The 57,671-nt window shown below is 61.4% G+C and carries 49 protein-coding genes, 2 tRNA genes and 1 pseudogene (1 of these 52 only partly in view); 15 read left to right on the top strand and 37 right to left on the bottom strand.

Annotation, left to right across the window (positions count from 1 at the left end; translation table 11 throughout):
• From IPI01_05950 to IPI01_05890, 13 genes are all read left to right on the top strand, one after another.
• Nucleotides 1–455 carry the 3' portion of a hypothetical protein gene (locus IPI01_05950; protein MBK7257340.1) on the top strand. It extends 133 nt beyond the left edge of the window, so only the last 455 of its 588 coding nucleotides appear in the window; the start codon falls outside the window, past its left edge; the stop codon is at nt 453–455.
• Between the two features lie 10 nt (nt 456–465).
• On the top strand, nt 466–1,380 hold the full coding sequence (locus IPI01_05945; GenBank protein ID MBK7257339.1) for a Ppx/GppA family phosphatase: 915 nt from the start codon (nt 466–468) through the stop codon (nt 1,378–1,380).
• A gap of 12 nt (nt 1,381–1,392) precedes the next feature.
• On the top strand, nt 1,393–2,922 hold the full coding sequence (locus IPI01_05940) for a DASS family sodium-coupled anion symporter (protein ID MBK7257338.1): 1,530 nt from the start codon (nt 1,393–1,395) through the stop codon (nt 2,920–2,922).
• Nucleotides 2,923–2,940: 18 nt separating this feature from the next.
• Nucleotides 2,941–3,603, top strand: coding sequence for a hypothetical protein (locus IPI01_05935; protein MBK7257337.1), 663 nt, complete (start codon nt 2,941–2,943; stop codon nt 3,601–3,603).
• 33 nt (nt 3,604–3,636) lie between these two features.
• Entirely contained in the window at nt 3,637–4,281 is a 645-nt protein-coding gene (locus IPI01_05930; GenBank protein MBK7257336.1) for a DUF47 family protein, read from the top strand.
• Nucleotides 4,282–4,288: 7 nt separating this feature from the next.
• A complete protein-coding gene (locus IPI01_05925) occupies nt 4,289–5,758 on the top strand; it encodes an inorganic phosphate transporter (protein ID MBK7257335.1) in 1,470 nt (489 codons plus the stop codon).
• 57 nt (nt 5,759–5,815) lie between these two features.
• Nucleotides 5,816–7,072: a hypothetical protein gene (locus IPI01_05920; GenBank protein ID MBK7257334.1), complete on the top strand. Its 1,257-nt coding sequence runs from the start codon at nt 5,816–5,818 to the stop codon at nt 7,070–7,072.
• A gap of 50 nt (nt 7,073–7,122) precedes the next feature.
• Entirely contained in the window at nt 7,123–7,650 is a 528-nt protein-coding gene (locus tag IPI01_05915) for a lamin tail domain-containing protein (protein MBK7257333.1), read from the top strand.
• A gap of 114 nt (nt 7,651–7,764) precedes the next feature.
• The gene (locus IPI01_05910; GenBank protein MBK7257332.1) at nt 7,765–8,952 is read left to right on the top strand and encodes a lamin tail domain-containing protein; all 1,188 of its coding nucleotides are present in this window, start codon (nt 7,765–7,767) and stop codon (nt 8,950–8,952) included.
• Nucleotides 8,953–9,035: 83 nt separating this feature from the next.
• Nucleotides 9,036–9,788, top strand: coding sequence for an SdiA-regulated domain-containing protein (locus IPI01_05905; GenBank protein ID MBK7257331.1), 753 nt, complete (start codon nt 9,036–9,038; stop codon nt 9,786–9,788).
• Nucleotides 9,789–9,936: 148 nt separating this feature from the next.
• The gene (locus tag IPI01_05900) at nt 9,937–11,109 is read left to right on the top strand and encodes an SGNH/GDSL hydrolase family protein (GenBank protein ID MBK7257330.1); all 1,173 of its coding nucleotides are present in this window, start codon (nt 9,937–9,939) and stop codon (nt 11,107–11,109) included.
• Nucleotides 11,078–13,282, top strand: a complete 2,205-nt coding sequence (locus tag IPI01_05895; protein MBK7257329.1) for a T9SS type A sorting domain-containing protein — start codon at nt 11,078–11,080, stop codon at nt 13,280–13,282. Before IPI01_05900 ends, IPI01_05895 begins: the two co-directional genes overlap by 32 nt.
• A 225-nt stretch (nt 13,283–13,507) precedes the next feature.
• A complete protein-coding gene (locus IPI01_05890) occupies nt 13,508–17,239 on the top strand; it encodes a DUF1349 domain-containing protein (protein ID MBK7257328.1) in 3,732 nt (1,243 codons plus the stop codon).
• A 90-nt stretch (nt 17,240–17,329) separates the two neighbouring features.
• On the opposite strand, the gene IPI01_05885 is transcribed toward IPI01_05890, so the two are convergent.
• The 30 genes and pseudogenes from IPI01_05885 to IPI01_05740 form a co-directional block, all read right to left on the bottom strand.
• Nucleotides 17,330–18,784 (bottom strand): aminoacyl-histidine dipeptidase, encoded by a 1,455-nt coding sequence (locus tag IPI01_05885; protein ID MBK7257327.1) that lies wholly within the window; start codon nt 18,782–18,784, stop codon nt 17,330–17,332.
• A 130-nt stretch (nt 18,785–18,914) separates the two neighbouring features.
• Nucleotides 18,915–20,981: an oligopeptide transporter, OPT family gene (locus IPI01_05880; GenBank protein MBK7257326.1), complete on the bottom strand. Its 2,067-nt coding sequence runs from the start codon at nt 20,979–20,981 to the stop codon at nt 18,915–18,917.
• A gap of 71 nt (nt 20,982–21,052) precedes the next feature.
• Entirely contained in the window at nt 21,053–21,955 is a 903-nt protein-coding gene (locus IPI01_05875; GenBank protein ID MBK7257325.1) for a proline dehydrogenase family protein, read from the bottom strand.
• A 159-nt stretch (nt 21,956–22,114) separates the two neighbouring features.
• Nucleotides 22,115–23,633 (bottom strand): annotated as a pseudogene (locus tag IPI01_05870) (spore maturation protein).
• A gap of 42 nt (nt 23,634–23,675) precedes the next feature.
• Entirely contained in the window at nt 23,676–24,239 is a 564-nt protein-coding gene (locus IPI01_05865; GenBank protein MBK7257324.1) for a hypothetical protein, read from the bottom strand.
• Between the two features lie 2 nt (nt 24,240–24,241).
• On the bottom strand, nt 24,242–24,634 hold the full coding sequence (locus IPI01_05860) for a RidA family protein (GenBank protein MBK7257323.1): 393 nt from the start codon (nt 24,632–24,634) through the stop codon (nt 24,242–24,244).
• A gap of 16 nt (nt 24,635–24,650) precedes the next feature.
• On the bottom strand, nt 24,651–25,559 hold the full coding sequence (locus tag IPI01_05855; GenBank protein ID MBK7257322.1) for a ParB/RepB/Spo0J family partition protein: 909 nt from the start codon (nt 25,557–25,559) through the stop codon (nt 24,651–24,653).
• An 11-nt stretch (nt 25,560–25,570) separates the two neighbouring features.
• On the bottom strand, nt 25,571–26,368 hold the full coding sequence (locus tag IPI01_05850; protein MBK7257321.1) for a ParA family protein: 798 nt from the start codon (nt 26,366–26,368) through the stop codon (nt 25,571–25,573).
• A gap of 98 nt (nt 26,369–26,466) precedes the next feature.
• Complete coding sequence (locus tag IPI01_05845) at nt 26,467–27,399, bottom strand: methionyl-tRNA formyltransferase (GenBank protein MBK7257320.1); 933 nt, start codon at nt 27,397–27,399, stop codon at nt 26,467–26,469.
• A 10-nt stretch (nt 27,400–27,409) separates the two neighbouring features.
• Nucleotides 27,410–27,970, bottom strand: coding sequence for a peptide deformylase (gene def / locus IPI01_05840; protein ID MBK7257319.1), 561 nt, complete (start codon nt 27,968–27,970; stop codon nt 27,410–27,412).
• 18 nt (nt 27,971–27,988) lie between these two features.
• Nucleotides 27,989–28,666 carry a C40 family peptidase gene (locus IPI01_05835; protein MBK7257318.1) on the bottom strand — a complete coding sequence of 226 codons (678 nt, stop codon included), beginning with the start codon at nt 28,664–28,666 and terminating at the stop codon, nt 27,989–27,991.
• Nucleotides 28,667–28,668: 2 nt separating this feature from the next.
• Nucleotides 28,669–29,526, bottom strand: a complete 858-nt coding sequence (locus tag IPI01_05830; GenBank protein ID MBK7257317.1) for a sigma-70 family RNA polymerase sigma factor — start codon at nt 29,524–29,526, stop codon at nt 28,669–28,671.
• A 62-nt stretch (nt 29,527–29,588) separates the two neighbouring features.
• On the bottom strand, nt 29,589–30,764 hold the full coding sequence (locus tag IPI01_05825) for a phosphopentomutase (protein MBK7257316.1): 1,176 nt from the start codon (nt 30,762–30,764) through the stop codon (nt 29,589–29,591).
• Entirely contained in the window at nt 30,764–30,961 is a 198-nt protein-coding gene (locus IPI01_05820; protein ID MBK7257315.1) for a hypothetical protein, read from the bottom strand. Before IPI01_05820 ends, IPI01_05825 begins: the two co-directional genes overlap by 1 nt.
• A 91-nt stretch (nt 30,962–31,052) precedes the next feature.
• On the bottom strand, nt 31,053–32,753 hold the full coding sequence (locus tag IPI01_05815; GenBank protein ID MBK7257314.1) for a GAF domain-containing protein: 1,701 nt from the start codon (nt 32,751–32,753) through the stop codon (nt 31,053–31,055).
• A gap of 328 nt (nt 32,754–33,081) precedes the next feature.
• Entirely contained in the window at nt 33,082–34,302 is a 1,221-nt protein-coding gene (locus IPI01_05810) for a DUF1343 domain-containing protein (protein MBK7257313.1), read from the bottom strand.
• Entirely contained in the window at nt 34,299–34,844 is a 546-nt protein-coding gene (locus tag IPI01_05805; GenBank protein ID MBK7257312.1) for an NUDIX hydrolase, read from the bottom strand. The genes IPI01_05810 and IPI01_05805 overlap by 4 nt, the downstream gene beginning before the upstream one ends.
• A gap of 11 nt (nt 34,845–34,855) precedes the next feature.
• On the bottom strand, nt 34,856–35,284 hold the full coding sequence (ndk, locus tag IPI01_05800; protein ID MBK7257311.1) for a nucleoside-diphosphate kinase: 429 nt from the start codon (nt 35,282–35,284) through the stop codon (nt 34,856–34,858).
• Between the two features lie 39 nt (nt 35,285–35,323).
• Nucleotides 35,324–36,337, bottom strand: coding sequence for a succinate--CoA ligase subunit alpha (gene sucD, locus IPI01_05795; GenBank protein MBK7257310.1), 1,014 nt, complete (start codon nt 36,335–36,337; stop codon nt 35,324–35,326).
• 45 nt (nt 36,338–36,382) lie between these two features.
• A complete protein-coding gene (gene gatA, locus IPI01_05790; GenBank protein ID MBK7257309.1) occupies nt 36,383–37,807 on the bottom strand; it encodes an Asp-tRNA(Asn)/Glu-tRNA(Gln) amidotransferase subunit GatA in 1,425 nt (474 codons plus the stop codon).
• A gap of 63 nt (nt 37,808–37,870) precedes the next feature.
• Nucleotides 37,871–37,999, bottom strand: coding sequence for a twin-arginine translocase TatA/TatE family subunit (locus IPI01_05785; protein ID MBK7257308.1), 129 nt, complete (start codon nt 37,997–37,999; stop codon nt 37,871–37,873).
• 57 nt (nt 38,000–38,056) lie between these two features.
• On the bottom strand, nt 38,057–38,257 hold the full coding sequence (tatA, locus tag IPI01_05780; GenBank protein MBK7257307.1) for a twin-arginine translocase TatA/TatE family subunit: 201 nt from the start codon (nt 38,255–38,257) through the stop codon (nt 38,057–38,059).
• A 4-nt stretch (nt 38,258–38,261) separates the two neighbouring features.
• Nucleotides 38,262–39,026, bottom strand: a complete 765-nt coding sequence (gene purQ, locus IPI01_05775; protein MBK7257306.1) for a phosphoribosylformylglycinamidine synthase subunit PurQ — start codon at nt 39,024–39,026, stop codon at nt 38,262–38,264.
• Entirely contained in the window at nt 39,026–39,277 is a 252-nt protein-coding gene (gene purS, locus IPI01_05770) for a phosphoribosylformylglycinamidine synthase subunit PurS (protein MBK7257305.1), read from the bottom strand. Before purS ends, purQ begins: the two co-directional genes overlap by 1 nt.
• A 15-nt stretch (nt 39,278–39,292) precedes the next feature.
• Nucleotides 39,293–40,060 carry a CDP-diacylglycerol--serine O-phosphatidyltransferase gene (pssA, locus tag IPI01_05765; GenBank protein MBK7257304.1) on the bottom strand — a complete coding sequence of 256 codons (768 nt, stop codon included), beginning with the start codon at nt 40,058–40,060 and terminating at the stop codon, nt 39,293–39,295.
• Nucleotides 40,061–40,064: 4 nt separating this feature from the next.
• Nucleotides 40,065–40,724: a phosphatidylserine decarboxylase family protein gene (locus tag IPI01_05760; GenBank protein MBK7257303.1), complete on the bottom strand. Its 660-nt coding sequence runs from the start codon at nt 40,722–40,724 to the stop codon at nt 40,065–40,067.
• Between the two features lie 197 nt (nt 40,725–40,921).
• Complete coding sequence (locus tag IPI01_05755; GenBank protein MBK7257302.1) at nt 40,922–41,287, bottom strand: OmpA family protein; 366 nt, start codon at nt 41,285–41,287, stop codon at nt 40,922–40,924.
• A 4-nt stretch (nt 41,288–41,291) separates the two neighbouring features.
• Nucleotides 41,292–42,089: a hypothetical protein gene (locus IPI01_05750; protein MBK7257301.1), complete on the bottom strand. Its 798-nt coding sequence runs from the start codon at nt 42,087–42,089 to the stop codon at nt 41,292–41,294.
• Nucleotides 42,089–42,463 (bottom strand): hypothetical protein, encoded by a 375-nt coding sequence (locus IPI01_05745; GenBank protein ID MBK7257300.1) that lies wholly within the window; start codon nt 42,461–42,463, stop codon nt 42,089–42,091. Before IPI01_05745 ends, IPI01_05750 begins: the two co-directional genes overlap by 1 nt.
• A gap of 329 nt (nt 42,464–42,792) precedes the next feature.
• On the bottom strand, nt 42,793–43,689 hold the full coding sequence (locus IPI01_05740; protein ID MBK7257299.1) for a class I SAM-dependent methyltransferase: 897 nt from the start codon (nt 43,687–43,689) through the stop codon (nt 42,793–42,795).
• A 188-nt stretch (nt 43,690–43,877) separates the two neighbouring features.
• On the opposite strand from IPI01_05740, the gene IPI01_05735 reads away from it, so the two are divergent.
• Both IPI01_05735 and IPI01_05730 read left to right on the top strand, forming a co-directional pair.
• Nucleotides 43,878–43,948, top strand: a tRNA-Gln gene (locus tag IPI01_05735).
• Between the two features lie 68 nt (nt 43,949–44,016).
• A tRNA-Glu gene (locus IPI01_05730) sits at nt 44,017–44,089 on the top strand.
• Between the two features lie 152 nt (nt 44,090–44,241).
• On the opposite strand, the gene IPI01_05725 is transcribed toward IPI01_05730, so the two are convergent.
• The 7 genes from IPI01_05725 to IPI01_05695 all read right to left on the bottom strand — a co-directional run bounded on the left by IPI01_05725 (nt 44,242) and on the right by IPI01_05695 (nt 57,092).
• Nucleotides 44,242–45,009, bottom strand: a complete 768-nt coding sequence (locus tag IPI01_05725) for a class I SAM-dependent methyltransferase family protein (GenBank protein ID MBK7257298.1) — start codon at nt 45,007–45,009, stop codon at nt 44,242–44,244.
• Nucleotides 45,010–45,800: 791 nt separating this feature from the next.
• Complete coding sequence (locus IPI01_05720; protein ID MBK7257297.1) at nt 45,801–46,685, bottom strand: PP2C family protein-serine/threonine phosphatase; 885 nt, start codon at nt 46,683–46,685, stop codon at nt 45,801–45,803.
• A gap of 651 nt (nt 46,686–47,336) precedes the next feature.
• Nucleotides 47,337–47,693, bottom strand: a complete 357-nt coding sequence (locus IPI01_05715; protein ID MBK7257296.1) for an STAS domain-containing protein — start codon at nt 47,691–47,693, stop codon at nt 47,337–47,339.
• A 3-nt stretch (nt 47,694–47,696) separates the two neighbouring features.
• Complete coding sequence (locus IPI01_05710; GenBank protein MBK7257295.1) at nt 47,697–48,158, bottom strand: ATP-binding protein; 462 nt, start codon at nt 48,156–48,158, stop codon at nt 47,697–47,699.
• The gene (locus IPI01_05705; protein ID MBK7257294.1) at nt 48,155–51,340 is read right to left on the bottom strand and encodes a SpoIIE family protein phosphatase; all 3,186 of its coding nucleotides are present in this window, start codon (nt 51,338–51,340) and stop codon (nt 48,155–48,157) included. The genes IPI01_05710 and IPI01_05705 overlap by 4 nt, the downstream gene beginning before the upstream one ends.
• Nucleotides 51,337–56,535: a right-handed parallel beta-helix repeat-containing protein gene (locus IPI01_05700; protein MBK7257293.1), complete on the bottom strand. Its 5,199-nt coding sequence runs from the start codon at nt 56,533–56,535 to the stop codon at nt 51,337–51,339. Before IPI01_05700 ends, IPI01_05705 begins: the two co-directional genes overlap by 4 nt.
• 50 nt (nt 56,536–56,585) lie before the next feature.
• Entirely contained in the window at nt 56,586–57,092 is a 507-nt protein-coding gene (locus tag IPI01_05695) for a hypothetical protein (protein ID MBK7257292.1), read from the bottom strand.
• Between the last annotated feature and the right edge of the window lie 579 nt (nt 57,093–57,671).

Genomic DNA, 57,671 nt, shown 5'->3' with positions numbered 1-57,671 from the left:
GCAATGACAATACCAAGGTTCGCGACATGCTCATGGACATCAAGACCTTGCAACAGGTCAATGACGACAGCCTCGAGCAGTGGAAGCCCATCATGAAGGGTTCCTTCCCCCTTCCCGTTGCTGAGATCGTGAATGTCTTCGCCGCATTCCGAGTCCAGCCGCCGGCATTCGCCCGCACCGAATACACCTTTCAGCAGTTCATCGACGAACTCATCAAGCCCAGCAAGCATCTCCGCGCAGTGGACGTCAAGAAGGTCCGTACCGGGTACACGATCAACGGATGCATCGCCGAGATGGCGGAAGTGACCGCTGACGGGCGCAAGACGCGGACGGTCGCCATCGAGTCCGAGGATCCGGCGAAGGTCATTGCCACGGTCCGCGAACTCGGCCTCGACTGCTATCCGAACATCAACTACCTCCGCGGTCTGAAGTCACTCGTCAACATGACAGCATAAGGAGCGGGCCATGGCACGGTTTGCCGTCATTGATATCGGCACCAATTCGATCAAGTTCCACATCGGTGAACGCAAGGACGACGGGACGTGGGGCGTGGTGCTTGACCGCGCTGATCTCACCCGGCTTGGAGAGACGCTGCAGTCGACCGGTGAGATCGGCCCCGAGACGATGGAGCGGAATGTCGCCGCGATCGCCGGCATGGTCGCCGAAGCGGCAAAGGAAGGTGCCGGCGCGGTCGCCGCGGTCGGCACCATGGCCCTGCGCACAGCGAGGAACAGCAAGCAATTCATCGATCGCGTCCGTGAACGCTGCGGACTGGCGATCGAAGTGATCCCCGGTGAGGAGGAAAGCCGTCTTTCCTACCTCGCAGTCAAATCCGGCGTCGGACTCTCCGACGGTTCCATGGTGATCTTCGACACCGGCGGTGGCAGTACAGAGTTCGTCTTCGGCAAGGGCACGGCAGTGCAGGACCGCTTCAGCCTGAATGTCGGAGCCCTCCGCTTCACGGAATCATTCGGGCTTGGTGACGTGGTCACGCCGGAGCGTCTCAAAGAAGCAATGGATGCGGTCGGCAAGGACCTCGAACGCCTTGATGCCGCGGCAGCCCCCGATGCGCTGGTGGGCATGGGTGGGACCGTCACGAACATCGCGGGTGTACGGCATCGCCTTGCCAAATACGACCCGGACATCGTGCAGGGTTCGACCATTGACAAATGGGAGATCGACCGGCAGATCGAGCTGTACAGGTCACGGTCCGTGGAGGACCGCCGCCACGTCATCGGGCTCCAGCCCAAGCGTGCGGATGTCATCCTCGCCGGACTCTGCATCGTGCATACCATCATGGAGAAGCTCCACAAGGACATCTTCACCGTGAGTGATCGCGGGCTGCGACATGGCCTGCTGGTCGACCGGTTCGGAGCCTGACGGCAGCCATCCATGACCGAACGCCCCCTCGACGATCTGCTCGACCTGGAGAAACACAAGCTCTCGGTCGTTCACAAGCGGAAAGCCACACCGATGGAACGCTGGATGAAGTATCTCGGCGTTCCCATCGGACTGGCGGTCTTTCTGGCGCTGTATTACATGCCGACGCCTGCCGGACTGACGGCAGGCGGCCAGGCGGTGATCGCCAGCTTCTCGCTTGCATTGATCTGGTGGGTGGCGGAGCCGGTGCCGACGTACGTAACGTCGTTGATACTCATGGCGTTACTGGTCTTCCTGGATGGGTGGGAAAGCAAGAATGTCCTCGGCGTGCTGGGGTTCGATGTCATCTGGTTGAACGTGCTGGCCTTCATCCTGAGTTCGGTGCTGATCAAGACGAACATTGCGAAGCGGGCAGCGCTGACCCTGGTGGTCCGATTCGGCTCCAGTGCACGTCCCATGCTCCTCGCGTTCCTCCTGCTGCAACTCTGCCTCGCCCCCCTGATCCCGGCAACGGCCGCACGGACCGTCATGACGCTCCCGATCATGATGGTTGTCGGCGCGATCTACGGCGCCACCGCGGAGACCCCGAACAATTTCGGGCGCAACCTCTTCCTGCAGAACCTGCTCGGGATCAACATCTTCTCCTCGGCATTCATGACGGGGAGCACCGCCAATCTGATCGCCATCGCATTCATCGCGAACATGACGGGATCCAAGGTCTACTACACCGACTGGATGTTCGCCAGTTTGCCCATCGCCCTGATCGCCATGGCGATCGCCTGGGTGATCGGCCCGCGCCTGCTCTTCCGGCTCAAACCGGACGAGGTGCGCCCCCAGATCACTGGCGGCATGGATGCATTGAAAGAACAGCTTCACGCCATGGGACCGGTCTCCCTGCAGGAAAAAAAAGGAGCATTGATCTTCGGGATCGTGGTGTTCCTGTGGGTCACCGACCGGTTCCACATGCAGTGGTTCGGCTTCGAGATCGACGCGGTCATGGCAGCCCTCGTCGGCGCCATCATCACCCTCTCCCCGCGCATCGGGATCCTGCAATGGAATGAAGCAGATATCCCGTGGCATCTGATGATCTTCAGCGCGGGGGCGTATGCCGGGGGACTCGCACTGAACGACACCGGCGCCGCCACGTGGGTCGTGCAGAACATCTTCCGGGCGCTGAATTTCGGCACCCATGTGAATTTCTGGACGGTCTACATCATTGTGATCTCGTTGATGATGTACTCCCATCTGGTCTTCACGAGCAAGACGATGCGGACCATCATCCTGATCCCGTTCATCATCGCGCTGGCGCAGCAACTCGGGTTCAACCCCCTGGCGCTCGCACTCCCGGCCGCGTTCACGATCGACTGGGTGATCGGGCTGCCGATCAGCGCCAAGCCCAACGTGATCCTTTTCACGACGGGGCAATATTCCGTACTGGACAATCTCAAGTTCGGGTTTGTGATCGCAACCATCGGGATCCTGCTGCTGACGATCGCAGGATTCACATGGTTCCACTTCCTGGGCCTCACACCGGGGCTCTAGGCAGACAGGGTACATCTCATGCGGATGCGATGCATCATACTGCTGCTGGTCCTCTTCGCCCTCCCCCTCCGGGGAGCCGGCAAGGGATCGTACCGGCTCGACGAGAGGATCACCGTGCTCGGCAATGGTGCCGGCGTGGTCGCCTGCACCATCACGCCCGACTCGTCTCTCCTGCTGCCGATGGATGTCCCGTTCGACCGCGGCATCCCGGGGGCGGTGATCGGAACCTCGGACAGCAGCATTTCAGCGGCATTCGTCATACGGGATGGCATCCCGATGATCCACCTGATGGGCAGCCACGCTTCCGGGGGGTCGCTCGTGCTCACCATGACCGTGGATACGCTCCCGGCGTGGCGGGGATTGAAGGCCGGCGAGTTCGGGAACCGGACCGTCGTGCTGAGTTTCCGCAATACGACCACCCGCCAGATCTCTCAGTACACCGGGGCCCTGGTACTCCCGCCCGGGTTTGCGGTCACGTCGGTCGTTTCCTCGGACCCGGCGCAGACCGAAAAAGAACCTGCGGCACCCTTCACGATCTTCGAAACCGATGACCGCTCGGGCATCAGCATTCACAAAGCGGGCCTGGGGCTGAGCGACGGCTGCCGGGTCAGTTCCGCTGCCAAGCCGAAGAGATCCCTCTCCTTCTCATCTGTTGTGGGATCGTCGGCGTCCTCTATCTGATCTTTTTTCGCAACGTGTTGAAGGACAATGGCAATGGATCTTCTGCTCCGTAAGACCAGAAAACTCGAACGACAGATCGACGAATACCTGGACCAGGTCATCCGCGGCGCACTGGTCTTCAAGGAAGGCATGAAGTGCTACCTGCGCGGGCAGACCGATCAGTTCGCCGTTCATATGCAGGACCTGGAGAATATCGAGAGCACCGGCGATACCCTGCGCCGTTCGATCGAGACGAAGCTCTACATGGAGACACTCATCCCGGAGTCGCGCGGCGACGTTCTGGGACTCCTCGAAAGCAGTGACCGGGTCCTCAACAGGATCACCGAGACCCTCGCACAGTTCGATGTGGAGGTTCCCGAGGTGATGGAGGAATTCAAGCCGCTGTACCTGGACCTGACCGATGCGGCGATGTCCACCGTGGAGCACATGGTCAGCGCGATCCGCGCCTATTTCCGCGAACCGGACCAGGTGCGGGACTACATCAACAAGGCGATGTTCTACGAGAAGCAATCGGACATGATCGGCGACCGGATCAAGCGGAACATCTTCCGGATGGACATCGATCTGAGCAAGAAGATCCACATGCGCTATTTCACCTATCATATCGAGGCGATCGCGGACGAAGCAGAGGACGTCTGCGACCGTCTTGCCATCGCCACCATCAAGCGGAGCCTCTAGGCCGGCCATGATCAACTGGCTCTTCATCAGCACCGGGGTGTTCCTGGGATGGTCGCTCGGGGCCAATCACGCGGTGAACGTCTTCGGGACCGCCGTCGCCTCCCGCATGGTGCGTTTTCGCACGGCCGCGGTCGTGGCGGGCATCTTCGTCCTCCTGGGAGCGGTCTTCAGCGGCGCCGGCACGACGCAGACCCTCAACACGCTGGGTGCGGTCAACGCCATCGCCGGCTGCTTCACCGTCGCCCTTGCCGTCGGCCTTACTGTCGCATGGATGACCAGGCTGAAACTGCCTGTCTCCACATCCCAGGCCGTCGTAGGCGGGATCATCGGATGGAACATGTTCACCGGGTCGCCCACCGACACCACCTCCCTCTCCAAGATCGTGTCGACATGGCTCATCGGGCCGATCCTCGCGGCCGTGTTTGCGTTCGTGCTCCTGAAGCTGGTCGGGGTGATCCTGCGCAACATGCGCTTCCATATGCTCCACATCGATGCCTGGACACGCACCGGCCTGATGATCGGAGCGGCGATCGCGGCATACATGCTGGGTGCGAACAACATCGCCAATGTCATGGGCATGTTCGTCCCCGCCTCCCCGTTTTCGGACCTCACCTTGCTGCAGATGGTGCGCATCTCCGGGACCGAGCAGCTCTTCTTCATCGGTGGCGCATCGATCGCGGTGGGCATCTATACGTACGGCGAGCGTGTGATGGAGACCGTGGGGAAGGACCTGTACAAGATCACCCCGCTGTCCGGACTCGTGGTGGTGGTCGCGGAATCGATCGTCCTGTTCCTGTTCACATCGCAGGCCCTTGAAGGCCTGCTGATCGATGCTGGCCTGCCGAGTTTCCCGCTCGTTCCGCTGTCGAGCACCCAGGTGGTGATCGGTGCCGTCATCGGGGTCGGACTTGCGCAGGGCGGACGCGGGATCAACTATGCGGTCCTCCTCCGGATCGGAGCCGGATGGGTCATCGCACCGGTCGTGGCAGGTATCATTGCATTCATCCTCCTGTTCTTCGTCCAGAATGTGTTCGAACAGAACGTCGTCCGCCTGACCCCGTATGCGGTCACGCACGATGTGCTCCGTGAAGTGCACCGTGGCGGCGTCGACACTACCTCGATCGCACCGTTGACCGGCACCCGGTACGATGGCTCCTCGGATTTCAGGAGGTCATTGGAGAACAGCGGAGTATGGACCGAACAGCAACTGGTGATCATCTTCGCCTGTGCGCGTCTGGATTCGGTCGTGGTGGACACCGTGCGGGTGGACAGCCGGCTCTCTGCCGATTTCCTCCTGCCCACGCAACGCCGGTCACTCGCGGGATTTCAGGGAACGGTGTTCCCGCACCGGTGGCAATTCGAACGCGCGCTCGAGCAGGGTTCGCCGGACTGGGCCCCTTTGCCGGGGAATGAACCCGCGGCACAGCAGCGCAGAGAACAAAAGGCGGTCCTCTACGACCTCCTCCGCAAACATTAGGTTTCACATGCATCTGAACGACGTCGTACCTATCACATACTGTAAAGGAGCAGCATCATGAAGACCGTCTGTTACGTTCTCCTGAGTATCATGCTGGTGTCATGGGCCGGCACCGCACTGGCCCAGGGCGAAGGCGATACCCAGACCGGGCCCCAGGTTCCCCTCGGCGTCGAGGCACGCTCCGGCAAACTCGTGTTCGAGTCAAAGGATGGCGATTTCAAGTGGTGGATCGATTCCCGCATTCAGATCGACGCAGGGCTGTATTTCGAGAACAAGAATCCACTCAGCAATGGCACGATCATGCGCCGCGCCACCCTGGCCCTGAAGAGCGTGCTCTGGAAGAACTGGCAGGCAGAGATCGACATGGATTTCGGTGACGCGGTGCTTGATGCCCGCGATATCTGGATCCGCTACAACTTCCCGAAGATGAATGCGGCCCTGCAGGTCGGTAATTTCAAGGAGCCGTTCGGCCTCGAACGCCTGAACAGTTCGCGCCTGCTCACGTTCCTCGAGCGTTCCACGGTCTCCAATGCCTTCCCGCTCGGCCGCCGCATGGGCCTCGCCGGCAGGTACTGGGGCGATCTCGGCCAGGTGACGGTCGGGGTGTTCGGCCACGAACTCGGGACCAGGGTGGACAAAGGGACGCTTGATGAGGGGTTCTCGACCAACCTCCGCGTCAGTTGTGCTCCGATCAACGCAAAAGGGCGGACCCTGCACATCGGCGCAGCCGCTTCGTACAAGACGCCCGACGTGTCGCCGGATCTTGCCCCGAATACGATCGAGTTGAAGGCACGGACCGAGACGTACGTGTTCGACCCGAAGCCACTGCACACTGGTGACATCGCAGGCGTCAACCACTACGACCGTCTCGGCGGCGAGCTTGCCGGCGTGTATGGCCCGATCTACATGCAAGGCGAAGTGCAGGCCACATCGGTGAAGCGCTGGTACGGCAAACCGACCGCCACCTTCGTGGGCGGATACGGCACCGTGACCTGGATGCTCACCGGCGAATCGCGCGTCTATTACGTGGACGAAGGCGAATTCGGTCCGATCGACGAGCCATGCTCGGCATGGGGTGCGGTGGAACTTGCGGCACGCTACAGCGTCCTCAGCCTGAACGACGCCGATGCCGGCATCATGGGTGGCAAATGCAACCAGCTCATGCTCGGGCTCAACTACTACCCGAATCTGAATTTCAAGATCCAGTTGAACTGGTCCTCGGTGAAGCTGGATGAATATGCCACGAGCAAGGGCCGCATGGTGGGTGGCGACAATTTCTCGTTCATGCAGATGCGCTTCCAGGCCTCGCTGTGACACGGTGACTTTTTCATCCCATTTGCGTAACTTCTTGTAAGGATACCATCATGCGTACGTTATCGGCACGTTGCCTCAGCTTGTTCCTGGTCATCGGACTCGCGGTGCTGAGTTCCTGCTCGCGGCAGGAGCCAGCGCTCGTGGAACCACCACCGGTGGTCCCCGGCGAAGTCATTCTGAACGAGGTCTACTCCCGCGGCACTCCGGGTAACCTGGACTGGGTGGAGATCTACAATCCGTCGTCCCTCCCCATCAATATCGGTGGCTACAAGATCTACGATGCGGGCGGGCAGACGGGTGTCAAAGAGAAGAAAACCATTCCCGCAGGGACCATCGTCCCCGCCATGGGTTTCGTTGTTGTTGTGACCGATACGAACTCCAGCGCGGCAGTCTCTGACGGCTTCGGCCTGTCCAGCGCAGGGGAACAGGTCTGGCTGGAGAATGCGAGTGGTACCCTGATCGACACCATCACGTTCCTCGCGATGGACACGGCGCAATCCTTCGGCCGTTTTCCTGACGGCGGGGCGACCTGGGCAGTACTGTCCGGGTTCACACGCGGCGCTGCGAACAGGCAGTAAGTGATACCCCGTGATGCGGTGCGGCCGGACCTCCGGCTGCACCACCGCACGGCTCCCTTTGTACCTTCGTCACGGTGGCCGGGCCCCCGTGACACTCACATTTCTGGAGAGACCATGAAACGAAGCACACTGCTCCTGACGGTCCTGGTGCTGCTCTGTGCAGCCACCATGATCGGCTATGGCCAGTCCGCCGTGAAGATGAACGAGGTCTTCACCCGCGGCACAGCGGGCAACCTCGATTGGATCGAGATCTACAACGGTGCGGCGACCCAGATCGACATCAGCGGATACAAGATCTACGACACCGGCGGCCAGGGCGGTACGAAGCCGAAAAAGGCCATCCCCGCCGGAACGATCCTGGCAGCAAAGGGATTCACCGTGGTCATCACGGACACCGCAACCAGCGCGTCCATCGCTGACGGCTTCGGCCTGTCGAGTGGCGGCGAGACCGTGTGGCTCGAGAACGCCAGCGGCACCATCATTGACAGTGTCGTGATCCCGGCCCTCGGTCTCGATACGAGCTGGGCACGGAAACCGGATGGCTCCACGAATTTCGTGAAGCTCTCGCCGATGACGCGCGGCACCAACAACGAACCTCTCATCGTGATGAATGAGATCTACTCGCGTGGCGCGGCCGGCAATCTGGACTGGATCGAGATCTACAACGGCGCATCGACCCAGATCGACGTCAGCGGCTACAAGATCTATGACACCGGCGGCCAGGGCGGCACCAAACCCAAGAAGGCCCTCCCCGCCGGGACCATCATCCCCGCGAAGGGGTTCCATGTCGTGATCGTGGATACCGCAACCAGCGCCTCCATCGCAGACGGATTCGGGCTGTCGAGCGGCGGTGAGACCGTGTGGCTTGAGAATGCCGGCGGCTTCATCATCGACAGTGTCGTGATCCCGGCACTTGGCGTGGATACCAGCTGGGCACGCAAACCCGACGGAAGCGTCACGTTCGCGAAGCTCAGCCCGGTGACCCGCGGCGCAAGCAACGGTCCGGGGACCGCCGTCGAAGAGTATGAGGCCGTTGTCTCCCGTTATGCGCTCCATCAGAACTACCCGAACCCCTTCAACCCGACGACGACCATCAGCTACGATATGCTGACAGCATCCAAGGTGAGTCTGAAGATCTACGACCTGCTCGGACGTGAAGTGGCGACATTGTTCGATGGCCAGCAATCCGCCGGGCAGCACGTCGTGACGTTCGATGCCAGCGGCCTTGCCTCCGGCGTGTACCTGTGCCGGCTCTCATCGGCAGGTTTTGCGGCGACCACCCGCTTGCTCCTCATGAAGTAAGCTTCTGTTCCCTCCGGCGGGCCGGCGCACGCCACACGGCGTCCGGCCCGCCGGCTCGTTCACGGATCACCAAAGGCGTTTCCATGCGACAGCCGCTGAGCATCCTCGCGACCACGGTCCTTCTGGGCATTCTCAGCTGTGCCCGTACCGAACCGCCCGTCACCCCAACGGGATCCACACTCCCGGTGAAGGACCTCACGCTGATCAGCGTCGGCACGATGAGCGTCGGAGAACCTTCAGGCCTCGCCTACGCTCCGAAGACCGGGACGCTGTACATGGTCTCCGATTCGCGCCAGGAGATCTTCATCATCGACACCACCGGAAGGGTGCTGTCCTCGATCCCTGTCACGGCCTCGGACCTGGAGGGCATCGCGCTGTCGCCCAATGCCGATACGATCTATGTCGTTGAAGAAACCGCATCACAGATCACACGCTTCCTCCCGAATGGCACGAAGATATCATCCCAACCGGTCCTCATCAGAACGGATCCCAAGCATGCACTCGAAGGGATCACCGTCAACCCGGACGGACATATCATCGTCCTGAACGAAAAGACACCGACGGCGCTCGCTGAATACTCCGGCACATCGGAGGTCCGCCGCCTCACGCTCTCCGAAACCTCCGACATCTCCGATATCTGCTACGATGCTGTCACCGATGCCTGGTGGGTGGTCAGCGACGAGTCGCGCAGGGTCTTGAAGTACTCCCGGTCGGGACAATTGCTTGGGGTCTGGGCTTCACCGCTGGAGCAAGGGGAAGGTATCGCTTTCATTGGCGATCGACTCTACCTCGTGTCGGATTCCGACGCCAAATTCTATGTCTTCGCCCGCCCCTGACCTGCAGCACCCGATCACCTGAGTCTTTCCACCGTTTCAGGCCCGTTTTTCCTGAAGCGGCCGGGTGATTCCCATCACACCCCGGGATCCGCAGATTCACCATATTTCCTCCGTTCACCGTAGCGGTCCCCTCACACCTGGATAGAACATGCGCATGCACGGTTCATCATATCGGCGGATGACCTTCGTCCTGACAGCGATATGCCTGATGGCATCCGCCAGCCGGACACCGCTCCATGCCGGTGTGGATTCTCCACGGGTGGTCATCCTTGGATCGTCAACCGCTGCGGGAGCCAACGCGACGCCCCTCTCGAACTCCTGGGTAAGCAAGTTCACAACATATCTTGCTGCACAAGAACCGGCATCCAGCGTCACCAATCTGGCGGTCGGCGGATACACGACCTTCAATATCATGCCGACGGGAAGCACGCCCCCTGCACCCTGGAACACCAGTGCTTTTGCTCCCGTGGCAACCCGGAATATCACCGCGGCACTCTCGCTCGACCCGGACCTGATCATCATCAATCTCCCGACGAACGATGGCGATCTCCACGTCCCGGTAGAACTCCAGATGGCCAACTATGCCGCCATCATCACGGCCGCCGCGGCTCAGCATGTCCCCGTCTGGATAGCCACTCCCCAACCGCGTACCAACGGTGACGCCACGGCGCGGGCACTGCTCCGCGCGATGGTCGATGCGACTTTCGAAGCCTTCCCGGACCGGACGATCGATTTCTGGACCGATATTGCGGATGCCGACGGGAGGATCCTCCCCGTCTATGACTCCGATCAGGTACATCTGAACAATGCCGGTCATGCGCTCCTCTCCGAGCGGGCCATCGCGACGGTGAACCTCACACAACCCGCTGAACCCTTCGTCGCGATGCACCCGCGCGCACGCATCGTGACCGAAGGCAACCCGGTCTCGTTCCTGGCGATCGGCTCATGGAGCGGGCCCCTGGAGTACCAATGGCAGCGCGATGGCATCGATCTCCCCGGTGAAACATCTCCCGTGCTCGCGTTCACGGCGGTGTCGCTTGCCGACAGCGGAGCACTCTTCCGCTGTGTGATCACCGATGGAGCAACGAATGCCGTGTCGAATGCCGCCCGGCTGACCGTCATCACCCCGGTAGTGCCCCCCTCCGCCACCATCATCTCGGATGATTTCTCGGGAAGCGCGCTCGACATGAGCGTATGGCAATTCAAAGATCCACTCCATGACGCGACCCTGAGCTTCACAGGAACAGGTTCGGACGACGCCTGGCTGAATATCTCCGTTCCCGGGAGGGGTGAATCACGATCTGTGGACCAACACCAGTGAGGTGGTTCAGATCCTCCAGCAGTTCCCCAACAGTGATTTTGAGATCGAGGTGAAGTTCTCTTCCACGCCGTCACAGAAGTATCAGATGCAGGGGCTGGTCGTCCAGCGGGACAGCGCGAATCTGGTCCGCTTTGACGTCGTGCACCAGGAATTCAGGCCCCATGTGTTCGCAGCAACATTCAAGGACGGGATCCCGACGGTCCGCAAGGATTCCACACTCGGCGGACTTGCCCCGCGGTTCCTGCGCCTGAAACGCGAAGGCAGCATCTGGACCGGATCATTCTCGTTCGATGGAACGGAGTGGGTCACTGCCGCACGGTTCTCCTTCTCCCTTGTCACGACTGCCGGCGGGGTCTTCGCCGGCAATGCAGGGGAGACGCCGGAAGCATCCCCGGCATTCACCGCGCAGGTGGACTATTTCTTCAACACGGCCGCACCCGTTGTCCCGGAGGACCCGGTCATCGTTCCGGATGCACCCGTCGCAATTTCTCCGGCATCCGGATCGGCGGACCTGCCACTGTTGCTCGACCTGGACTGGACATCCACAGGCACCACGGGCGATTCACTGATGGTCGTGTGCGATACGACCACATGGGATGCACCGCTCCTGGCGGTCCATCTGCCTCCCGAGAGCACGTCGTATCATCTGACAGGCCTCGTCCGTGGGGTGACGTACCACTGGCGCGTTCGTTCATCACACCCTGGCGCCTGGGGCGCGTGGTCGGAGGCGTTTAGTTTCTCGACCATCCCGCCGGTCCTCGTGCTCTCCGACTCATTGGCCATCGGCAGGACGACATTTACTCCGGGTACCGTGTGGGCGAACCCGCCATCGGATAGTACAGAGGATTGGTCGTATGATGTGCACAGCATCGTCCCGGTGCATGTGGGGACGGCGCATCCCGTCACCTTCTCGGCCTGCAGCCTGACCGTTCACTGGGACCCCACGCGGCTCGCATGGAACGGGCTTGACACAACGGGGGCACTCCTTCAAGGAGCATTGGCATATCAGGCCACATTGGACACCGTGGCCGGGACGGTGCGGCTGTCAGCGACGTTCTCCGACACGATGACGATGCAGCCGTTCACGCAGACGCTTGCCCGTGTGCTCTTGAGCGTGCGCAGGCCGGGCAGATCCACGATCACCGCATCTGATGTTGCATTCGCAGCACCGCTCGGCGGAAGCACCGTCACGATACACGCTGAGGCCGACACATTCACCGTAGCCATCTTTCTCGGCGATATTGCAGCACCCGGCGGCATCACCACACGTGGTGACGGCGTTGTGGGATTTGACGACCTGAACGTCTGGTCACTTTCATACTGGTCGACCCGCCCCCCCGCGGGAACGATCCAGAGTGCATACCAGGCCAAGTGCGATATCGGCCCGACGCTCGATGGAACGCCCTACTCGATGCCTATGGCAGACGGCGTGATCGACTTCGATGACCTGATGATCATGGCTCTGATGTACGGCACGACGGGGCCCGCGCCGGTTCCCAAGACCGTCCGCACCGGGTCGGTGCCCCTTATCGTTGAAGTGGGGGCAAGCCGGAGCAGCGGGGATACAACCATCCTCCCCGTCTTCCTCCGTGGCACGGATGCTGGCCTCCATGGACTCTCCCTGCGGTTCCCCGGCATCGCGCACCGGTTCGCCGGACTCCTGCCGGGTGCACTGCTTCAAGCGGTTGCTCCATCTCCGTTCGTCTATACCCGCGCGGGAGAGGAGGACCTGGAAGTTCATATCGCCGCTCCCACCGGATCCGGCCAGGGGATCCCCGTGAACGGCGAATTGTTCACCCTCCGGTTGATCTCATCCGGAACCGTCGTGGCCGAACTGGAGGATGCCCGTGATGGGAGGAATGCTTCGCTTCTGACGACGGGAACTGGAGAGCCGGCGGACGCCAGGCCGACGGAGTACGCACTCGGCCAGAATTATCCGAACCCATTCAACCCTTCGACCAGGATCGAGTTCACTCTTCCCGACCGACAGTTGACCACGGTTGCCATTCATAATGTGCTGGGGCAGCAGATCGCAATCCTGGTCAATGAAGTGCGGGACCCGGGGAAGTACACCGTGATCTGGAATGCAGCCGGGCTGCCCAGCGGCGTGTATCTGTGTCGTATGACGTCAGGCGGATTCGTGTCCACGAAGCGGATGATTCTGATTAAATAGTCCGTCGCGGCTGGAACGGGGTCGATCTGCGCTTTTCCGGAAATTCTGCATATTCGAAGATTTTACGGCAAAAACCGGAACATTTTTCAAGCTACCTGCGTTCTGATAGCATTAGCTCTCTTTATATACCCGGTCCTTTGACATCGATCCACCTGCACCCCATTCCTGGATCCCATTCCGAAGGCCGGCCCCAAATTCTCCCTCATATACCAATTCGGGGCTTCAATGGCCTTTGACCTCCGTTCCGGCAGAGCTGCAGCCCGCCTGAGCCTTTTCCTCTTTTGTCTCCTCAGCATCATGCAGCCGGCAAAGGCTATCGCGCAGGGAACCACGCTCCGCGTCGTTGTCCTGGGATCATCAACCGCAGCCGGGGCCAATGCCAGTCCGCTCTCCCTTTCATGGGTCAACCGGTACACGGCGTATCTTGCGACGACGGTCCCGGGTTCTGAGGTCATCAATCTGGGGGTCGGCGGATACACCACATTCAGCGTCATGCCCACGGGAAATGTGCCTCCCTCCCCCTGGAACACCAGTGAATACTCCCCTGCAACGAACAACAACATCACGGCGGCACTCGCACTCAACCCGAGCCTGATCATCATCAATTTACCGACGAACGACTGCGACCTCCATGTTCCGATCGAGCTCCAGATGGCGAACTACACCGCCATCGTTGCCGCGGCAGCAGCACAGCAAGTCCCCGTGTGGATCTCAACGCCCCAACCGCGAACCAATGGTGATGTGGCGGCACGAGCGCTCCTCGCCACGATGGTACAATCGACCTTCGAGGCCTTCCCGGACAGGGCTGTCGACTTTTGGACGGGTGTCGCCGATGCCGACGGAAGGATCCTCCCGATCTACGACTCGGACCAGGTCCACCTGAACAATGCCGGTCACGCGGTGCTCTACGATCGTGCGGTTGCCACGATCGTGACCACGCCCCCGCCCTTCCCTGTGATCGCGATGCACCCCCGGGCCCGCGCGGTCATGGAGAACGATTCGACCTCATTCCAGGTGATCGCCTTTGGCGATCCCGGGCTGAGCTACGAGTGGCAGAAGAACGGTTCCCCGATCCCCGGAGCGAACTCTGCACGGTACGTCATCGCGAACGCCGCGGCATCCGACAGTGGTGCGCTGCTGCGGTGCATTGTCAGCGATGGTACGGGGACCGACACCTCACGTGCGGTCCGCCTTACCGTCCAACGCATCCCCCCGTCAGCGAACACCATCGTATCGGATGATTTCAGCGGCCCCGCGATCAACAGTGCGCTCTGGTCAGCGGTCGACCCGCTCGGAGACGCGACATTCGCTGTCACAGGAACCGGGACTCAGGATGCGCGCCTCGCGATCACCGTACCGGCCGGCACGACGCATGACCTCTGGACGGGGACACTTACGGCCCCGCGCCTCCTGCAGTCCGTCCCGGATGCGGACTTCACTGTCGACGTGAAGTTCGATGGCACCATGAATGCCGAGTATCAGACACAGGGGCTCATCGCGGTGCAGGACGCATCCACGTTCATCAGATTCGACTTCGTCCGTGATGCTTCCAGGACCCGTTTCTTCGCTGCCACGTTCAACGGCGGCCTGCCCACGGTACGGAAGGACACGGCCATCACAAGCGGCTCGCCCCTGTACCTGCGCGTCAACCGCACGGGCAACACGTGGACCGGCTCGTTCTCCTATGATGGGAGCACGTGGAAGACCACAGTGAGTTTCTCCTCCACGCTCACGCTCACGGGGATCGGCCCCTTCGCAGGCAACGCGGGTTCCACGCCACCGGCCTTCACGTCGCTCGTCGACTACGTCTTCAACACGGCATCGCCGATCGACCCCGAAGACGGTTCCATCACCCCCCTGCCGCCCACGATCATCGGACACCCACAATCGCAGGCCGTTGTCGCGGGCCAACCGGTGACCTTCACGGTCAGCGCGAGCGGGACCGGGCCATTCTCGTATGAGTGGCAACGCAACACCATTCCCATCAATGGGGCCACGGCATCCTCGTATACCATACCGGCGGCCACGGCAGCCGACAGCGGGGCGGGTTTCCGCTGTGTGGTCACCAATGGTTCCGGGAACGCGGTCAGCAATACAGCGGTGCTCACGGTGACGCAGATCCCGGCATCACCTGCCGTGACCTCTGACGATTTCAGCGGGCCGTCGATCAATACCTCATTGTGGAGCATGGTGGATCCCCTCGGGGATGCATCCTTTGCTCTCACGGGAACCGGAACACAGGATGCGCGCCTGGCGATCACGATCCCTGCCGGGGTCTCGCATGACCTCTGGACCGGCGGCTTCAACGCGCCCCGCATCGTCCAGTCGATCCCGAATACCGATTTCTCGATGGACGTCAGGTTCGAGTCGAGCCTTGCGACGCAGTATCAGATGCAGGGGATCATCGTCCAGCAGGATGCATCGAACCTCATCCGGTTCGACATCGTCAAAGATGCGTCCTCAACGCGTTTCTTCGCCGCAACGTTCTTCGGCGGTTCAGCGACGGTCCGCAAGGACACCGCGATCGTCGCCAGCGGCGCGATCCATCTCCGCGTGCGCCGGGAGGGTTCCACCTGGACCGGATCCTATTCTGTGAACGGGACCCAGTGGGTCACCGCAGCGGTGTTCAGTCAGCCCCTCACCGTGACGGCGGCGGGCCCGTTTGCGGGGAACCACGGGGTTCCGGTCTCATCGACGCCGGCGTTCACGGCGCTGATCGACTATGTGTTCAATACCTCTTCACCGATCGCTCCTGAGGACGGTCCGCCGGTGCCGGTGGCACCCACGGTGCTCACGGATCCCCAGGCAGCAACGGTCACTGCCGGACAGCCTGCAACATTCACCATCACGGCATCCGGCACCACCCCGCTGACATTTCAATGGCAAAGGAACGGGGCACCGATCGCCTCTGCCTCATCTGCTTCCTACACGATCAGCGCCACGTCAGCCGCCGACAGCGGGGCGATGTTCCGGTGTATCGTCACCAACAGCGTCGGCGCCGATACCAGCGCCGGCGCCAGGCTCCATGTCATGACACCACCCGTTGGTGTCGCGTCGGACAATTTCAATGGACCGTCCCTGAACGGATCGCTCTGGACCTTCGTCAATCCGCTCGGCGATGCATCCGTTTCGATGACGGGATCCGCGGTGCGCTTCGCCATCCCGGCCGGCACGGAGCACGACCTCTGGACCGGCTCCATGAACGCGCCCCGCCTCCTGCAGACGGTGCCGAATGCCGATGTATCCGTGGAAGCGAAATTCGATGCGGCCATGAGCGCGGAGTACCAGACGGCCGGCATCATCGCCGTGCAGGATGCGACCACGTTCGTCCGTTTCGACTTCGTGCGCGACGCAGCCAACACGCGCTTCTTCGCCGCCAGCTTCAGCGCAGGGAGTCCCACGGTCAGGAAGGATACCGTCATTGCCAGCGGAGCGCCGCTGTATCTCCGCGTCCAGCGTACGGGCAACACCTGGACAGGTTCATTCTCGAGCAATGGGACGAGCTGGCGGAGCGCAGTGACATTCCCGGCAACCATCACGCTTACGGCGATCGGCCCGTTCGCGGGGAATGCGGGGTCAAATCCCCCTGCATTCAATGCGCTGATCGACTACTTCTTCAACACTGCGGCGCCGTTGACCCCGAGGATCGGGGAGATCGCGGGGATACGCCAGGGTGCGGACGTCAGCGCGCCGGCAACGTATGGACTCATGCAGAACTATCCGAATCCGTTCAATCCGTCTACGACCATCCGGTACGCCTTGCCCACAGCATCACAGGTGCAGATACGGATCTACAACACGCTGGGGTCGGAGGTTGCGACGCTTGTGGAAGGAGAACGGGGCGAAGGGCTGCACGAGGTCACCTTCGATGCGGCGGGACTTCCTTCGGGGGTGTACTACTGCCGGATGATCGCGGGGACGTTCACGGCCAACCGGAAACTCCTGCTGGTCCGGTAGCCATCAGGATCGAGAACACAGGGGCACCAGGGCCATACGAACGTGACGTAGGGGCGGTGCATGCACCGCCCCTACACGTCCGGGGTCACATCACTTCATGTTCTTCAGAATACCCAGCAGGAAGTTCCAGTACTTCTCGACCGTATCGATGTGCATGCGCTCTTCCGGTGAGTGCACCATCTCGAGTGTCGGCCCGAAGCTCAGCATATCCATGCCAGGATAGCGTTCCCCGATGATCCCGCATTCGAGACCGGCGTGGATCGCCTTCACTTCCGTTTCCTTGCCATACAGGTTCTTGTACGTCTGCTTCGCGACCTTGAGGACCGGTGAGTTGAGGTCCGGCTTCCAGCCCGGATACCCATCGGTATGGCTCGCCTCTGCACCGCCTAATTCGAAGATCGCCCGGACCGTGTGGCAGACATCCATGATCTCCGATGCCACCGAACTCCGCTGGCTCGTCGCCATCTCCACCGCTTTCTTCGTCGTCTTGATCGTAGCGACGTTCGTCGACGTCTCCACCAGCCCGGGGATGTCGGAACTCATCTTGATCACGCCATGCGGCAGCGCTGCCAGGGTCTGCAGGACCTTTGTCTGGAGTGCTTTCTTCAGCACCTTCACCTTCTTGTTCTTCTGAACGGTCAGCGTGATGGCCAGATCCGGATCGACCGAACCCAGCTCGGCACGGACCACATCCTGGCACACGGACACGAGTTTCGCCGCATCATCCCACTTCTTCTTCGGGATGCACACGATGGCTTCCGCTTCACGCGGGATCGCATTGTGCTTGTTGCCACCCTCGATCGTCGCGAGGCGGACGCCCATGGAAGCGAGCGCCGTCAGCACCCGTGCAATGATCTTGATGGAATTGCCGCGGTTCTTGTCGATCTCCAGTCCGGAATGCCCGCCCTTGAGGCCGGCGATCTTCAACTCGGCCAGGACGGTCCCCGCGGGAGCCGGATCCACCGCGAGCTTCCATGACGCGAGCGTATTCTTGCCGCCGGAGCAGCCGACGTACACCGCACCTTCCTCCTCGGAATCCAGGTTCAGCAAGGTTTTCGCGGTCAGGAAATCGGAGCCCAGGTTGCTGGCACCCGTCAGGCCGGTCTCCTCATCCACCGTGAACAGGAACTCGAGCGGCCCATGTTCCAGCGTCCGATCCTCCATGATCGCCAGACTGGTCGCCACCGCGATGCCATTATCGGCCCCGAGCGTGGTGCCATTGGCCATCATCATGTTCCCCTTACGGACGAGCTGGATCGGGTCCTTCGAGAAGTCGTGCACCGTCTCCTTGTTCTTCTCGCACACCATGTCCAGATGACCCTGGAGCACGACCATACCCACCTTCTCCCGGCCTGCGCTCGCAGGCTTCTGCACGAGCACATTGCCGAACTTGTCGGCGCGCGCCTGCAGACCCAGATTCCTGGCGGTGGTGAGCACGTATTTGATGATCGCTTCTTCATGCTTCGAACAGCGTGGGATCTTCGCGATCTCGGCGAAGTACTTCCACACCAGCGCGGGTTTCAGACCTTCAATGGCAGCAGACATGAGGCTCTCCTCTCGTTCAACGTTGCCCTTGCGGGCGGATAGGGCCCGGGTGTGCCGGGCACTGGGTCAAGACCTATCGGCCCCGCTCTTGCCGTAGGCGGGAGCGGGGCCGATGGGAGTCACTGTGTGATCACATCATTGCGGTCGGCGGGGCTGGTTCTTCCGGCCGGCCGGCTTTGGACAGCGGGACATAGATGAGATACCAGGCAAGGATCGCAAAGACCGGGAGCGCCAGCCAGGGGGCGATGGCTTCCATGCCGGACACCATCCAGAACTCCGCCTTCTGCCCCATCTGATCGCGTGCGAACACCACGGCGGCGATGAAGAGTCCGATGAGCGCCTCGCCGGCGATGAGCCCGGAGGCGGACAGGACCCCGGCGTTCTCGACGCGGGCTTTCTGGGCATCGTTGAAGCCGCGCTTGCCGACCATTTTATCCACGATGCCCCGGATGAGGCCACCGATGAAGATCGCAAAGGTCGTCTCGAGGGGAAGATACATGCCGACCGAGAAGAGCATCGGGCTGCGGACCTTGATCAGGATCAGGGAGACGCCCATGGCGATACCGACGATGACGAGCGGCCATGCCATTTCACCACCAACGATGCCCTGCGAGAGCGCAGCCATGAGTCCTGCCTGGGGTGCGGACAGGGTCTTGCCTCCGAAACCACCTGCCGGGTTGGCGGCAAGATCGGAGTTATGGAGTATATACAGGGGGAAGAACATCACCAGACCGGCCAGGATGACCCCGATGATATCGCCGACCTGCATCTTCCGCGGCGTACCACCAAGGATATGGCCGACCTTCAGGTCCTGCAGCATCTCGCCGGCGACCGCAGACGAGACGCAGACGACCGCCGCAACACCCAGCACCGCCGCAACACCCTGCGGTCCGGTGACGCCGACGATCACCATCGTGAGGGCGGCCACGACCGTCGTTGCAAGCGTCAGGCCGGAGATCGGGTTGTTGGAGGAACCGATCATGCCAACGAGATTGCCGGATACCGCTGCGAAGAAGAAGCCCGCGACGAGCATCACCACGGCGGCCAGGATCGCACCGAGGACCATGCCCGTGAAGTAGAAATACAGGGCGATCATCAGGCCAAAGATGATGAACACGCCCATGATGACGAGCTTGAACGGCAGGTCCTGCTCCGTCCGGTTCGTCACCGCGGTAGAGGATGCGGTCTTCTTCACATCAGCGATGCCACGCTTGATCCCGAGGATGAGGTTCTTGCGCATCTTCCACAGCGTGAACGTCGCGCCGACAAGCATACCGCCGACGGCGATCGGGCGGACGATGAACCGGTACAGGTGGCCGGTGAGCGCGACCCAGGCTGCGGTTTCGTCACCATTGTTCAGGGCCAGATACTGATCGATCTTCACCGGCCCGAGGAAGTACACGAGCAGCGGGACGAAGAGGCCCCATGCGAGCAGGCCGCCCGCGAAGTTGAGTGCGCCAAGTTCCGGCCCGATGATGTAGCCGACACCGATATAGGCAGGGGTCGCCGCGGGAGCGGAGATCGTCGTCATACCGCCGCCGGCCACCTTCTCCGCATTGTCGGTGAGACCGAGGCGGACAAAGCCTTCTTTCACCTTGCCGATCATCACATGGAAATCGTTCGAGGCGCGGAACACACCGAAGCCGTCGAGCAGCTTGATCAATGCACCCACGCCCATCGCCCGGAAGAGCTGCAGAGCGGCATCGGCACCGCGCTGGCCCGCTTTGTGGATCTCGGCTGCTGCCTGCGACTCGGGGAACGGCAGCGAAGGATCCTCGACCATCACGCGGCGCAGCACGGTCACGAACATGATGCCCAGCAGACCGCCGAGGATCATCAGTGCCGCAGAGGTGAGGTACTCGGTCCACATGGATCCCGTGTTGAACTTCCAGATGCCCAGCACGACGAACGCGGGGATCGTGAAGACCGCACCGGCGGCGACGGACTCACCGATCGAGCCGACGGTACGGGCGAAGTTCTCTTCCAGGATCGTCCCTTTGCCCAGGCGCAGCAATGCCATGCCGATCACCGCGGCCGGATATGTCGCCGCGATCGTCATGCCTGCTTTCAAGCCCAGATACGCATTTGCGGCACCGAGCACAACGCACATGACGAGGCCGATCACCAATGCGCGAACGGTGAACTCCTTCATGTCCGTGGTCGGCGGCACGTAGGGTTTGAAGTTTGTTTCCGCCATGAATTGCTCCTTGTTGGTTGAATAGAAAGCCTACAGCGGGGACCGGTCCGGTCCCGGACAATGGAACGGGGTCAGACGTTCCGCGTGAACAACGCTTTGAACACGTAGCCGGCGACTGCCGGGTTCTCCTTGAACCTGCGGGTGGAGTAGCCATACCAATGCTCACCGAACGGCACATACAGGCGGACCTTATGGCCATCGCGCACCAGGCGCTTCCGGAGCTCAGGGCGCACACCCAGAAGCATCTGGAATTCATACTGGTCTTTTCGCAGGCCACGCTTCGCGATGATCGCGTAGGCGGCATCGACCAGCACGGTGTCGTGCGTCGCGATGCCCACATAGCACCCGGCATCGAACATGATCCCGAGGAGCTTCGAATAATTGTCCTGCACCTCCTCCCGCTTCTGGAAGGCGATGGCAGGGGCCTCTTTGTAGATGCCCTTGCACAGGCGGAAGTTCGCCTTCTCCGCGGCCAGCGCACGCACATCCGCTTCCGTGCGGAAGAGATACGCCTGCACAACGATCCCGGTATTGGGGAACTCCCGGTGCGCGGCAAGGAACACCTCGATGGTATCCGTCGTGCAGGTGGAATCTTCCATGTCGACGCGGACAAAATTGTTATAGCTTGCCGCGACGCGGAGGATCTCACGCACATTCTCGAGGCAGAAGGCCTTGTCGATCTTCAGGCCGAGGGACGTGAGTTTGATGGAGAGATTGGAATCGAGTTTTTCGCGGGCAATGGTGTGGAGGACCTGGATGGAACTGTCGCGGGAGGCGATCGCTTCGGCACGGGTGGAGATGTCCTCGCCGAGAACATCCATGGTCGCACACACTTTTTCAGCATTGAGTTGCCGGACGCAGGTGACCGCCATGGGGAGGGTCTCCCCCGCGATGTACCGTCCGGCGAAGTAACGGATGACCCGTCGTGGCACCATGGGTATCGAGGCGACGACGAGCTTGTTCAGCAGATGCATAAGGGATGCTCAGATCGTGATTGGGACACGAATGTCATCAGGTCGGGCGTGGAGTTACGGGCGAGCCTGTGCAGGGCCGTACAGCTTTCAGTGCCCGAAATATAGCCAAATGGGGCCGCAAGTGCAATATTTGGAGATGCGAGCCCCCCTCCGGGATCTTCAAAACAGGAGATTCACGATCCACACCGCCGCCAGCATACCCGCCAGATCGGCGATCAGGCCCGTGGGAACGGCATGCCGCGTATTCTTCACACCGACCGCCCCGAAGTACACGGCAAGGACGTAGAATGTGGTCTCGGATGACCCGTACATCGTCGAAGCCATGATCCCAATGAGAGAATCCGGCCCGTGCACATTCATGAGCTCGGTCATGATGCCAAGAGAACCGCTCCCCGACAGAGGGCGCATGAGCGCCATGGGCAAGGTCTCCGGCGGCATCCCGATCAGGCTGGTGACCGGGGTCAGGACAGCGATCAGCAGTTCCAGGGCCCCACTGGCCCGGAAGATCCCGATGGCGGCCAGCATGGCGACCAGGTAGGGGATGATGCGAATGGCCGTATTGAAGCCGTCCTTGGCACCCTCCACAAACACCTCATACACTTTCACTTTCTTGACCAGACCCCAACCCAGGAAGACCAGCAGGACGAGGGGGATGGCGACCAGTGAGATCACCGATATAGCGGCGCGGAAGAAATCACTCATGGCTCACCTCCATCGCCTTCTTGTACCTCGGCAGGCGCTGCAGGAGTTTGGAGGCGAGGACGCCGGCGATGGTCGCCGCTCCGGCGCCGACAATGGACGTGCCGATGATGATCCCCGGATTCGCGGACCCGGCAGCGGCGCGGACCGCGATGGCCGTGGCCGGGATGAGGATCAGTCCGCCCGTGTTGATGGCGAGGAAGGTGACCATCGCGTTGGTCGCCGTTCCCACCTTCGGGTTGAGCTTGTTGAGTTCTTCCATCGCCTTGAGCCCCATCGGCGTCGCGGCGTTGCTGAGTCCGAGCATGTTCGCTGCGATGTTCATGATCATCGCACCGACCGCCGGATGATCGGGAGGGACGTCCGGGAAGATGCGGCGCGTCACCGGCGCGAGGGCCCGGGTCAGCACGTGCAACAGCCCGGCCTCGTCGGCCACCTTCATCACGCCCAGCCAGAGTGCCATGATGCCGATCAGGCCGAGGGCGATGGTAACAGCGATGCCGGAATAATCGAGCGCGGCCTGCGTGACGGCTCGCGTCTTCACGAACCGGACGGGTTCGAGTGCGAATCGGATCACGGCACTCGTTGCCCCATCGGCCGGCTGGAACGCCACGACCGAACCGGTGAGGTTCTCGTGCGACGCCGACGCTTTCGCCATCGCCCGCCACCATGCGGGTGTCGTGTCACCGACCGGCATCAGCACCGAGCGAACGCCGTCGGCGCCCGTGTTGATCACGATGCGCTGACGGACATCCTCATCGGTCCGCTGCGTCCCGTAGAAGGCATTGAACGATGCGGCAGGGATCACGAGCTCGCCCTCCCACGTTTCGCGGAGCGCGGTCGGACGTTTGGTGATCTCCACCGAGCCTTCGAGCACGGACCCGTTGCGATAGGTGGCCCGCATTTCATCGTTGATATCGTTCCCGACAGCCACAAAGATGCCGATGACGATCAGGCCGATCCAGATGTAGTTCAGCATGATGACTCCCGAGTGATGGAACGAACAGATGTCGATGTGCTTCTACCAGGTGAAGCGGACGGTGAGCCCTTCTGCGGGAAAGCCCCGCTGCGTGAGCGTCGGGCTCACATCAAACCCGGAGAGACTCGCGTCCACGTATGCGTCGACGATGTTGAGCACGTAGAGGATGAAGAAATACCAGGTGAAGGAATCGCGCTGGTCCTTGTAGAATTCGCGGAGGTCGCGCAGGCGGGTGTTCCCGTACGGGGGCAGCGTCTGCAACGAAAGATCGAATTTCTGCCGGTAGTCATCGGCACGGCGGTTATTATCCAGCCATTCCGAAATGAAGTACACGCCGAGACCGAGGATGATGGGTGCCTTCCAGTACGATCCATTGTACACCTGTCCGGCACCCGGAAGCACGCCGGACAGGAGCATGGCGGTGGTGGGCGATTTTGTGCGCGCGGGCGCAGCAAGCGTGTCGCCTTCGATCCGGACCCTGGCCGTATCATGTGGAGGGACGGTCTGCTGCGTGCTGTCGGCACGAACGGATCGGGCGATGCCGGCCTGGAACGGGAGAACCGCCAGGATCAGAACGAACCAGAGGATCGCCCGGTGCACAGACACGTTCAGGCTTTCGTGACGATCGCGACCGCTTCGATCTCGACGCGGGCATCTTTCGGGAGCCGTGCCACTTCGATCGTGGAGCGGGCCGGAGGCGCGTCGCGGAAGTACGTGCCGTAGACGGCGTTCATCGCCGCAAATTCATTCATGTCCTTCAGGAAGACCGTGGTCTTGATGACGGTCCCGAGCGAGGCGCCCGCCGCTTCGAGGATCGCCTTCAGGTTCTCCAGGGCCTGCCGTGTCTGCTGGCCCACGTCGCCGGCCAGGAGCTCGCCGGTCGCCGGCACGATGGGGATCTGTCCGGCGGTGAAGACCAGCGTTCCGCTGGCGATGATACCCTGGCTGTACGGCCCGATGGCTCCGGGAGCCGATGAGGTGTTGACGACCTTCTTTTCCATGTTGACCCTCGTATTCCTAACGTTCGTTGATGGACTCGAACACCTCGAGGAGGCGATCGAGGTCTTCGGCCGAATAGTATTCGATCACGATCTCACCCTTCCCACCCTGCCCGGGGCGGACCTGCACCTTCGTCCCGAGCAGGCGGCGGAGCCGGTCTTCCACGGAGCTCAGCGCGGAGGAGCTACTCCTGCGGGCGGCACCTCCCTTCGTCCGCGTTCCCCCGGTATCCTTCCGGACCAAGGATTCCACTTCGCGCACCGAAAGTCCGCGGGCGAGGATCTTCCGGAAGGCACTCATCTGCTGCGGCCTCTCTTCGAACGCGAGTAGGGCGCGCGCATGGCCGCCGGAGATCTCCCCTTTCCGCACCGCCGTCTGGATCTCCTCCGGGAGCTTGAGCAACCGGAGGAAATTGGTGACGGTGGAGCGTTCCTTGCCGATACGATGGGAAACCTCCTCCTGCGTCAGGCCGCATTCCTCCATCAATCGACGGTAGGAGATGGCGATCTCGATCGGATTGAGCTGTTCGCGCTGCAGGTTCTCGATGAGGGCCAGTTCCAGCATTTCCTCATCCGTGCGCACATCGAGGATATAGGCAGGGATGGTGCGAAGCCCGGCCTCGCGGGCGGCACGCACGCGGCGTTCGCCGGAGATGAGCTGGTACCCACCATCGACACGCCTGACGGTGACGGGCTGGATGACCCCCTTCTCCCTGATCGACGCGGTGAGCTCTTCGAGTGCAGCCGGTGAGAAATCGGCACGGGGCTGGAACGGGTTGCGCCCGACGAGCGCGAGCTGGATACGGATGAAGTCCTGATCGGGCGCGGGCCCGGCAACGGGATCCGGAGCAGCGGAGGCGGGCGCGCTGCCGGAGGAGGGGATCAGCGATGCAAGGCCCCTGCCCAGGGCAAGTTTATTCTTCGACATCGAAGAGATCCTTACGCTCTATGGTCCGGGACAACGGCACCGGAGTGGTTGTTCCTGGCCATGACCTCCGCGGCCAGGTCCATATAGTGTCTTGCGCCCGGTGACACGGCATCATACAGGATGATGGGCTTCCCGAAACTGGGAGCCTCACTGAGGCGCACGTTCCGCGCGACGACGGTCGTGAAGACCTTGTCGCCGAAATATTTCCGCACTTCTTCCACGATCTGGTTGGAGAGCCGGAGGCGCGCATCGAACATCGTCATGAGCACGCCCTCGATGTCCAGCTTCTCGTTCATCTGCTTCTTCACCATATTGATGGTATTGAGCAGCTGCCCCAGCCCTTCGAGGGCATAATACTCGCACTGGACGGGGATGAGCACCGAATCAGCCGCGGTCAAAGCGTTGAGCGTCAGCAATCCGAGCGACGGCGGACAGTCGATGAGGATGAACTCGTAGCGATCACGAACACTCTCCAGGCCGATCTTCAGGCGCCGTTCGCGCTCTTCCATATCCACCAGTTCGACCTCGGCGCCCACCAGGTTGATATGGGCGGGAAGGACGGAGAGGAAGGGCATCTGGCTTTGCTGGATGATATCCGCGGCGTTCCGCACGCCGACCAGCATTTCGTACGTGCTGCAGCCTTCGGCAGGCGAGTGGATGCCGATGCCGCTCGAGGCATTGGCCTGGGGGTCTGCATCGACCAACAGGGTTGGACGTTCGGCAGCGGCCAGGCACGCGGCGAGGTTCACCGCCGTCGTGGTCTTGCCCACGCCCCCCTTCTGGTTCGTTATCGTTATGATCTTGCCCACGGGTTCCAAACAGGTGAGACTATGAAAGTAAGGAAAGATAACGCTTTTCCATCACCAATGCAAAGAAGGTGTGTTGGATCGCGCCGCGGAGTGCGCCGTTACGTCAGGAGAGTGGAATGCGGGAACGTGTAGCCGCGGAGGAACTCGGCCGATGTCATGCGCCGGCGGCCCTCCTGCTGCAGGTCGATGATCTCCAGCGGATGATCGGCGGCCATCACGAACAACCGGCCATCGTCAACAAGCACCGTTCCCGGTATCCCCCGCACTCTTCCCTGCCCGACGGTACTCCTGTAGATCTTGAGCACATGGCCGTCGTGAAACGCAAATGCACCCGGATGCGGCGACATGCCCCGGATGAGATCGTGAACGATGCGTGCCGGCTTCGTCCAGTCGATGTGACAGTGGTCCTTGAAGATCTTCGGTGCTGGTGTGGCGGCGCCGGGATCCTGCTGCCGGGGTACAAGATCCCCCTGCAGAATGTGGTCCACGGTACGCGCCACCACTTCCGCGCCGAGCACGGCGAGGCGGTCGTGCACACTCCCCGCATCTTCCTCCGGCCCGATCGCGATGCGTTCCTGGAGGAGCATCGCACCCGTATCGACGCGGTCGTCCAGAAAGAAGGTCGTCACCCCCGTCTCGGTGTCGCCGTTGATCACTGCCCAATTGATCGGCGCGGCGCCGCGGTATCTCGGAAGCAGTGACGAATGCAGATTGAAGGTCCCGAGCTTCGGCACCGCGAACACGGCGCGGGGAAGGATGCGGAATGCAACGACGACGGCGATATCGGGTGCGGCCGCGCGTACGGCGTCGGCGAACGCAGGGTCCTTCACGGATTCCGGTTGCAGCAGCGGAAGGTGATGCGCGAGGGCAAGTTCTTTGACGGGCGTCGGCGTGAGCTTCTGCCCACGGCCGCGGGGCTTGTCCGGACCGGTCACCACGGTCACGATCTCGTGCCCGGCATCGATGAGCCGGGCCAGACTGGGGACCGCGAACTCGGGCGTCCCCATGAAGATGATGCGCGCGGCCGGCATGGTCATGCGGCTACGCGGTCACGGTGGAAGCAGCGGGGATGGGAGCGATCTCGTACTCCACCGGCACATCGCCGCTCTTGATCTTGTTGAGGCGTCCGCGCAGCAGTCGGCGCTTGATCAGATTCAGATGATCGATGAAGAGGACGCCATTGAGGTGGTCGATCTCATGCAGGATCACACGCCCCAGCATGCCGTCCACTTCCATGACCTGCGGGTCGAAGTTCAGGTCGCGGTACGTCACGCGCAGGCTCTCCGGCCGTTCGACCTCATCGCGCAGCTCCGGGAGGCTCAGGCATCCTTCTTCGATGGACCACGCCCCTTCTTCATCGGTGACCTCGGGGTTCAGCATGATGAGCGGGGAGAAATTCTCGTAGTCTTCGGAGCCCGTCAGGTCGACGGTGATGATCCGCTGGGTCACGCCGACCTGGTTGGCGGCGAGGCCGATGCCGTTGGCCCGGTGCATGGTTTCCATCATGTCGTGGCCGAGGCGGACGATGGCATCGTTCACTCCTTTGAAGGGGCGCGCCTTCTTCCGGAGCACGGCATGAGCATACGTATAGATGGGCAGAATGGCCACACAACCTCCACACTAATCTGCTATATCACGGACGATACGCCGGGCGCCGACGTAGCGTTTCTTGTAGTACGTGCTTTCCAGCGACGAGAAGGTCACCCCGCGCGTCACGCTCGCGTGCGCGAACAGGTCATCCTCGATGTAGATCCCGACGTGGGACGGCACCCTGCCCGTCGTATTAAAGAACACCAGATCCCCGAACTGCAGTTCCGATGTCGACACCGGGGCTCCGGCACCATACTGTTCCCTCGCCGATCGGGGCAACAGCTTCCTGGTCGCGCTCTTGTAGACCTGCGCGGTGAATCCCGAACAATCGATGCCTCCCCGGTCGTTGCCCCCGTACACATAGGGTACACCGAGGTACCCTATCACGTCCAGGAGAAGTCTGTCGCGGTTCAATCCGGCGGGTGTCTGGTTGGAGTATTTCCTGGAGGGGACCATGCGGCTGGACAGCCGGCGCGACGTTTCCTCCACGCTCACAGTGCGGTCGTCCTCCCGCCGTTCCTCTTCCCGGATACGGCTGGCGAACCGGAGTTCATTCTCCTCGTCGTACTCCCCGCCCCCCGTGCCGCGGAAGCGCGGCGAGGACGCCGTACATCCCGCCAGCATGAGCGCTGTCAGGAGCAGACCGAGGATCACGACCGGTACCGGCCAGGGACCGACAGGTCGATGGCCGGTCGTGCCGGTTGCCATGCTCACCCCAGATATGCGCGCAACTGCTTGCTGCGCGACGCGTGCCGGAGCCGGCGGATCGCCTTCTCCTTGATCTGGCGCACGCGCTCGCGGGTCAGCTTGAATTTCTCGCCGATCTCTTCGAGCGTCAGCGAATGTTCGCGCCCCAGCCCGAAGTACAGACGGATCACTTCTGCTTCGCGCTCACTCAGGGTCGAAAGCGCACGCTCCACTTCCCTGCTGAGCGACTCCTTCATCAATTCGCTGTCCGGTGCCGGCTGACGCTCGTCCTGGATCACATCCAGCAGGCGGTTGTCCTCGCCCTGGGCGAACGGCGCATCCATCGAAAGGTGGCGGCCGGAGATCTTCAGGGTGTCGGACACTTCGAAGAGCGACATATCGAGCTCTTCCGCGAGCTCGCTGGCGCTGGGCTCGCGTTCGAATTCCTGCTCGAGCGAACTGAAAGCCTTGCCGATCTTATTGAGTGCGCCAACCCTGTTGAGCGGGAGGCGGACGATGCGCGACTGTTCCGCGAGCGCCTGCAGGATCGACTGCCGGATCCACCACACCGCGTACGAGATGAACTTGAAGCCACGCGTCTCATCGAAGCGCTTCGCGGCCTTGATGAGGCCCAGATTCCCTTCGTTGATCAGGTCCCCGAGGGACAATCCCTGGTTCTGGTACTGCTTGGCGACGCTCACGACGAACCGGAGGTTCGCCTTCGTCAGTTTCTCGAGTGCGGTCTGATCGCCTTTTTTGATGCGTCGGGCAAGGTCGATTTCCTCTTCCGACTTGAGCAGCTCGACCTTGCCGATCTCCTGCAGATACTTGTCGAGAGACTGACTCTCCCGATTCGTATACTGCTTGGTAATCTTGACCATGGAGTATCCTTTAATTGGTTCCAGAAGATGCTACGGGGATCGCGCCCGCCGTTGCACCTCCTCTACACGATATGCGACAGGAAGCTCGTACCGGGGAACGAGTTGCTGATGCCGAAGTACTCGCCGAGCGTCTTTGCGACGTCCGCAAAGCTCGCCCGCGTTCCCAGTGCCCCCCCCGGCCGTCCTCCCGGCGCATAGCACAGAAGGGGTACATACTCCCTGGAATGGTCCGTACTCGGCATCACCGGATCATTGCCATGGTCCGCTGTAATAATGAACACGTCTCCGGGGTGGACGGTTTCGGCGAGTGCAGGCAGCGAGGCATCAAAGGCCTCCAACGCCGCCGCGAATCCCGAAGGATCGTTCCGGTGTCCGTACAATGTATCGAAGTCCCCGAGGTTCACGAAGATCAGTCCCGTATCCATGGACCGTGAGACCCGGAGGAGTTCCTCGATACCCGCTGCGTTCGTCCTCGTGTGGTTCGACGTCGACAATCCGCGCAATGCGAAAAGGTCATCGATCTTGCCGATGCCCGCCGTCGGGATCCCCGCGGCCTGCAACAGGTCGAGGAGTGTCGGCTCCGGCGGAACCAGCGAGAAATCCTTACGGTTCGTGGTCCGCGAGAACGCCCCCGCCGTCCCGATGAACGGGCGGGCGATGACACGTCCGACCTCATGACGGCCCACGCACACCTTCGTGCGCGTAACCTCGCAGATCTCATACAGCCGCGGCAGCGGGATCACCTCTTCATGCGCCGCGATCTGGAACACGGAATCCGCGGAGGTGTACACGATCGGGTGGCCGGAGCGCACATGCTCGGCCCCCAGATCCTGGATGATCACCGTCCCTGACGCCGTCGTGTTCCCGAGGTAGCCCGTGCATCCGGCCTCACGCATGAACGTCTGCATGAGGTCTTCGGGAAAGCCCTTCGGATAGGTCGGGAACGGTGTATGCACCACGACACCGGCGAGTTCCCAGTGACCGGTGGTGCTGTCCTTCCCTCCCGACTTCTCCGCCATCATCCCATACTGTGCGCGTGGCGCAACAGCGGGAGCAACGCCACGGATCGGTGCGATGTTCCCCAGTCCCCACGCCGCAAGATTCGGGAGGCGGAGGCCGCCGACCGCATCCGCGGTATTGGCAAGGGTGTTGCTGCCTGCATCACCGTACGCCGGAGCATCAGGAGAAGCACCGATGCCTACACCATCCAGGACAAGCAGAATGGCCTTCCGTCGGATCAGGCGTACACCTGCTTCTCATTGCACTTGCAGACCTGCACGCGGCGTTCGGCGAACTTCCACGTTGCTTTGGTCTGACTCTGTTCGGACGTGACCATCAGAATGGGCTGATAGATCTCGCCGCAGGTGGGGCACTTCGACCCCTTCATCAATGCAGCTTTGGCTGCTTTATCCGCAAATGTCTGCTGTTTTGCCATGAGAACCGCTTCCTTCTGTACCTATGAATAATGATGTTTCGATCGTGCCAACGTTTCCGTTTTCACACCTCTGCAGCGCATGCCCGCGACATCAGAAGACGCGGACCGCATTCCCTCCACTTTCCAGTGCCTTGCCGTACACCTGCATGGCGCCGTTCACGAGTTCACGTGAGGTCATCCGTTCGGACAACCCGCAGATCCCGAAGCTCACCGTCACGGAGAATGACCGCTGGCCGAACACGATCACGTGGCCCGCGATCGCCTTGCGCATCTTCTCCGCCCACAGATAGGCATCGCTCGCGGTCATGTTCGTGAGGACCACGCCCAGCGTATGCGTGTCCTGCCGGCCCAGCACATCATACGCCCGGAGGTTCTTCCGCACCAGCGTATTCAGTTCGCGCAGGATGACGTCATGGATCTCGCGTCCATGGCGGCGGACCTGCTCCTCCATCCCGTCGACGCCGAAGGTGGCATACGCCAGCTCACCGCCGTTGTCATCCGAACGGAGCACTTCTTCTTCGACCCGGCGCATGAAGAACTTCCTGGTCGTCAGGCCGGTCAGATGTTCCACCGACGCAAATTCCTTGACGAGGTCGTTCATGTACCCGACCTCCAGTGCAGCGCCTGCATTCTCGACGAGGCGGTAGAGGACTTCGATCTCCGCGCCCGTCAGCCCCTTGTCCTTCCGGACCTCCAGCGCCAGAGCGCCGTAGCAACGGTGATACGAGCTGATCGGGATCGCAACGAACGTCCCTTCACGCGGCATCGCTTCACCCGCATGGAAACGAGGCCGGTCGTCACTCGTCAGATCGGGCACCACCTCCACACGATTGCTGGTGATGGCTTCGCCGATGATGGTGCCTGCCGCATCCACGGCCTGTGACGGCAGGACGTATCCGTCACCCGAGTGGTTCACCACGCGCTGCACCACCCAGTCGTGTGCCTCCTCCGCATACATCGTGATCGTCAGAAAATCCCACGAGGCCAGCCGCCCCACCTCATCGACCAGAGCGGTGAGGATCCGTTGCTCGCCGGGTTCCGACTTCACGGCATCCTGCAGCCGCCGGATCGACGACAGCAGTTCCGCATCCGACAGCAGTTCATATTTGTCCGTGTAACTCTTGATCAGCGCGGAGGTCAGCTTCGTGAACTTCCCGAGCGTCTCGATCGTCTCCTGGCCAAACGCATCCTCGGCCGTACTGTCGGCCACCAGGACCCCGACCGGTTCCACTTCCTGTGCTTCATTCCGGTAGAAGACGGGCACAGCGATCGCCGAGCGGACACCGGCCGCCGCCACGTAGTACCGGAGTGCATCGGTCTCGCTCTGCGGGTTCACCGACGTCAGGATCCGCGGTTTCCCGAGCGTTGCCACCTGACTGAGGATATCGTCGCCGAGCGGGAGCCGCCGATGCGTTGTGAACGCAGGGCTGTCGGTCGCAACGCCCTCAAGCACCAGCTGTTGCCGCTCGCGGTTCAGCCAGAAGTACGCGGCCGTGTTGCAGAAGAGCACGCTCTTCAGCACGAGAAGCACGCGGTCGATCAGCGTATGGAATTCGCTGCGCGGCTCGGTCTCCCGGGCATGCACCTCGGTATCGATGTCAAAGAAATCCAGGACCTCGGCTTCGTCCAGTGCAAGCCGCTCCGGCTCGACGCTCACGGGTTTGCCGGACTTCGTCGACGGAACGACGTGATGTTCTTCCGCCGTGGGTTTCGCCGGCTGGCCGTCCGACGGCTGCTGGAAATCGTCAAAGAACAGACTTGGCTGATGCGACACCCGGTCCTGGTCACTCACGTGTTGTTCACCTCCCGGCGCGACATCTGTTGATCCCTGTGAGGCCTTTCGCCTGCGCGTAAAGGCAAAAAAACCCGCTCCCGCCAGACTGCCATACGGGAACAGGTTTCCGTTCACGATAGTGCATAGCACGGCGATGCTGACCGCCAGGACACCAGTCCCCACCCACACGCGCACATCATGTGTAGCGGTGGCCGCATCTTCCGCCATTATGGACCTGCTAGTTGGGGTAGAAGACACAATATCGTAAAAAGTTACAGAAAATTGCCCCGAAAGTCAAGGAAAGCGAGAGGGAAAGGGCAGAAATTGCATCAGATCGCGGAGTTAGCTATTGCTGAGGATAACGCCTGAATCGGGCCGCCAGTTCCGTATACTCACGAAGACCACCCTGCCAATCGAGTTCGATCTCGCCAGGCTGCCCCCCACGCAGAATGGCCGCATAGGCTGCCGAAACACCCAGAAGACGGTTGAGCGATGCCCGCCGGATCACCAGGCTGTCAGGATGGAGCCCGCGGAGGACCGAGAGTACCGTCACACCCGTCAGCACCGGCTTGAATGCCCCCGGATCGGTGACGGTCGCAACCACACCCTGGCAGAGCTGCCCTGCATTCTTGGACGACGCCGGCGTGAACTTCACCGGATCAAAATGGACCCCCTGCAGCCCGGCCGCGTTCAGCCGCTGCGTCAGGCGCTTCGCATCCACCCACGGAGCACCAAACTGATGGAATGGCCTCTCGGTCCCCCGGCCTTCGGACAGGTTCGTCGCTTCGATCAGGCAGAGCCCCGGGTACAGATCGATGGTCTCCGGCCGCCGGATGTTGGGCGAGGGGGCAACCCACGGGGTCGTAAGGCGCATGCTTCTGGTCCAACCGTCCATCCAGACAACCTCGAGCCTCGCCTTCCGGCCATCGGCAAGCCATCCCAGCTCATTGATCATCGTCGCGAGTTCACCGATCGTCAGGCCATAGACGATCGGGATCCGGACGATCCCGACGAACGAGCGGAGCGAATCCTCGATCACCGGTCCATCGATCAGGTCTCCGAGCGGATTCGGACGATCGAGCACAACGAATGGTATGCCCTGCTCCGCAGCTGCTTCCATGCAGAGTTTCATGGTGCTGATATAGGTATAGAACCGGACACCCACGTCCTGGATGTCGTACACAAGGACATCGACATTCGCCAGCATCGCAGGAGTGGGTTTGGAGGTCCTGCCATAGAGCGAGTACACCGGCACACCGGTCTTCGTATCCACCGAATCCCGGACCTTTTCACCCGCCCCGGCATCGCCGCGGATCCCATGCTCCGGCCCGAACAGCGCCGTGACCCGGGTACCGCCATCAACGAGGGCATCGACGAGGTGCCGGCCGTCCGTGAGCAGTCCGGTCTGATTCGTCACGAGTCCGACACGTTTCCCCGCGAAGATCCTGCCGTGTTCGCCGACCACCCGGTCGGCGCCCGTCAGCATCACGGCCTGGGCATGGCAGGCAGGAACGGCCATGAGTGCAAGGAGGGCTACGGCGAGTGAGCGGACGGTGGAGGAGGTCATGGGGCGATGAGTCCTTTCGCGCGGACGAGATGCCATGCGGCGATGCTCATGCCATCCCAGATCTCACCGTCGCGCATCTGGCGGTCCACCTCGGCAACGGTGAGCTGCTGCAATTCAAATTCCTCGGTATCATCGGGGGTTGCGCCCACGTGCCGGAGATCGCGGGCCAGATAGACCTTGCAGATCTCGTCGGTCACGCCGTTGTACGGATTGAAACTGCCTGCTGCAAGCAACGTGATGGCGGAGAAGCCGGTCTCCTCCGCCAATTCATGCCACGCTGTGCTGTCGTGGGTCGCCCCTTCCTTGACCGCCCCGCACGGGAATTCCAGGCTCTCCTTCATTCCCAGATACCGGAACTGCTTCACGAGAAGGATCGACCCGTCCGCCATGACCGGCACGATGCAGGCGGAGCCGAGCGAGTGGACGTAGTGATACTCTCCTTTCGCACCATTCGGCACCTCCACTTCATCGTAGCCATAGGACCACCACGGGTTCTTGAACCTGACCGTGCGCGACAGTGTCTTCCAGGGCTTGAGGGGCATACGGAGTGGGATCAGCCGCGACGGTTCTCGGCGATCTCCTTCTCGGAGAAGAAGAACGCAACCTCGATCATCCCGTTCTCCGCGGAGTCGGATCCGTGCACGCAGTTCTCGCCCTTGTTGTCGGCGAAGTCCTTGCGGATCGTACCGGGAGCAGCATCCTTCGGATCGGTCGAACCGATCAGCGTGCGGTAGTCCGCCACCGCATTCTCTTTCTCGAGCGCGATCGGCACGACCGGGCCGCTGCACATGAACTCGACGAGGCTGTCGTAGAACGGACGGCCTTTGTGCACGGCATAGAAGGCGCCGGCGGCCGTGGGGCTCAGGCGGACCATCTTCATGCCGAGCACGGTGAAGCCGGCCTTCTGGATGCGGGCGATGACCTCACCCTGGAGATTCTTCCGCACGCAGTCGGGTTTGAGGATCGCAAGTGTACGTTCGATTGCCATGTCTTCTTCTGCTGATGATGGTGAATGTGTGAACTACTTCTTCTTCCGCACGGTCTTCTTTGCGGCCTTCGCGACGACCTTCTTCACGGAGCTCTTCGCCTTCTTCGCCTTGCGCCCGGGGGCGCTCTTCGGTGCCGCCTTCTTCACGCTCTTTCCCAGGGCCTTTGCCATGGTCTCGCCCAGCAGTGCCGGACTCTCGACCACGGCGATCCCGGCCTTGCGCATCGCATCCATCTTCTCCTGTGCCGTCCCCTTGCCGCCGGAGATGATCGCGCCCGCGTGGCCCATGCGGCGTCCCGGAGGCGCCGTGCGCCCGGCGATGAAGCCGACCACCGGCTTCTTCATGAATTTTTTGACGTAGGTGGCGGCCTCTTCCTCCGCGGACCCGCCGATCTCCCCGATCATGATCACACCGATCGTCTCCGGGTCATCATTGAAGAGCTTCAGGGCGTCGATGAAGCGGGTGCCGATCACCGGATCGCCACCGATGCCGATGCATGTGGACTGGCCAATGCCGCGTTCGGTGAGCTGCCCCACCGCCTCATAGGTCAGTGTTCCACTACGGGAGACCACACCCACGTTCCCCTTCTTGTGGATGAAGCCGGGCATGATACCCACCTTGCATTGACCGGGGGAGATGATGCCCGGGCAGTTCGGCCCGATCAGCACCGCACCGGTCCGCATCACATGATCGTACGCCATCAGCATATCCCGCGTGGGGACGCCTTCCGTGATGCACACGATCACGCCAATGCCCGCATCGGCCGCTTCGATGATCGCATCCGCGGCGAACGCTGCCGGGACAAAGATCACCGAGGTATTGGCCTTCGTCGCCGCCACCGCATCGGCGACCGTATTGAACACCGGAACTTCACGTGCGAACGGGTCCTTGTCCGTCCCCCGGTACGCGAGCCCGCCCTTGCCGGGGGTCACCCCTGCAACGACGTTCGTGCCGTACTCCAGCATCTGCTTTGTATGAAAGGTCCCCTCACCGCCGGTGATGCCCTGCACCACCAGCCGCGTCGACTTGTTGACCAGAATACTCATGGGTGTTGGGTCTGAAGATGTGGATAGAACAGGGTGACTGCTGTCTTACGAGGCGGCCTGTTCGAGCGCATACGCGGCGCTCAGGACGGTCGCTTCGTCGAACTGTTTACCGATGAACTGCATGCCCACCGGGAGCCCGTCCGCATTCCCACAGGGGACGCTGATCGCGGGGACGCCGGCCAGATTCGCTGACACGGTATAGATATCCGACAGATACATGGTGAGTGGATCGGCGGCTTTCTCGCCGATCCTGAACGCCGTCGTCGGGGCCGTGGGCATCACAATGAGGTCCACGGACGCGAACGCGTCGAAGAAGTCCTTCTGGATGAGCCGGCGCACCTTCTGCGCTTTGCGGTAGTACGCATCATAATACCCGGCCGAGAGCACATAGGTACCGAGCATGATGCGCCGTTTCACTTCAGCGCCGAACCCTTCGCTCCGGGATGCCGTGTACACATCGTGCAGGTCACGGGCCTCTGCACTGCGGTGCCCGAACCTGACGCCGTCGTACCGTGCGAGGTTCGACGATGCTTCCGCGGTCATCAGAATATAGTACGTCGAGATATGGTACGGCACGTGCCGGAGCGACACAGGCATGACGACCGCCCCGCGGTCGCGCAGACGGCCGATGGCGGCCTCCACGGCTGCGCGGACATTCGCATCCAATCCTTCACCGAAGGCTTCTGTCGGCAGGCCGATCTTCAATCCTTGACAGGAGCCGGTAAGGGCCGCGGCGTACTCGGGGACAGGAACGGCAGCGGACGTCGAGTCGCGTTCGTCGTGCCCGGCGATCACCTGGAGCACGCGCGCGGCATCTGTCACGTTCGCGGAGAACGGCCCGATCTGATCGAAGGAGGACGACAGTGCCACGAGGCCATAGCGCGAGACGCGCCCATAGGTGGGCTTGAGTCCGACGATCCCGCAGAACGACGCTGGTTGACGGATCGACCCGCCCGTGTCGGTACCGAGGGCGGTGTGGGCCATGCCCGCGGCGACGGCGACACAGGATCCGCCGCTGGAACCGCCGGGGACGCGCGTTTCATCCACCGGATTGAGCACCGGGCCGAACGCGGAGTTCTCTGTCGACGATCCCATCGCGAACTCATCGAGGTTCGTCTTGCCGATCAGGATCGCGTCCTCCGCGAGGAGGCGTTCGATCACGGTCGCATCATACGGCGCGACGTAGTCCTGCAGGATACGGGAGGCGCAGGTGACCTTCTCGTTCCGCATGCTCAGGACGTCCTTCACGGCGATGACCATGCCGGCGAGGCGCCCCGCGCGGCCATCGGCACGTTTGCGGTCGATCTCCCGCGCGCGGTCGAGAGCCTTCTCGTTGAACACGCTGAGGAAAGCATTGAGGCGCGTTCCGCCCGCGATGGTGCGAAGGAACCCTTCCGTCACCTGTTCGCAGGTCGTCTCGCCGCGTTCAAGCGCGCGGAGGGTGCTGTCGTATGTAACCCAGGGATGCACGTGGTCGAAACGTCCGGGATGGAAATGGGAGCGCCGGTACCAGGCGCGGGATGGGACCGGGACTCAGTCGATCTTGGTCGATTTATCCAGATCGTCCTTGAGGCCGCGCATGGCATTCTTGAACTCGCGCATCGCCCTGCCGATGTTCTTGCCGGCCTCCGGCAATTTCTTGGGGCCGAAGAACAGGAACATCACCAGCACGATGACAAGGAGTTCGGAGCCGCCGATGTTGTCGAACAGCACGGTCGATTATCCTTTGGATTCCGATGAACGGGCGTCGATCTTCTTGCCATCGGTATCGACATCCTCCTGCACTTCGCGAGCTGCTTTGCGGAACTCACGGATACCCTTTCCCAGGCCCTGTGCGAGCTCGGGGATCTTCTTGGCGCCGAAGAAAATGACGAACACCAGCGCAATAAGAATGATCTCGGTTGTGCCCAGATTGCCCATAGTCTTAGCTCCTGCCTTTCTCTCCAGTGACAACTGCCTCTTCCTCCGCAGCACCGGGGGTGACGCGTGAAAGGACATGTTCTATGATCGATGCAAACACCTTCTGGCCGTCCGTGAACCCGAGCAGCGGATCGGCTGCCCGCTCGGGGTGCGGCATCATCCCGAGAACATTCCCCCGTTCGTTGATGATCCCGGCGATGTTCCCCAGGGACCCGTTCGGGTTGCTGTCGGCCGTGATCTCCCCTCCCGGTGAACAGTACCGGAAGGCCACCTGGCCATTCTCTTCAAGCCGGCGGATCGTGTCTTCATCGGCGAAGTAATTCCCCTCACCGTGGGCGATGGGGATGGTGAGCACGTCGCCCGCCGCACAAGCGGACGTGAAGGGCGTGAATGGATTCTCGACACGGATCCGGACATTCTTGCAGGCGAACCGGAGCGATGCATTGCGCAACAGGACGCCCGGCAACAGGCCTGCTTCCACCAGGATCTGGAATCCATTGCAGATCCCGAGCACCGGTCCGCCGCCCTCGGCGAACCGTACCACCTCGCGCATCACGGGGGAGAACCGCGCGATCGCCCCGCACCGGAGATAGTCACCGTACGAAAATCCGCCCGGCAGGATCACGACATCCACATCCTTCAGGTCGGGGTCCTTATGCCAGAGGAAGACCGCCTCCTGTCCCAGCACCTTGCGACAGACATGATACGCATCGTGGTCGCAGTTGGAACCGGGGAACACGACGATACCGAACCGGACCGGGGACTGCATCATTGCACCTTCTCGACCGTGAACCGGTAGTCTTCCATCACCGGATTCGCGAGTAATTTCCTGCACATCTCCTCTGTTGCACGGCGGGCTTCGTCTTCCGACACGCCATCGAAGAGGACCTCAACATGCTTGCCCATGCGCACCGATCGCACGCCATTGACCCCGAGGGTCCCGACCGCATGCGCCACGGCTTTCCCCTGGGGATCGAGGATCGAGGGGCGGAGGGTTATCTGTATGACCGCACGAAACACTGGGGCATCCTCCCGTCAGGATTCGATCCGTGAATGGCTCACATGCTCTTCTTCTTCGAACTGCGAACGTCCGCTCGCGATGCGCCGGATGAACGTCACGACCCACCGGATCATACCGAGAACGATGAAAGCGATCAGCAGCGGGAAGATGGCATTGCCGCTCGTGACAACGACGACGATGACGGCCAGGACGCCGAAGACGAATTTCCACGGCTCTTTCTTGATGGCTTTCTTCGAGACCTTCGGGAGCGTATCGTACCGCACCTTGCTGACCATCAGCAGGGCGAGGACGACGGAGAGCCAGGGAAGCACCGCAAGCCCGGTGTTGGAGAAACCGACGACGCCATTCTGGACATTGAGGACGAACGATGCCACCGTGATCCCGCTGGCCGGGACCGGCAGGCCGACAAAATGATCCTTGTCGAACCCGACGAGCTGGACGTTGAAGCGGGCGAGGCGCAGGCCCGCAAAGATCATGAGAAGCGAGCTGAGGAAGATACCGACGTTCCCGAGCTGCACCAGGGCGAACTGATAGGCGAGAAATGCCGGTGCGGCGCCGAACGACACGACATCGGAGAGCGAGTCGATCTCTACGCCGAATTGCGAGGAGCTCTTGGTGATGCGCGCCATGATGCCGTCAAGGGAATCGAAGCCCGCCGCAAGAACGATGAACCATGACGCCGGTATGAACTCTCCCCGGCTCGCATGGATGATGGACATGAACCCGCAGAACATGTTCAGCACAGTGAACAGGCTGGGGACGACTGCTCGAGTGATCTTCATTCTCTCATCCGTTCGGTGTCAGACGGGCCAGTACGGTTTCCCCCGCCACGGTCTTGTCGCCGATCTTCACATTGATGGCGGCACCCGGTTGCAGGAGGACGTCCACGCGGGACCCGAATTTGATCATGCCGAATCGCTGTCCGGCAACCGCGCTGTCCCCGACCTGAATGGGAGCGACGATCCGGCGCGCGATGAATCCGGCGATCTGTTTGAACAGGAGCTTGCCACCGGCATGCTCCACGCCGATCAGGGTACGTTCATTCCTGGTCGACGATTTCTCATCCATGGCCACGATATATTCGCCCGGGATGTGGCGGAAGAACCGGACGGTGCCATTCACCGGCCACCGGTTCACGTGCACATTCAGGGGTGACATGAAGATACTGACCTGGACCGCTTCGCCTCCGATGAATTCTTCTTCCCGGACGGGTTTGATCAGGACCACCGTTCCATCAGCAGGCGAGAGCACGATACCGTCGCCGGATGGCGGATGCCGTTCCGGATCACGGAAGAAATACAGCGTGAAGGCCAGGAGACCAAGGGCAATGACGATGAGGACGCTCTTCAGGACCTTGCCGTCCACGAAGAACCAGGCGGAGGCGATGCCGATCAGGCAAAGAGCGACGACCACCCCGACCACATCATACCCGTAGCGGGTGATCAAGCGGGAATTCCTTCTCCAGTGACGGTACTGAGAACGGGTTTCATCGGATAAATGTACCAAAACGCTGCGAGAAAGTCAAAAAAGCACCTGCCGGGTGGAAAAACAGCCGCATCGGGCAAGAAAAGGGGCGAAACAGCCGGCCGGACCGGCCAGGCTCTTTCGCCCCAATGCACGCTTTTCCTTCTTCGCTTCAATGCTTATTTGACGTGGAACTCGATCCGTCTGTTCTTTGCGCGCCCATCGGGCGTCGCATTCGTATCGATCGGGTCTCGCATGCCGAAGCCGCGGGCCGTCAAGCGGCCGGCCGCGATCCCCTTCGCGATGAACCAAGCACGGACCGCATCGGCACGACGCTGGGAGAGCTTCTCATTCGCGGCCTTGCTCCCGACGTTGTCGGTGTATCCCGCGATCTCCAGCTTGATCTCGGGGTTGGCGGCAAGCGCTGTGAACGCGCGCTCCAGGATATCTTCGGACTCCCGGGTCAGTGTGGCGTTCCCGGTCGTGAAGTTGATCCCATCCATGACCACGGATTTGCCGCGCTCGAGAATGATGGTCTCTTTCACCACATCATCCTTCGGGCTCAGTGGGTCGGTACCACGAATGATCTCTGCACCATCGATCATCCCACCGCCGTCCGTATCGACCTTGAGGGGACTCGTCTTGTACTTGGTCACTTCCTCGCCGTCGATGATGCCGTCCCCGTCCGTATCCGGATTCGCCGGATCCGGTGCGGTAGGACTTCACTTCGTCCCAGTCCGAGAGCCCGTCGCTGTCGCTGTCCACCTTCAATGGATCGGTCTTCAATTTCAGGATCTCGTCGCCATCCGTGAGTCCATCGCCGTCCGTGTCAACACGCGTCGGATCGGAGGAGTACTTCAGGATCTCGTCGCCATCGGAAAGGCCATCGCCGTCCGAATCGAACCGGATCGGGTCCGTCTTGTATTTCACCACCTCATCTGCATCCGACAGCCCATCGCTGTCGCTGTCGGTCCGGAGCGGATTGGTGCGGTAGCGCTTCACCTCTTCTCCATCCGGAAGGCCGTCGCCATCGCTGTCCGGATTCTCCGGATACGTGCCCAGTCGACGTTCCTGCCCGTTGGTGAGCCCGTCGCCGTCAGCGTCATCTCCATCACCCGACCCTGGATACCACACGATGCCGACACGCCCCGATACGAACCCGTCCGGTGAACTGTTGTCACGGAGGTCCAGAGTATTGGCCATCGGTGTCACGCCGGCATCCAGCATGAACGAGAGATTGCGCGATACAAAAGCCTCAAACCCGAGCCCGACCGGGATGATCAGCGTCGCCCGCATCTTGTCATCCGGAGCCGGGGCGTTGGCCACCGTCTTCCGGTGATAGGCCATCAAGCCGCCGCCGACACGGAGATAGGGAGAGAACGAGGAGCCGGGGAAAAGTGGAACCATCCGGTGAGCGCGAACGGGAATGCATCAAGCTTGAGATACGAATATGGTACATCCACGAGAGCCGGATCCTGCCCGGCCTTCAGGCCTTCCATACCTCCGGAAAGGCCCAGCGAAAAGGCGGGGGCCAGCCCGTACCTGATGAACAGCGTGCCGCCGGGGCCGATCTTCCGCTGGTTCAGGTCATTGACCCAGAGATTAGCTCCGCCGGAAAGCCCGAAGGACCATCGTCCTTGGGTGGATTGAGCACTCGCCCCCTGCACAATGAGAATGGAGGAGAGGGCAAAAGCGAGTATGGAGATGAACTTTCTGGACATCGTCTTGCCTCCTCATGGTGAATCGCAAAAAGTAGACGCATCAACTTAGGTCATTTGCGGAGGAAAGTCAAGAAAACCAGAAGGCACCAGGCCGGAGCTCCACAAATGCGGACATCATACCCTGATGTGGCCAGCATATGGCATGTTGCACAACAACCACGTGCGTCAACTACGCCTGAGCGCGACGCTCAAGAAGGTCCGGGTAGAATTCAGCCAGTTTTGGGGGTGAAAAGAGAAAAACCACGCCCTCGACCACCGGATAGACCTCCTGACAGGAGGAACACGAAAAGGACCCCTCATGAGCGGTGAGTCTGTTCTCCGTCCCCTTTTCAAGGCATGCGGGACAGGCCAGATTCTGTTGGACCGGTGCAAGCGATGGCGGCAAAGGCACCTGCCTTCGTGCACGTTCCGGAGAGAACGCCGCCAAGCATCTTGGCAGCAAAATACTTCAAAGGGTTTCGGAGTGGATAGAGCCCTGTCTGAATCACGCGCGCGCTGGACAGGGTGACTCTTTTCCCCGAGAATGCAGCCAGAGCATTCTTCCAGACCGACAGGGGGATATCGTGATTTTCGATGATGCCGTGTTCCACCTCGTTGCATCGAGGTTCGGCAAAGAACCTGTCGAGCAGTCGCTTGATCTTGGATGCCCGGAGGGTCTCACGTGAGTAGATCTTTCCGCTCCGGTAAAGCTTCACACGGAGGACCTGTCTGTAGGGTTCTTCAGCGAAGAAAAAGCATCCGCCTGGAGCGAGAACCCGGTGGATCTGAGCTATGATGGGAGTCGGATCCGGGAAATGATGCAGGACTTCAAAGCAGAAGACGAACGGCATAGACCCTGTGAGGAACGGCATGACGTTCGCGTCGCAGCACACGCGCAACGGGACATTGGATTTCTTGAAGACCTTCGCGTAGTGCGCACCGCTCCGAAGCATGTCAAAGGAGATGTCGACGGCAGCGCCTGCAGCCCCGAGATCGTTCTCCATCACAAGAGAGCGCTGGCAACGCTCGGCGCCGATCTCGAGATATGGCGACAGGGGCACCCCGGTCTCCCGCAGCGACCGCATCTGCCGGAGCGTTTCTTCCATACGTTCACCAAGGATTGCCTCGATGCCTTTACCATCAAATTCATCCGAAAATATGGTCTGACCTTCGACCTGCTGTTCGAAGAGTTTGCGGCGGAATTCGATCTCCGCCCGTTTTGCCGTGGACGATTGTGGATCTGACATTGAGCCTCGCTGTGAATGAGATGCAAGATAGCTGGTTCTGCGCAGAAACTCAATGCAGCGCACACAAAGTCCACCACCCGATGGCCCGCCGGCCAGATCTGCCACGACGAGCCACGAGGATGGAACGGGGTCGGGTGGATATTGACACTGAAGAAGGAAATCCGTAAATTAAGTGCGCTCTAGTAATTTGCCCCGTCGTCTAATGGCAAGACAGCAGACTCTGGATCTGCTTATCGAGGTTCGAATCCTTGCGGGGCAGCTGCGGTTCGCCTTCGGCGAACCGAACCAGGAATTAAGAACTAAGAATTCTTAATTCTTCATTTTTATGGCCTTATCGTCTAACGGTCCAGGACGCGGCCCTCTCAAGGCCGAAATACGGGTTCGATTCCCGTTAAGGCTACAAAAAATTCAGGCCCCGCAACTGCTGCGGGGCCTGATCCATTTATGAACGCCCGGATACGTATTTCGTAAACACCATACCGATCCCCCACGAGATCAGGTCCCGGAGAATCCGCCCCCCCGCCTTGCTCGACCGCCTTGCTTTCTTCTCCCCTATTGCTTCACGCACTCAGCAAAGAGATTGACGCCCTCTGCCTCGAACTGGATCCGTGAGCAGTCCTCGGCGAAAGGCGACCCGCGGAAGAGCCTGTGCATATCCGCCTCGGTCCGGTGGATGAGATTCCATTCGAGCACGAAGTCCATGAACTCCTTCGCCGGATTTTTCGGATGGAAATTCCCGAGCAGGACCTTCCCGCCTGGCGCGAGATTCTGATGCGCGAACTGCAACAGCTTCCCCACCAGCTTGTCGTTCAGGTAGTCGATCAACCCGATACTATAGATAAGATCCTGCGGCTCGAGACGCACGGACGAGCGGCCCAGGAAGAGCGCAATGAGGTTCTCGTTCACGAGGGTGATCTGCGCGGTGAGTCTGTGACGCGTCCGCAGATCATCCACGAACGCCAGCGCCTGCAGATCGATGTCCATCAAGGTCGCCTTGAGCAACGTACGGTCCTCGAGGGCCGCGAACGCATCGAACACTTCGGTCGCCGGACCCGATGCAAGACAGAGCACCCGCACGGGTTTCCCTCCCCGTTCCTTCACCGCTGCAACGATCTCATCCGCAATGAGTTTCCGCCTGTTCCGTACGGCCAGCGACGGCGGCATCTCAAGGAACATCCGGTCCATCACGGGCCCGAGCCGGCTGGACCCTCCTGGTTGGTTCTGGTAGATCCGCTGGATGGCGATGTAGTCTCCCGCATACCCGCGCGGCTTGGAATAGAACCGGTCGGCGGTCTCCGTCGTGAGGATGTACGGGAGCATCTCCGCCTGCAGCCGCGCACCAAGTTGCAGGCGCGTGGCCTCGGGAAGAGGAGAGGCCCTCGCCCAGGATACTGTGACACAGGTGCATCATCTCGGTCGCCCCCCCGAAGAAGTGCTGGTACTTGTCCTCCTCCACAGCCCCGGTCTTCATTGCTTCCTTGTCCAGCGCGACGATGGATTGCTTGAACCGGTCGATGGCTTCCGATGTGCGGCGCACTTCGTGCGCGACCGGCTGTCCGTCATGATGGTCCCGCAATGCGGCCACACGCTTGACGGTCGCATGGTGCAGTTTCCTGGAGATCGTGCGGAGCAACGCCCGGAAGAGATCGGCGGCATACCCGTGATCGAATGCCAGCTTATCCTCGAAACGCGCCCGGGTGATCTCCAGCACCAGCGAGGGTTCGACGGCTGCATACGTCACCGGTTCCGTGCCCTCGCCGAAATACGACGACTCTCCCAGCAGGCTTCCTGCGCTGGCATGATCCGTTTCCGACTCCGACATGGTCGTGCAGCCGGGCCACGAACAGCCCGTCCAGGACGATGAAGAGCGAGGAGTTCGCCGCCCCGGCGGTGAGCAGGATCTCACCCTCCTGCACGCGACGTTCGGTACCATTCTGCACAAGCCAATGGAGGACATATTCCGGGAGTACTTCGAGGAGACTGACCATGGATATTCGCTGTTCCCTTTGCTGGAAGACGTATGGGCGGTGGCTATGCTCTGCGCATCAGGTAGAGCGCGGTGATGTCGTCGGCCTGCGGTGCATCGCCGACAAAACTCCGCACATGCTCCATCAACGCATCGATGAAGGGCCCTGCGGTGGCCGGAGGTGTGACGCAAAGTAGTCCCGGAGTGGATGATCGGTATCGTACAGTTCCTGCGCGCCATTCTGCGCCTCGGGGATCCCATCGGTGTACAGCAACAAGCGATCCCCCGGCCCGAGCGTGATCTGCTCCGATTCATACGGCAACCCGAGATCGAGCATCCCCAGAGGTATCCCCCCCTTGCAGAGATCCACGATCCCACCATCCGCCCGGCGGCAATAGATGGTATTGTGCCCTGCATTCACGCACTCCACAGCTCCCGACGCGGGATCCAGAAGGCCGAAGAACGCCGTGATGAATTTGTCGTCCGTTGATGCACGATGAATGGCAGTATTCAACCGCACCGCGATATCAACAAGTGCGAAGGCGCTCTCAAGATAGGCAGAGAGGTACGCGTGCAGGCTGCTGACCAGCAACGCAGCGGGGATCCCCTTCCCCGACACATCGGCGATCACCAGCAGATACCGGCCATCCTGCAACGGAATGCAGTCGTAATAGTCGCCGCCGACAGACTTCGAGGGGATGTTGATCCCCGCGAGCGAGTAGCCTGTGATCTCCGGCAGCGCGGATGGCAGGATGCGCTGCTGGATCGACGCGGCGACGGCGATGTCCTGCTCCATCCGTTGCTTCTCCAGGGACTGCTTCAACAGAAAGCGGTTCTCGAGTGAGGCCTGGACCTGACGGGAGAGCGCATCCAGCAGCAACCGGTCCGTCCCATCGAATCCCTGGATGCCGGTGCGGGTTTCCTTGTCGAGGATCTCGAACGTGTACAGGTCTCCCTGGAACACGAATTCCGAATGCAGCCTGTACGTGCTGCCGGCGCGGAGCGCATCTCGATCCCGGCGGGAAGGCATCACGGGAGATCTCTGCCCGCCGCCGCACCACCACGGTACCGCGCGAGGCATTGGTCAACGCCACGGCACGTTCAAGGGCGAGCAGGCACGGCGACACCGATCGGTCGAGGGTCGCGACCTCGATGCCGGTATCGATCAGGCTGTTGAGCTGCAGGAGTCGCCGGTTCAACTCAAAGACAAGTTCTTTCTCATGCCTCCGGTGCTGGAGCGCAGGCGAAGCAGCCGCCACCGACATCAGCGACATGCGCAACGTCAGCAGATCCTGGGCATCGAACCGCCGGCCTTCCGCCTGGCCGTCGACCCGCACCGCCAGGGCCCGGCCGTCGTGCATGCACTGCACCGCGATCGCCTGCATGCCTTCGCACCAGAATCGCACCGTGCTCGAACGCCCCGCCTCAACGGCCGGGATCGTTGCCGCATCCACGGGCGACGAACCAGCGAGGGTCTCCCAGGCACCATCCGCACTCCGGAGCAGCACATCAACCCCCGCGATCCGGAAATGGGCAGCGAGAGCGGAACGCACACGCCCGACGATGTCGGCAAGGCTGGTCGCCTGCCCGAGCGAGGTCAGGTCCAGGGGATCCTCGATCCCCGTGGACGTCACATGATGCACATCAACGGAATCCTGCATGGGTCAATCCTTCCCGGAAGTCAGGACCGTATCGCCAGGGTTCGGATCGCGTCCTCGGTCGTCGCTTCCTTGCCGGCAAAGTCATACAACCCCATGATGCCGAGCATCTTGTCCACCGAGGGATCGAGATTCGTGAACACGAGCCGCCCGCCGGTTTCGGTGAGTTTCTCGATGATCTCGATCAGGAAGGACATCCCCACCGAGTTCACCACACGGGAGAGCGCGAGGTCGATGATCACGTGGCGCACCCCACCGAGAAAATGACGCTGGAATTCGTCCGCGATGGCCGCTCCGCCAATGTTGTTCACATAGCCGTTCGTGGTGATGATGAGCCGGTTGTCCCTGACCTCTGAGGTCAGACTGAATGGTTGCTCCATGGGTCAGCTGAGCCGTTTTGTGATCGTAATGGTGGTCCCCATTTTTCCCGAACTGATCTCGAATCCGTCCGAGAGTGAACGCATAAGCTTCATCCCCCAACCGCGCCGCGATGGCATGCCCTTCGCCGTGATGGAAGGGCGTTCGACCATGGCCTTCGGGTCGAAGCCCCGGCCGGCATCGCGGACGAGGATGGTCAATTCCTCCGCGGTCATAGTGAATTCGACACGCACTTCGGTGGTCTCCGGCCCGCCGTGTTCGAAGGCATTGATGATGGCCTCGGTGACGATGATGCGGGCTTCGCCCACTTTCTCCGGTGCGATCCCGAGATGGTGGGCAAGATGCTCCAGCCCCTGCAGGGCCACCAGTTCGATGCCGGGGACCCGGGGCAGGGCGATCTTCAAGGTCATGGGCGCAGCCATGGCCTTTCCCGTCACCGTGTCTTTGGACGCTGTCGTACGCATCATCCCTCCTTCTTCTGGATCACCAGCAGAGTGATATCATCATCGAGCGGCACGCCATCCATCCACGACTCTCCCGCGCGCACAAGCTGGTCGATGACCGCACGGGGAGCACCCGGGCAGGCCGACGCAAGCGTTTGCTGCACCCGCGTGTACTCGAACATTTCTCCCGAGGCATTCTTCTGCTCCGGCAGGCCGTCCGTAAGGAGAAGGAGCGTATCCCCACTCTCCATCGTGATCTCCTGCAGCCCGTAGGGCGCGTTCTTCATGGCACCGAGCGGCATGCCGCGCAGCTGCATCTCTTCAATGGCCCCCGTTGATCGCCGGTACAGAAAGACCGGCGGCATACCCGCACTGGAGAACGCGACCGTCGAACCGTTGATCCTCACCAGGCTGAACGCCATGAACAGCCTTCCCAGTCGGATACCTTTGATCGTTGCGCTGCAATGATGGAAGAATGCCTGAATGCCCGTGCGTGCCGCCTCGGAAAGAAAGAGGCCCTTCATCAGCGTCACGATCGTCCCCGCCTGCATCCCATGCCCCGTTGCATCGCCGAACCCGACGTTCAGGACACCCCCATCTCCCGGAACGAAGTCATAGTAGTCGCCACCCACTTCCGTGGCGGTACGCATGAACACCGCGATCTCGTACCCGGGCAGTTGCGGCACTTCCTGTGGCAGCATGGACAACTGCAAACGGCGCGCGTCCTCCAGTTCCCTGGTCTTCCGCTCATTCTCCGCCTCGAGGGCACGCTTCTCGGCCTCCGCCGCCTTCGCCCGGAGTTCCGATTCCCGCACAAGCGCCTTCTGCTCGCGGCGGTTCAACTCAAAGCTGCGCAATCCGTACAGCACCGACAGGAACACGATCCCGTAGAGAATGTACGCCCACGTGGTCTTCCACCACGGGGGCATGACCGTCACACGCAACGAGGTCCCGTCGTCATTCCACACGCCGTCGCTGTTCGAAGCGCGGACGCGCAGGACGTAGTCGCCACCATCGAGATTCGTGAAGGTGGCCCGCCGCTCCGTCCCGAGCTGGATCCAGTTGTCGCTGTACCCTTCCAGCCGGTACGCATACCTGTTCTTCGCACTGTTATAGTAGCTGAGCGCCGCGAACGTGAATTGAGCAACATTGTCCTTGTAGGACAGCGTGACGGCGTCCTTCGCATCGATGCCGGTCTCTTCGATGGGCATCCCCTCTTCATCATCCGTATTATAGCGCGTGAACGCACTGAATGCGACCGGTGGAACGAAGGGGTTCTGCCTGACGCTGTCCGGATGGAACACGGTGACGCCATTCCCTCCACCGAAGTACATCTCGCCGGTCAGCGGGTCCCGCGCATACGCGTTCTGATTGAACTCGTCACCCTGCAGCCCATCATTGTAATCATAATTCCTGAAGGCCTCCGCGGCCGGGTCGAAGCGCGCAAGGCCCTTATTGGTGCTGAGCCACAGATGCCCGCTCCGGTCTTCCACGATGCCAAACACCACATCATTGGGCAACCCCTGCTTCTGCCTGTACACGGTGAACTTCCCCGTTGCCCGGTCAAGCCGGTTCAATCCACCGGCCGTCCCCACCCACAACACCCCGCGGCCATCCTCGTGCAGACACGCAACAAGATCATCGCTGAGGCTGGATGCGTCCGCGGGGTCATGCTTGAAGTGTTGGAAGGTCCTGCTGGCCCGGTCGAATTTGTCCAACCCTCCGCCGAACGTCCCTACCCACAGCACCCCATCGCGGTCCAGCTCGAGCGCAAACACACCCGGCGCACTCAGACTCCCGGGAAGCGAGTCGGCGTGCATGAAGCGCACGAACGACCCCTTGTCAGGGTCCAGAAGGTTCAACCCGCCTCCATAGGTGCCGACCCAGATCTTCCCATCCCGGTCCTCACAGAGCGCATAGACTCTGTTGTCGCTCAGACTCCCGGGGTTCGACGGGTCATGACGAAAATGGCTGAAGGTCCGGGTACTGCGATCGTAACGGTCGAGTCCGCTGCTGACCATGCCGATCCACAGGTTCCCTCTGGAGTCCTCGAGTAACACCTGCGCCTGATTGTCACCAATGCTGCGTGAATCGCCCGGAACGTTCCTGAAGTGCGTGAACGCCCGCGTCCCCCGGTCATAGCGTTCGAGCCCACCCCGCGTCCCGATCCAGGGAATACCCGACCTGCCGACGGTGATCGAGAGAATGTTGTTGTCCTGCAGGCTCTTCGGGTTGGCCGGGTCGTGCGACAGGTGGTGGAAAGCACCGAACTCCGGATGGAAGCGGTCCACGCCATGGTCATTCATGCCAACCCAGATGACGCCGGCCCGGTCCTGGAACAGTGCATAGATCTGATCACCAGCCAGGCTTCGCGGATCGTTCTCCTCATGGCGGAAATGGGTGAAGGTTTTCGTTGCGCGGTCGAACCTGTTCAATCCTCCCCGGAACGTCCCTATCCAGAGATCGCCGGCACGGTCTTCCAGGATCGGCCACACCCAGTTATCGCTCAGGCTTGTCGGGTCACCGTCGACGTGGCGATGATGCAGGAACGTCCCCGTTGCCGGTTGGAATTCCTCCAACCCTTCGCGGGTCCCGACCCAGAGCGTCCCGCTCCGGTCGCGATGGATCGAATACACCCGGTCGTCGATCAGGCTCGCCGGATCCTTCAGGTCATGCTTGTACGTCGTTGTTGCACCGGTGCGGGGATCCGTGCGTGTCAGGCCGCCGCCGAGAGTCCCACGCCAGCGGGTGCCATCAGGATCATCATGCTCGGCCTTGACGCTGTTGCTCTGCACCATTGTGTGCCGGACGCTGTCGCGCGGCACCGGCGAGAAGGACTCGCTCACACGATCGAACCTGTTCAGCATCGCACCGTTCATGGTGCGGACCCAGAGGACGCCGGCGGAATCCTCAGCGATAGTCAGCACCCAGTTGTCATTGATCGTGCGCGGGTCCGCGGGGTCATGCTTATAGATCTTGCATGTGTACCCGTCGAATCTGTTGAGGCCGTCCTGCGTCCCTATCCACACGAATCCCTTGCTGTCCTGCAGGATGCAATTGACGGACCCCTGGGAGAGCCCATCGCGCACACCGAAATGAGAGAAAACCAGTCCGTCCTGTGCATGCAGAACGGTGCTGGTACCCAGCACCGTTCCTGCAAGCACAGAGAGGACAACGAAGAGGGATCGCGTGCTGGAGGGCATCATTTCAGCAGCAACATCCTCCTGTTCTCGGTGAGGCCGTCCGATCGCAGACGGAAGAAGTACACGCCCGAGCCCACGATGGTGCCGGAATGATTCGTGCCGTTCCAGCGTACCTCATGGAAGCCTTCGGCCTGCACCTCATCCACAAGCCGTGCGACCTCCTGGCCGAGGATGTTGTGAATGGTGAGCACCACGTGCCCCTGGTGCGGCAGGCCGTACCGGATCTGCGTGCTGGGGTTGAACGGGTTCGGATAGTTCTGGTCCAGGACGACGCTCTGCGGCACCTCTGCCGTGACCACGTCCTCGCCCGGCGCCTTCGTCCATCCGTCCGCTCCCGGCCTGGCCAGACCGGTGAAGCTCGTTCCGAGCGTAAGGTCGACACACTCATCAACCCGGACATCCTTCCCGACATACGCGCCGGTGGCCCTGGTATTCGACTGCAGCCACAGAGTACCGTTCGGTGCATACACGTTCGCGTAGAGCGTGATCGCCGGTCCGAGATTCACGGATGTGGTGTACGACGATTGCGCATCCGTTCCGGCGACATAGAACACGATGTCGGATTCCGTGATCATGCTTCCGTTCTTCGGCCCGACATACGTCCCCTGGTCGGCGCGGAACCAGAGCGAAGCCCGTACCCTCGAAGCGCCGGTGAAGTAGAGTTTCGCACCGGACTGAAGCCGGATCGAGCGGAAGTCATACGTCCCCGCCCCGTTCAGCGTCAGACTCCCCGACGAACCGACGGTCACATCCCTGTACCGCCCGGGCGCAATGCTCTTGCTCCCACCGTTCGAGACCTTCACATCCGCGGTGCCGGGATTCGCCATGAGGAACGTCGGAAGCGCGGCAACGACCGGCAGCGCGATGGGCGTCGTCCGGGTCCCGAGGATCGTCCCCTCATTGCTCAATTGATTGTAGTACACATTGCCGGCTACCCTGGCACTATCTTCGAGCGTGATCCTGTCCGCCTTGATATTGTACTTCCCGGGGGTCCGTACATCATCGCCCAGCTTCACCGAGCCGCCCGCCTGGTTCGCGATGATGCTGCCCGTCTGCACAACGGAGTGATCTCCGAGAGTCACGGAGCGTGACGCGAAGAGGACCGCATCGGGTACGAACGGGGAGATCACGTAGACCGACTGTTCACGCTGACGGGTGAACGCCATGGTCACCGGGCCTGCCGGGCCCGACACCGAGATGTTCCCCGCGGCACGGATGGAGATGTTGTACGTCCCCGGCGTGCTGGTCGACGTGAAAGGCCCCTGGTAGAGTCCATTGCCCATCGGCGCAAGCGCCACGATCTCCGTCGCCGAAGAATCCGGGAGGAGGACCACCGCCTCGACCTGAGCGTCATTGATGACCGACCCACCGGCGATGTGCTCGCCGCTTATCGAGAGCCCGCCGTGCGACAGGTTCACCTGCATCCCGATGGTAGCGCCTGGCTGGAATGTCGTGGCCGGCAGGTATGTCTGCATCGTCACGTCGGCAACCCCGACAAGGGTCAGATCGAGTTGCTCGGCCTCCACCGGGTTCGCGGCATCACCGGCCGGAATGAGCGTCCACACGCCGGGCTTCGGATTGGTGATCTCGTAGAAGCTGTACGTCTCTCCCTTCACGTAGCGGATGCTCGTGAAGAACGGATTCGGCGAAGGGTACTTGTCCCAATCCGTGGGGGTGATGATCGCATACTGCTGCGGGATCGTGTACGGTGGCGCTGTCGGAACGACCAATCCATCCTGCGGGGGCACAAGCGCCAGATCACCGGAACTCCCCTGCCAGTTGAAGCCGGGAAGCAGCGTCAGGGTTCCTTCATCCACCGCACCCTGCCAGTTGAAACCACCCTGCCAGTTGAACCCACCCTGATAGTTGAATCCACCCTGGTAATTGAATCCGCCCTGATAGTTGAACCCGCCCTGCCAGTTGAAGCCGGGAAGATTCGAGGCGAACGTCGTGAACCCGATCAGTTGCAGGCTGTTCAACCGGTTCCACATTTCCTTCACGGCGAGATCGAGATCCGCGGGCGTGGTCAGGTAGTACGCCCCGCCCGTACCGTTCGCCAGCGAGCTGCTGAGTTCCTGCGCGTAACCCGGGCTCGACCCGAAGCCGAGCGTGAAGAGGCGCGTGCTGTCCGCGGCGACCAGCGACGGGATGACACTGACCGCGGAGGGACTGCCGCTCTCCTCGCCGGCGCTGAACAGCATCATTGCCCGGATGCCCCCGGGGGTTGCACTCAGTTGCGAGAGAGCCGTCTGCAATCCGGCCCCGATGCCGCTCGTTCCTCCCGGCGTCAGTCCTCTGATCGCAGTGATCACCGCGAGGCGTGACGTCGAGTCCGCGGTGATCTCACGCAGCCCCAGCACCAGCGTCGACGGCAACTGCACGACGCCAACGCGGTCCCCCACGCCCATGCGCTGGACGAGTTCGACGGCCGCGTTCTTGCCTGCATCGAATGCACCGTACGACGAGACATAGTCCGTGGAACCATCGAAGACCAGCATCAGGTCGATGCGCCCCGGCGGTGCATTCTCATAGATGTACGAGATCCCATTCCGGTCCGGCGCTTCCAGTGTCCGCTTCTTGAGCTCACTTCCCCGGATGATGCCGTACATCGTCCAATCCCCGTTGCCCGATCCCATGGCGGGCACGTACGGCGGGTAGCCCGGGTCATAGATATCTCCCAATCCACCGTAGTGCCCGATCTCATGTACCGCGACATTCGAGAGATCGCGGATCGTGCCATCGGGGTCGTCCACCTGCGATTCCCCGAATTCAAAGCCGCCGGGATTCGTTGCGCTCCTGGCGTTGAACGCGATGTCCACATCGGTCATTTCGCCGTTCAGGGCGTTGTACCGGACGCGCGTCACCGCGATCACATTCTCATCGGCACCTGTCACCGCGGACCAGTCTTCTGTTATCCAGACCACATTATTGAGGCCATCCGGCGAACCGCCATACTGGTTCGAGGCAGACGTCGCGGGCGTGTAGTTCAACCGCCAGGGTGCGCCTTTGCTTGTCGTTCCGGACAACGCGTTCCAGGTCGCAAACCCCTGCTCGATCATGGAGCGGAGTGCAGGGTCCTGAACGCTCGGGCTGATGGCATACGAACCGTTCCCACCCGGCCAGTGCAACGGGATCCCGGCGAGTGTCGTGTTCACGACGAATCCGTCACCGAAGTGACGCGTCCGCACGCCGACAGGCAGATCGGCCGCAAATTCCGACGTGTTCCCTGCCGCATCCGTTGCCGTGGCGGTGACGTACTGTCCCCATGCAAGAGGCGCCACCGCAGCTTCGAACCACGCGTAACCGGTATCGTTCGTTGTCACGGATTGGACGCCCGCGAGCCTTCGTCCTTCACCGTAGCCGGCATCATCCGTGGTATCGTTGACGTAGAACTCGATCCTGAACGTGCTGTTGGGCCAGTTCAGGAGCGAACCCTGAATGGACGAGGCTGGAGCACTCCCTGCGATGGAGGCATAGAACAGAATGGGATAGTTCTGCGCATAGTTCACCGCGGGTGGTACCGGCGGACGCTGTTCGATCCGGGAGGGCCCCGGCTGATAACGGTTCGCCGTCACACCGGCGGAGCCGAGATCGATACCCAGTGCGCCGTTCCCATGGATCTCATTGCCGAGCACCGCGTTCCCGGAGGGGAAGCCGGTGGCCAACGCCTGCCGTACCGCAACGCCATTGCCGCCGTTGTGGTGGATACGGTTCGCCGTACCGGCGGACGTGCCGCCGATCGTATTTCCGTTCCCTCCGTACACCGTGACCCCATCACCGCCGTTGCCGGTGATCTCGCAACCTTCGATCCGATTGCTGTCGCTGAGGATCACGACGCCCGAGCCGCTGAACCCGGAGATGCGGAGTCCATGCAGCGTTGTCTTCGCCGGAGTGTATCCCCAGCGAAGGAACACGCCGGAGAATTGCAGCCCATCCGGCGCCGCGGAGGAGGGGGTGAACGACGGCGATGGCTGCACGGTGACGAGAGGGATGCCGTTCCCATCCGTTGCCCCCTGCACGACAATGGCATCCGCAAGGATCGGAAGAGGGGTCAGCAGGGAGATCGTTCCGCTCACTCCGCCGCCGAAGGTGATGACATCCGTCCCCGGATTCGTATTGGCCTGTTCGATCGCAGAACGCAGTGAGCCGGGTCCGCTGTCACTCAAACTCGAGACCGGGAAGGTCTGCTGCATGTTGGCAGCGAAACGCGCGGTGAGCGTGCGATTGGCAAGCAGAGTGACCGTCAACGGATTGTCCGATGCGGTGGTATCGCCCGACCAACCTTCGAAATGATACCCGGTTGCTGCGAATGCCGTCATGGTCACCGCGGAGCCGTGGATATACGGACCGGAAGCAGGAGACACAGTAACAGATCCGGCAGCCGGAGGGTCGACCGCGGTCGACAACGAATAGTAGTTCACGCTGAATGTCGCCCGGATGGCGTGGTTCGCACCCACGGCGGCGAAGGTGTACGCGGTGTCCGGCGTGACCGGCGCACCATCGACGATCAAGCTATCGACATGCATTCCTGTTTGAGGCGTGATGCGGAAGGAGGCACTCGCGCCGGCGTAGATGGTCAGGCGGCCTGACGGCGTGATGGTGCCGCCGGTGCCCGCCGATGCGTCGATGGTGTAGGCGACATCGCCCTCGACGGTCAGGTCGAGGTAACTCTTGGAGCTTTCCCATTCCCCGCGCACCGCCAGCAGGTTGTCGCCGGCCCGGAGAAGGCTGTCAGGAACCGCGATGATGATGTCTCCCTCCGCGGTCGCACAGGAGTTGTGCTCCCGTTCGCCACCACACACATCCTTCCCGTTGAAGTACACGCGAACACCATTGTCGAGAGCCACCTTGATCACGACATTCCTGGCCCCGGCCGGGATCGAGAGATGACGGCGGATAAGGAGGTCACGGGAGGACGGCCAGATCGTTTTGATGTGCGCCGTGTCGTTCAGGGGACAAGGAGGTGAGGAGGTATTATTGAGCGTGCCGAAGGCCCCGTCGCCTCTGGTCCAACCGGTACCGGTATCACTGCCGAGCTTGTAGAATTTCGCGGTGACCGAAGCACCTGATTTCGCGAATTGATAGGTGTACTTCTTTGCGAGGAACGGAAGGAGAACCGTGCGGTGTGAGGTCTGCGCAGAACCCGATGCCGGCATGAACATGAGAAGCGCGGCCACTACGATGAGAGCTCTTTTCATCTCTGACTCCTGGATGTGCGGATCGTGGGGTGGAACAGGAAGAGCGCCGGTCACTTCGTGACGTCGGTCGTCTGTCCCTTGACACGCGCGATGAACGCATCCAGCGTCATATCTCCGGCAACCATCCTGGCACCGGTGACTTCATCTTTTCTCACTGCAACCTTGCCCTGCTCCCCACCCGTCACCCGCAGCTCTCCGCTGGCGGCCTTCCGGGCGAACACCACCACATCCTCGTCCTTCTTGAACCGGGCCGTATGACTGTAGTACTCTCCCACGCCATCCACCTCGCCCCCGGGTGTCAGGATCGTGACCGAGCCACCCCCTGGCGTGCCTTTCAATGATTGATCGATGGTAACGGTGACCGCGGTCTGAATACGGGTCCTGTCGCGGTTCCACGCGGAGCGAACATCAGCGACCCTCCCGAGCACAACAACATCGGCCTGGTGTGTCAGTTCAGAGGTCTTGAGTTCGCGCTCCTGGGAGCGCGCTGTGGATAGGAGGACGGTCAGGGCGAACAGCATGGTGACCAAGTGACGCGGTGGTATGCGCAGGGGCATGGATCGGTGCTCCATGGTGAGTGGACGTTCGTTCATTAGTGAGAATTCGGGAGTTACGGGATGGTCGGGATGGTACAACAGGAACGCCACCAAGGACGGTGGGACCGGAGAAGATCAGGATCGGGTCACGAAGGCGTGATGCCGGGAAGAGATCAAATGGACGTTCTACCCACAGGTTGAAAGCCATGCGGTGGAACCCTTCTCGGACAATGGACTGCGATGAGGAAAGAACAGGTGGTACGCGAGAAGGTTAGAAATTTCAGCCCTCAATGTCAAGGGCGGGAGGTGCATTGAGGCACAAAAGAAACGCTATTTCATATGCAATACGACTCTTCTCCGTGCCGGACACGGAGAATCGCAAAAAATCATCGTACTCAACGCGGGGTCATCGCGTTGTCCTTGTTCCGCAACATGCCGACGAAACGGATGAAGAGCAATACGAAGACCGAATATCCGACGAGCGAGAGAAGAATGAGAGGCAGAGTGTCCACGTCAGCTCCTGTAGGATGTGCTGTATGAATGTACGCCCTCCCGGTCCGGCATGTTGTGCCAGGGCGCATGAACGCACATCGGTCTCAC

It is taken from the genome of Ignavibacteriota bacterium (genome assembly GCA_016707525.1).
Taxonomy (GTDB): domain Bacteria; phylum Bacteroidota; class Ignavibacteria; order UBA10030; family UBA6906; genus JAGDMK01.
Note: the sequence above shows the minus strand (reverse complement) of the source record. Positions and strands in the feature narration are given on the sequence as shown.

Coding starts and splice junctions, on each gene's coding strand:
- IPI01_05940 (MBK7257338.1), top strand. CDS start 1,393: ATGACCGAACGCCCCCTCGACGATCTGCTCGACCTGGAGAAACACAAG.
- tatA (MBK7257307.1), bottom strand. CDS start 38,257: ATGGGCAATCTGGGCACAACCGAGATCATTCTTATTGCGCTGGTGTTC.
- IPI01_05740 (MBK7257299.1), bottom strand. CDS start 43,689: ATGTCAGATCCACAATCGTCCACGGCAAAACGGGCGGAGATCGAATTC.
- IPI01_05915 (MBK7257333.1), top strand. CDS start 7,123: ATGCGTACGTTATCGGCACGTTGCCTCAGCTTGTTCCTGGTCATCGGA.
- IPI01_05880 (MBK7257326.1), bottom strand. CDS start 20,981: ATGGCGGAAACAAACTTCAAACCCTACGTGCCGCCGACCACGGACATG.
- IPI01_05835 (MBK7257318.1), bottom strand. CDS start 28,666: ATGGCAACCGGCACGACCGGCCATCGACCTGTCGGTCCCTGGCCGGTA.
- IPI01_05810 (MBK7257313.1), bottom strand. CDS start 34,302: ATGACCTCCTCCACCGTCCGCTCACTCGCCGTAGCCCTCCTTGCACTC.
- IPI01_05700 (MBK7257293.1), bottom strand. CDS start 56,535: ATGAAAAGAGCTCTCATCGTAGTGGCCGCGCTTCTCATGTTCATGCCG.
- IPI01_05705 (MBK7257294.1), bottom strand. CDS start 51,340: ATGATGCCCTCCAGCACGCGATCCCTCTTCGTTGTCCTCTCTGTGCTT.
- IPI01_05745 (MBK7257300.1), bottom strand. CDS start 42,463: ATGTCCAGAAAGTTCATCTCCATACTCGCTTTTGCCCTCTCCTCCATT.
- IPI01_05855 (MBK7257322.1), bottom strand. CDS start 25,559: ATGTCGAAGAATAAACTTGCCCTGGGCAGGGGCCTTGCATCGCTGATC.
- IPI01_05860 (MBK7257323.1), bottom strand. CDS start 24,634: ATGGAAAAGAAGGTCGTCAACACCTCATCGGCTCCCGGAGCCATCGGG.
- IPI01_05695 (MBK7257292.1), bottom strand. CDS start 57,092: ATGCCCCTGCGCATACCACCGCGTCACTTGGTCACCATGCTGTTCGCC.
- IPI01_05725 (MBK7257298.1), bottom strand. CDS start 45,009: ATGCTCCCGTACATCCTCACGACGGAGACCGCCGACCGGTTCTATTCC.
- IPI01_05930 (MBK7257336.1), top strand. CDS start 3,637: ATGGATCTTCTGCTCCGTAAGACCAGAAAACTCGAACGACAGATCGAC.
- IPI01_05720 (MBK7257297.1), bottom strand. CDS start 46,685: ATGCCTTCCCGCCGGGATCGAGATGCGCTCCGCGCCGGCAGCACGTAC.
- IPI01_05890 (MBK7257328.1), top strand. CDS start 13,508: ATGGCCTTTGACCTCCGTTCCGGCAGAGCTGCAGCCCGCCTGAGCCTT.
- IPI01_05875 (MBK7257325.1), bottom strand. CDS start 21,955: ATGCATCTGCTGAACAAGCTCGTCGTCGCCTCGATACCCATGGTGCCA.
- IPI01_05785 (MBK7257308.1), bottom strand. CDS start 37,999: ATGTTCCTGTTCTTCGGCCCCAAGAAATTGCCGGAGGCCGGCAAGAAC.
- IPI01_05750 (MBK7257301.1), bottom strand. CDS start 42,089: ATGGCCTATCACCGGAAGACGGTGGCCAACGCCCCGGCTCCGGATGAC.
- IPI01_05945 (MBK7257339.1), top strand. CDS start 466: ATGGCACGGTTTGCCGTCATTGATATCGGCACCAATTCGATCAAGTTC.
- IPI01_05935 (MBK7257337.1), top strand. CDS start 2,941: ATGCGGATGCGATGCATCATACTGCTGCTGGTCCTCTTCGCCCTCCCC.
- IPI01_05900 (MBK7257330.1), top strand. CDS start 9,937: ATGCGCATGCACGGTTCATCATATCGGCGGATGACCTTCGTCCTGACA.
- IPI01_05830 (MBK7257317.1), bottom strand. CDS start 29,526: ATGGTCAAGATTACCAAGCAGTATACGAATCGGGAGAGTCAGTCTCTC.
- IPI01_05710 (MBK7257295.1), bottom strand. CDS start 48,158: ATGATGCGTACGACAGCGTCCAAAGACACGGTGACGGGAAAGGCCATG.
- IPI01_05805 (MBK7257312.1), bottom strand. CDS start 34,844: ATGCCCCTCAAGCCCTGGAAGACACTGTCGCGCACGGTCAGGTTCAAG.
- purQ (MBK7257306.1), bottom strand. CDS start 39,026: ATGCAGTCCCCGGTCCGGTTCGGTATCGTCGTGTTCCCCGGTTCCAAC.
- IPI01_05925 (MBK7257335.1), top strand. CDS start 4,289: ATGATCAACTGGCTCTTCATCAGCACCGGGGTGTTCCTGGGATGGTCG.
- pssA (MBK7257304.1), bottom strand. CDS start 40,060: ATGAAGATCACTCGAGCAGTCGTCCCCAGCCTGTTCACTGTGCTGAAC.
- IPI01_05920 (MBK7257334.1), top strand. CDS start 5,816: ATGAAGACCGTCTGTTACGTTCTCCTGAGTATCATGCTGGTGTCATGG.
- IPI01_05845 (MBK7257320.1), bottom strand. CDS start 27,399: ATGCCGGCCGCGCGCATCATCTTCATGGGGACGCCCGAGTTCGCGGTC.
- IPI01_05910 (MBK7257332.1), top strand. CDS start 7,765: ATGAAACGAAGCACACTGCTCCTGACGGTCCTGGTGCTGCTCTGTGCA.
- IPI01_05905 (MBK7257331.1), top strand. CDS start 9,036: ATGCGACAGCCGCTGAGCATCCTCGCGACCACGGTCCTTCTGGGCATT.
- IPI01_05715 (MBK7257296.1), bottom strand. CDS start 47,693: ATGGAGCAACCATTCAGTCTGACCTCAGAGGTCAGGGACAACCGGCTC.
- sucD (MBK7257310.1), bottom strand. CDS start 36,337: ATGAGTATTCTGGTCAACAAGTCGACGCGGCTGGTGGTGCAGGGCATC.
- IPI01_05885 (MBK7257327.1), bottom strand. CDS start 18,784: ATGTCTGCTGCCATTGAAGGTCTGAAACCCGCGCTGGTGTGGAAGTAC.
- IPI01_05820 (MBK7257315.1), bottom strand. CDS start 30,961: ATGGCAAAACAGCAGACATTTGCGGATAAAGCAGCCAAAGCTGCATTG.